The organism is Janibacter limosus NBRC 16128 (assembly GCF_001570985.1).
Classification (GTDB): domain Bacteria; phylum Actinomycetota; class Actinomycetes; order Actinomycetales; family Dermatophilaceae; genus Janibacter; species Janibacter limosus.
In genome coordinates this window covers 1-56,525 of the sequence record NZ_BCSS01000007.1, presented here as the reverse complement: position 1 = coordinate 56,525, position 56,525 = coordinate 1, and the positions used below count along the sequence as shown (strand labels likewise).

General features: G+C 69.9%; 50 protein-coding genes and 1 pseudogene (1 of these 51 running past the window's edge). 31 read left to right on the top strand and 20 right to left on the bottom strand.

The window, feature by feature from the left end; translation table 11 throughout:
* From JLI01S_RS03945 to JLI01S_RS03905, 9 genes are all read left to right on the top strand, one after another.
* Positions 1-388: the 3' portion of a polysaccharide deacetylase family protein gene (locus JLI01S_RS03945; protein WP_068260324.1), read on the top strand. It extends 368 nt beyond the left edge of the window; the window shows 388 of its 756 coding nt (coding positions 369-756); the start codon falls outside the window, past its left edge; it ends in the stop codon at positions 386-388.
* Positions 385-1,062, top strand: a complete 678-nt coding sequence (locus JLI01S_RS03940) for an IclR family transcriptional regulator (RefSeq protein WP_068260316.1) — start codon at positions 385-387, stop codon at positions 1,060-1,062. The genes JLI01S_RS03945 and JLI01S_RS03940 overlap by 4 nt, the downstream gene beginning before the upstream one ends.
* Positions 1,063-1,179: 117 nt before the next feature.
* Complete coding sequence (locus JLI01S_RS03935) at positions 1,180-3,510, top strand: cytochrome P450/oxidoreductase (protein WP_068260313.1); 2,331 nt, start codon at positions 1,180-1,182, stop codon at positions 3,508-3,510.
* 35 nt (positions 3,511-3,545) lie between these two features.
* The gene (locus tag JLI01S_RS03930) at positions 3,546-5,111 is read left to right on the top strand and encodes a GntP family permease (RefSeq protein ID WP_068260310.1); all 1,566 of its coding nucleotides are present in this window, start codon (positions 3,546-3,548) and stop codon (positions 5,109-5,111) included.
* A 49-nt stretch (positions 5,112-5,160) separates the two neighbouring features.
* Positions 5,161-6,372: a homogentisate 1,2-dioxygenase gene (locus JLI01S_RS03925; RefSeq protein ID WP_068260308.1), complete on the top strand. Its 1,212-nt coding sequence runs from the start codon at positions 5,161-5,163 to the stop codon at positions 6,370-6,372.
* Positions 6,369-7,217, top strand: coding sequence for a hypothetical protein (locus JLI01S_RS03920; protein WP_068260303.1), 849 nt, complete (start codon positions 6,369-6,371; stop codon positions 7,215-7,217). Before JLI01S_RS03925 ends, JLI01S_RS03920 begins: the two co-directional genes overlap by 4 nt.
* A gap of 42 nt (positions 7,218-7,259) precedes the next feature.
* On the top strand, positions 7,260-8,495 hold the full coding sequence (fahA, locus tag JLI01S_RS03915; RefSeq protein WP_068260299.1) for a fumarylacetoacetase: 1,236 nt from the start codon (positions 7,260-7,262) through the stop codon (positions 8,493-8,495).
* Positions 8,496-8,546: 51 nt separating this feature from the next.
* Positions 8,547-8,816, top strand: a complete 270-nt coding sequence (locus JLI01S_RS03910; protein WP_068260297.1) for a type II toxin-antitoxin system VapB family antitoxin — start codon at positions 8,547-8,549, stop codon at positions 8,814-8,816.
* Positions 8,813-9,202, top strand: coding sequence for a type II toxin-antitoxin system VapC family toxin (locus tag JLI01S_RS03905; RefSeq protein WP_068260295.1), 390 nt, complete (start codon positions 8,813-8,815; stop codon positions 9,200-9,202). Before JLI01S_RS03910 ends, JLI01S_RS03905 begins: the two co-directional genes overlap by 4 nt.
* A gap of 281 nt (positions 9,203-9,483) precedes the next feature.
* Here JLI01S_RS03905 and JLI01S_RS03900 read toward each other — a convergent pair whose 3' ends face one another.
* On the bottom strand, positions 9,484-11,556 hold the full coding sequence (locus JLI01S_RS03900; RefSeq protein WP_068260293.1) for a heavy metal translocating P-type ATPase: 2,073 nt from the start codon (positions 11,554-11,556) through the stop codon (positions 9,484-9,486).
* Positions 11,557-12,173: 617 nt separating this feature from the next.
* Between JLI01S_RS03900 and JLI01S_RS03895 the strand changes: the two genes are divergently transcribed.
* The 3 genes from JLI01S_RS03895 to JLI01S_RS03885 all read left to right on the top strand — a co-directional run bounded on the left by JLI01S_RS03895 (position 12,174) and on the right by JLI01S_RS03885 (position 14,629).
* Complete coding sequence (locus JLI01S_RS03895; protein WP_068260288.1) at positions 12,174-12,761, top strand: DUF305 domain-containing protein; 588 nt, start codon at positions 12,174-12,176, stop codon at positions 12,759-12,761.
* A gap of 95 nt (positions 12,762-12,856) precedes the next feature.
* Complete coding sequence (locus JLI01S_RS03890; RefSeq protein ID WP_068260283.1) at positions 12,857-13,420, top strand: DUF411 domain-containing protein; 564 nt, start codon at positions 12,857-12,859, stop codon at positions 13,418-13,420.
* Between the two features lie 51 nt (positions 13,421-13,471).
* The gene (locus JLI01S_RS03885) at positions 13,472-14,629 is read left to right on the top strand and encodes a PucR family transcriptional regulator (protein WP_068260280.1); all 1,158 of its coding nucleotides are present in this window, start codon (positions 13,472-13,474) and stop codon (positions 14,627-14,629) included.
* On the opposite strand, the gene JLI01S_RS03880 is transcribed toward JLI01S_RS03885, so the two are convergent.
* Positions 14,619-15,842, bottom strand: a complete 1,224-nt coding sequence (locus tag JLI01S_RS03880; protein ID WP_068260275.1) for an FAD-dependent oxidoreductase — start codon at positions 15,840-15,842, stop codon at positions 14,619-14,621. The two genes, JLI01S_RS03885 and JLI01S_RS03880, sit on opposite strands and share 11 nt — an antisense overlap.
* A gap of 113 nt (positions 15,843-15,955) precedes the next feature.
* Between JLI01S_RS03880 and JLI01S_RS03875 the strand changes: the two genes are divergently transcribed.
* The 4 genes from JLI01S_RS03875 (at position 15,956) to JLI01S_RS03860 (ending at position 20,236) form a co-directional block, all read left to right on the top strand.
* On the top strand, positions 15,956-17,287 hold the full coding sequence (locus JLI01S_RS03875) for an MFS transporter (protein WP_068260272.1): 1,332 nt from the start codon (positions 15,956-15,958) through the stop codon (positions 17,285-17,287).
* Positions 17,288-17,406: 119 nt separating this feature from the next.
* Complete coding sequence (locus JLI01S_RS03870) at positions 17,407-18,117, top strand: DUF5642 family protein (RefSeq protein WP_068260269.1); 711 nt, start codon at positions 17,407-17,409, stop codon at positions 18,115-18,117.
* Positions 18,118-18,158: 41 nt separating this feature from the next.
* Entirely contained in the window at positions 18,159-19,001 is an 843-nt protein-coding gene (gene kynA / locus JLI01S_RS03865; RefSeq protein WP_068260268.1) for a tryptophan 2,3-dioxygenase, read from the top strand.
* Positions 18,998-20,236 (top strand): kynureninase, encoded by a 1,239-nt coding sequence (locus JLI01S_RS03860; protein WP_068260265.1) that lies wholly within the window; start codon positions 18,998-19,000, stop codon positions 20,234-20,236. The genes kynA and JLI01S_RS03860 overlap by 4 nt, the downstream gene beginning before the upstream one ends.
* On the opposite strand, the gene JLI01S_RS03855 is transcribed toward JLI01S_RS03860, so the two are convergent.
* Positions 20,223-20,984, bottom strand: coding sequence for an alpha/beta hydrolase family protein (locus JLI01S_RS03855; RefSeq protein WP_068260261.1), 762 nt, complete (start codon positions 20,982-20,984; stop codon positions 20,223-20,225). The genes JLI01S_RS03860 and JLI01S_RS03855 overlap by 14 nt on opposite strands.
* Before the next feature lie 98 nt (positions 20,985-21,082).
* On the opposite strand from JLI01S_RS03855, the gene JLI01S_RS03850 reads away from it, so the two are divergent.
* On the top strand, positions 21,083-21,442 hold the full coding sequence (locus JLI01S_RS03850; RefSeq protein WP_068260258.1) for a hypothetical protein: 360 nt from the start codon (positions 21,083-21,085) through the stop codon (positions 21,440-21,442).
* A gap of 67 nt (positions 21,443-21,509) precedes the next feature.
* Positions 21,510-23,171 (top strand): DUF222 domain-containing protein, encoded by a 1,662-nt coding sequence (locus tag JLI01S_RS03845; RefSeq protein ID WP_068260255.1) that lies wholly within the window; start codon positions 21,510-21,512, stop codon positions 23,169-23,171.
* 185 nt (positions 23,172-23,356) lie between these two features.
* Here JLI01S_RS03845 and JLI01S_RS03840 read toward each other — a convergent pair whose 3' ends face one another.
* The 9 genes from JLI01S_RS03840 to JLI01S_RS03800 all read right to left on the bottom strand — a co-directional run bounded on the left by JLI01S_RS03840 (position 23,357) and on the right by JLI01S_RS03800 (position 30,453).
* Positions 23,357-24,064, bottom strand: a complete 708-nt coding sequence (locus JLI01S_RS03840) for an ABC transporter ATP-binding protein (RefSeq protein ID WP_068260253.1) — start codon at positions 24,062-24,064, stop codon at positions 23,357-23,359.
* Positions 24,061-24,840 (bottom strand): ABC transporter ATP-binding protein, encoded by a 780-nt coding sequence (locus JLI01S_RS03835; protein ID WP_068260249.1) that lies wholly within the window; start codon positions 24,838-24,840, stop codon positions 24,061-24,063. The genes JLI01S_RS03840 and JLI01S_RS03835 overlap by 4 nt, the downstream gene beginning before the upstream one ends.
* Positions 24,840-25,934: a branched-chain amino acid ABC transporter permease gene (locus JLI01S_RS03830; protein ID WP_068260246.1), complete on the bottom strand. Its 1,095-nt coding sequence runs from the start codon at positions 25,932-25,934 to the stop codon at positions 24,840-24,842. Before JLI01S_RS03830 ends, JLI01S_RS03835 begins: the two co-directional genes overlap by 1 nt.
* The gene (locus JLI01S_RS03825) at positions 25,931-26,797 is read right to left on the bottom strand and encodes a branched-chain amino acid ABC transporter permease (protein ID WP_068260239.1); all 867 of its coding nucleotides are present in this window, start codon (positions 26,795-26,797) and stop codon (positions 25,931-25,933) included. The genes JLI01S_RS03830 and JLI01S_RS03825 overlap by 4 nt, the downstream gene beginning before the upstream one ends.
* A gap of 34 nt (positions 26,798-26,831) precedes the next feature.
* Positions 26,832-28,040: an ABC transporter substrate-binding protein gene (locus JLI01S_RS03820; RefSeq protein WP_068260236.1), complete on the bottom strand. Its 1,209-nt coding sequence runs from the start codon at positions 28,038-28,040 to the stop codon at positions 26,832-26,834.
* A gap of 111 nt (positions 28,041-28,151) precedes the next feature.
* The gene (locus JLI01S_RS03815; RefSeq protein ID WP_068260232.1) at positions 28,152-28,997 is read right to left on the bottom strand and encodes an MOSC domain-containing protein; all 846 of its coding nucleotides are present in this window, start codon (positions 28,995-28,997) and stop codon (positions 28,152-28,154) included.
* Positions 28,998-29,042: 45 nt separating this feature from the next.
* Positions 29,043-29,579 (bottom strand): hypothetical protein, encoded by a 537-nt coding sequence (locus JLI01S_RS03810; protein ID WP_068260229.1) that lies wholly within the window; start codon positions 29,577-29,579, stop codon positions 29,043-29,045.
* The gene (locus JLI01S_RS03805; RefSeq protein ID WP_068260222.1) at positions 29,576-30,019 is read right to left on the bottom strand and encodes a hypothetical protein; all 444 of its coding nucleotides are present in this window, start codon (positions 30,017-30,019) and stop codon (positions 29,576-29,578) included. The genes JLI01S_RS03810 and JLI01S_RS03805 overlap by 4 nt, the downstream gene beginning before the upstream one ends.
* A gap of 68 nt (positions 30,020-30,087) precedes the next feature.
* A complete protein-coding gene (locus JLI01S_RS03800; protein WP_068260219.1) occupies positions 30,088-30,453 on the bottom strand; it encodes a hypothetical protein in 366 nt (121 codons plus the stop codon).
* Positions 30,454-30,614: 161 nt separating this feature from the next.
* On the opposite strand from JLI01S_RS03800, the gene JLI01S_RS03795 reads away from it, so the two are divergent.
* Genes JLI01S_RS03795 through JLI01S_RS03775 form a run of 5 tightly spaced genes read left to right on the top strand, consistent with a single transcriptional unit; the run spans position 30,615 to position 35,242 of the window.
* Complete coding sequence (locus JLI01S_RS03795) at positions 30,615-31,610, top strand: ABC transporter ATP-binding protein (protein ID WP_068260217.1); 996 nt, start codon at positions 30,615-30,617, stop codon at positions 31,608-31,610.
* Positions 31,607-32,365: an ABC transporter permease gene (locus JLI01S_RS03790; RefSeq protein ID WP_068260214.1), complete on the top strand. Its 759-nt coding sequence runs from the start codon at positions 31,607-31,609 to the stop codon at positions 32,363-32,365. Before JLI01S_RS03795 ends, JLI01S_RS03790 begins: the two co-directional genes overlap by 4 nt.
* Positions 32,362-33,507 (top strand): sensor histidine kinase, encoded by a 1,146-nt coding sequence (locus tag JLI01S_RS03785; RefSeq protein WP_068260212.1) that lies wholly within the window; start codon positions 32,362-32,364, stop codon positions 33,505-33,507. Before JLI01S_RS03790 ends, JLI01S_RS03785 begins: the two co-directional genes overlap by 4 nt.
* A complete protein-coding gene (locus JLI01S_RS03780) occupies positions 33,504-34,109 on the top strand; it encodes a response regulator transcription factor (protein WP_084349189.1) in 606 nt (201 codons plus the stop codon). The genes JLI01S_RS03785 and JLI01S_RS03780 overlap by 4 nt, the downstream gene beginning before the upstream one ends.
* Before the next feature lie 47 nt (positions 34,110-34,156).
* Positions 34,157-35,242 (top strand): DUF5005 domain-containing protein, encoded by a 1,086-nt coding sequence (locus tag JLI01S_RS03775; protein ID WP_068260209.1) that lies wholly within the window; start codon positions 34,157-34,159, stop codon positions 35,240-35,242.
* 22 nt (positions 35,243-35,264) lie between these two features.
* Here JLI01S_RS03775 and JLI01S_RS03770 read toward each other — a convergent pair whose 3' ends face one another.
* Positions 35,265-36,089, bottom strand: coding sequence for an SDR family oxidoreductase (locus tag JLI01S_RS03770; protein WP_068260206.1), 825 nt, complete (start codon positions 36,087-36,089; stop codon positions 35,265-35,267).
* Positions 36,090-36,138: 49 nt separating this feature from the next.
* Positions 36,139-37,284: an acyl-CoA dehydrogenase family protein gene (locus JLI01S_RS03765; RefSeq protein ID WP_068260200.1), complete on the bottom strand. Its 1,146-nt coding sequence runs from the start codon at positions 37,282-37,284 to the stop codon at positions 36,139-36,141.
* 76 nt (positions 37,285-37,360) lie between these two features.
* Between JLI01S_RS03765 and JLI01S_RS03760 the strand changes: the two genes are divergently transcribed.
* The 7 genes from JLI01S_RS03760 to JLI01S_RS03730 are packed head-to-tail and all read left to right on the top strand — an operon-like array spanning position 37,361 to position 46,099.
* Positions 37,361-38,125, top strand: a complete 765-nt coding sequence (locus tag JLI01S_RS03760; protein WP_068260194.1) for a TIGR03084 family metal-binding protein — start codon at positions 37,361-37,363, stop codon at positions 38,123-38,125.
* Positions 38,122-39,894 carry an acyclic terpene utilization AtuA family protein gene (locus JLI01S_RS03755; RefSeq protein ID WP_068260192.1) on the top strand — a complete coding sequence of 591 codons (1,773 nt, stop codon included), beginning with the start codon at positions 38,122-38,124 and terminating at the stop codon, positions 39,892-39,894. The genes JLI01S_RS03760 and JLI01S_RS03755 overlap by 4 nt, the downstream gene beginning before the upstream one ends.
* Complete coding sequence (locus tag JLI01S_RS03750) at positions 39,891-41,060, top strand: acyl-CoA dehydrogenase family protein (RefSeq protein ID WP_068260189.1); 1,170 nt, start codon at positions 39,891-39,893, stop codon at positions 41,058-41,060. Before JLI01S_RS03755 ends, JLI01S_RS03750 begins: the two co-directional genes overlap by 4 nt.
* Complete coding sequence (locus tag JLI01S_RS03745) at positions 41,057-42,655, top strand: acyl-CoA carboxylase subunit beta (RefSeq protein WP_068260184.1); 1,599 nt, start codon at positions 41,057-41,059, stop codon at positions 42,653-42,655. Before JLI01S_RS03750 ends, JLI01S_RS03745 begins: the two co-directional genes overlap by 4 nt.
* An 8-nt stretch (positions 42,656-42,663) precedes the next feature.
* Positions 42,664-44,703, top strand: coding sequence for an ATP-binding protein (locus JLI01S_RS03740; RefSeq protein WP_068260181.1), 2,040 nt, complete (start codon positions 42,664-42,666; stop codon positions 44,701-44,703).
* Positions 44,700-45,488 (top strand): enoyl-CoA hydratase family protein, encoded by a 789-nt coding sequence (locus tag JLI01S_RS03735; RefSeq protein ID WP_068260178.1) that lies wholly within the window; start codon positions 44,700-44,702, stop codon positions 45,486-45,488. Before JLI01S_RS03740 ends, JLI01S_RS03735 begins: the two co-directional genes overlap by 4 nt.
* Positions 45,488-46,099, top strand: a complete 612-nt coding sequence (locus JLI01S_RS03730) for a TetR/AcrR family transcriptional regulator (RefSeq protein ID WP_068260463.1) — start codon at positions 45,488-45,490, stop codon at positions 46,097-46,099. Before JLI01S_RS03735 ends, JLI01S_RS03730 begins: the two co-directional genes overlap by 1 nt.
* A 73-nt stretch (positions 46,100-46,172) precedes the next feature.
* On the opposite strand, the gene JLI01S_RS03725 is transcribed toward JLI01S_RS03730, so the two are convergent.
* Positions 46,173-48,320, bottom strand: coding sequence for a S9 family peptidase (locus JLI01S_RS03725; protein ID WP_068260173.1), 2,148 nt, complete (start codon positions 48,318-48,320; stop codon positions 46,173-46,175).
* Positions 48,317-51,919: a DNA polymerase III subunit alpha gene (gene dnaE, locus JLI01S_RS03720; protein ID WP_068260171.1), complete on the bottom strand. Its 3,603-nt coding sequence runs from the start codon at positions 51,917-51,919 to the stop codon at positions 48,317-48,319. The genes JLI01S_RS03725 and dnaE overlap by 4 nt, the downstream gene beginning before the upstream one ends.
* A 172-nt stretch (positions 51,920-52,091) precedes the next feature.
* On the opposite strand from dnaE, the gene JLI01S_RS03715 reads away from it, so the two are divergent.
* Positions 52,092-53,624: an AMP-binding protein gene (locus JLI01S_RS03715; protein WP_245634517.1), complete on the top strand. Its 1,533-nt coding sequence runs from the start codon at positions 52,092-52,094 to the stop codon at positions 53,622-53,624.
* Between the two features lie 63 nt (positions 53,625-53,687).
* Here JLI01S_RS03715 and JLI01S_RS03710 read toward each other — a convergent pair whose 3' ends face one another.
* The 4 genes and pseudogenes from JLI01S_RS03710 to JLI01S_RS17100 all read right to left on the bottom strand — a co-directional run.
* Positions 53,688-54,623 carry an RluA family pseudouridine synthase gene (locus JLI01S_RS03710; protein WP_068260165.1) on the bottom strand — a complete coding sequence of 312 codons (936 nt, stop codon included), beginning with the start codon at positions 54,621-54,623 and terminating at the stop codon, positions 53,688-53,690.
* A complete protein-coding gene (gene lspA, locus JLI01S_RS03705; RefSeq protein ID WP_245634516.1) occupies positions 54,616-55,197 on the bottom strand; it encodes a signal peptidase II in 582 nt (193 codons plus the stop codon). Before lspA ends, JLI01S_RS03710 begins: the two co-directional genes overlap by 8 nt.
* Complete coding sequence (locus JLI01S_RS03700; RefSeq protein ID WP_068260156.1) at positions 55,170-55,763, bottom strand: TraR/DksA family transcriptional regulator; 594 nt, start codon at positions 55,761-55,763, stop codon at positions 55,170-55,172. The genes lspA and JLI01S_RS03700 overlap by 28 nt, the downstream gene beginning before the upstream one ends.
* Before the next feature lie 193 nt (positions 55,764-55,956).
* A pseudogene (locus JLI01S_RS17100) lies at positions 55,957-56,525 on the bottom strand (DivIVA domain-containing protein); the annotation flags it as partial.

Below are 56,525 nucleotides of genomic sequence, written 5' to 3'. Positions count from 1 at the left end.
GGACGAGGTCGCCCCGATCATCGGCGACACCGACCTGATGATCTTCCCCTTCGGCGCGGACATCAGCGGGGTGGCGCCGTACAACGGGCCGAAGTACCAGCTCCTGAAGGACGACGGCTTCGACTTCTACTTCAGCATCGACAGCTCGACCCCCGCATGGGGGCAGCTCACCGGGGACTACGTGCGCCAGGCCCGCATCAACGTCGACGGGTTGAGCATGGCCGCGGCGAAGACCAACGATCAGCACGTGCTGCACGACTTCTTCGACGTCGATGAGGCCATCGACCCGGCGCGGGCTGAGCACGGGTTCCAAGGCTCCCGCACCGCCAGCAGCCCGCTGCGTAGACTCCCCGCAACGCGCGTCAGTCCGAGGAGAAATGAACCATGAGCACCTTGCAGACGCTCGACCGCGGCCTCGAGGCGATCGAGATCATCTCGCAGCGCACCGGCGGCATCTCCCCTGCGGCACTGGCCGACGAGCTGGGCGTGCACCGCGCAGGGGCCTACCGGATCCTGGCCACCCTCGAGCAGCGACATCTCGTGGCCAAAGGGAATGACGGGCTCTACCGCCTCGGCAGCGGGGCGCTCGTCGTCGCCGGCCGTTTCATGAGCCAGTACCGCGCCTCCGCACAGCCGGTCGTCCAGGACCTCGCCAACCGCAGCGGGTGCACTGCCTTCGTCGCCATCGCCGACCGGGCGGAGTCGATCGCCATCGCCGTCGCCGAGCCGGCCGCCCGCGGCTCCATCGGCATCAGCTACCAGGTGGGCGCTCGGCACCCCCTCGAGCAGGGCGCAGACGGGCTGGCCATCCTCGCCCAGCGACCCAGGAGCGACAGCGAGAGCGAAGCCGTCCAACGCACTCGCGCTCAGGGGTACGCCATCTCCGACGGCGAGGTCCAGCCCGGAGCCGTCGGCGTCGCCGTCGGCATGGGCCAGGGGGCGTCGACCGATGTCGAGGCCTCGATCGGCGTCATCCGTTTGGGCCTGCCCGGCGATCTGGACATCGAGCGGCTGCTGCCACTCGTGCAGGATGCGCGCGCCGCCGTGGCCCGCCTGTACTGAGTCCGCCGCACCGAGCCGGGACCGCAGATCGACCCCCTTGACCCTCCCTTCGAGCTGCACTAGGTTGTGCGCAGTCCGCACAAATCCGTGCGCTCAACGCACAAGGGAGTGCTTCGCATGTCTGCCTGTCCTGTCTCCGCCGACGCGGCCGAGTTCGATCCCTTCGGGGACGGCTACCAGCAGGACCCGCCGGCCTATGTGGCGTGGTCCCGCGAGAGCGAGCCGGTCTTCTACAGCCCCAAGCTCGACTACTGGGTCGTCACCCGCTACGACGACATCAAGGCGATCTTCCGCGACAACGCGACCTTTTCCCCGTCGGTCGCTCTGGAGAAGATCACGCCGACCAGCCAGGAGGCCAACGACGTCCTGGCCTCGTACGACTACGGCATGGACCGGACGCTGGTCAACGAGGACGAGCCGGCGCACATGGCGCGTCGACGGGCGTTGATGGAGCCCTTCTCCCCCGAGCACCTCGCCCACCACGAGCCGATGGTCCGCGGACTCGTGCGCGAGTACGTCGACCGCTTCGTCGACGACGGTCGCGCCGAGCTGGTCAACCAGATGTTCTGGGAGATCCCGCTGACCGTCGCGCTGGAGTTCCTCGGCGTCCCCGACGACGACAAGCCCACGCTGCGGGAGTACTCCGTCGCCCACACCGTCAACACCTGGGGTCGGCCGCAGCCCGAGGAGCAGGTCGCCGTCGCCCATGCCGTCGGCAACTTCTGGCAGTACGCCGGCGGTGTCCTGGAGCGGATGCGCCAGCGCCCGGACGACGAGGGATGGATGCAGTACGGCATCCGCAAGCAGCGCGAGCTGCCCGAGGTCGTCACCGACTCCTACCTGCACTCGATGATGATGGCCGGCATCGTCGCGGCCCACGAGACGACCGCCAACGGCATCGCCAATGCCGTGAAGCTCCTGCTGGAGAACCGCGTCATCTGGGACCAGATCTGCGCCGACCCCACTCTCATCCCCAATGCCGTCGAGGAGTGCTTGCGGCACAACGGGTCCCAGGCCGCGTGGCGCCGTCTGGCGACCAAGGACACCGAGATCGGTGGCGTCGCCGTCCCCGCGGGCGCCCGCATCCTCATGGTCTCCTCCTCCGGCAACCACGACCCGCGACGCTTCGAGGACCCCGAGCTCGTCGACGTGCGCCGTGACGACGCCGCCGACCACCTGACCTTCGGCTACGGCGCCCACCAGTGCCTGGGCAAGAACCTCGCCCGCATGGAGATGCAGATCTTCCTCGAGGAGCTCACCGGCCGGCTGCCGCACATGCGCCTGGCCGAGCAGGACTTCAGCTATGTCCCCAACACCTCCTTCCGCGGGCCCGAGCACCTGTGGGTCGAGTGGGACCCGCAGGCCAACCCCGAGCGCACCGACCCGGCGGTCCTGCGTCCGCGCGTCGAGGTCAACATCGGCGAGCCAACCATGGCCCACCACAGCCGGCCCATGCGCGTGGAGCGCGTGGTCGATGCGGCCGACGGTGTCCGCCACATCACCCTGACGAGTGCCGACGGGTCCGCGCTGCCGGCCTTCACCGCCGGCTCGCACATCGACATCGAGTGCGGCGACACCGGCATCGTGCGTCAGTACTCGCTGTGCGGCACCCCACCCGCCCCGGTCCAGCCCGAGGGCTGCCCGGTCCCCCACGTCCCCCGCCCGGAGCACTACGAGATCGCGGTCCTGCGTGAGGACGAGTCCCGTGGCGGCTCGGCCTGGGTGCACGACCACGTGCGCGAAGGGGAGGTCCTCACCGTCCGCGGACCGCGCAACCACTTCCGCCTGCCAGAGCAGGCGCAGCGCTATGTCTTCGTCGCCGGTGGCATCGGCATCACCCCGATCCGGGCGATGGCCGCGCAGGCCGCCCGCGAGGGCACGCCCTACGAGATCCACTACCTCGGCCGCGAGCGCGCCGGCATGGCCTTCCTCGACGAGCTGGTGGCCGAGCACGGCGATCGACTCGTCGTGCACTGCTCCGGCGAGGGCACGCGGGCCGACCTGCGCGCCCTCGTGTCCGACAACGTCGCAGACGCCTGCGCCGGGCGCGTGCACGTCTACGCGTGCGGTCCGCAGCGGATGATCGACGACCTGACCATCGACACGGCGGACTGGCCCGAGGGCACCGTCGTCTTCGAGCACTTCTCCTCGACCCTCGGTGAGCTCGACCCGGAGCAGGAGCACGAGTTCACCGTGCACCTCGCGGACTCGGACACCGACGTGGTCGTCACTCGTGACCGGACCCTTCTGCAGACCCTGCGTGATGCGGGGCTGACCATCCCCTCCAACTGCCAGGAGGGACTGTGCGGCACCTGCGAGGTGCCCGTCCTCGACGGAGCGATCGACCACCGCGATGTCGTCCTGTCCGCATCCGAGCGCCGCGAGGGCGATCGGATGATGTCGTGCTGCTCCCGGGCCACGGGCGAGCGCCTCGTCCTGGGTCTCTGACCCCCTTCCCCCCGACCCCACACCAAAGGCAACCGATGACGCTTGCACTCCTGGGCATCCTGCTCTCGCTCGTCCTGCTGATCACTCTGGCCTACCGCGGCCACTCGGTGATCGCCGTCGCTCCCCTCGCCGCGTCCGTCGCGGTGATCATGTCCGGCGCACCGCTGCTGGCCAGCTACACCCAGGTCTTCATGCCCGCCCTCGGCGGGTTCATGGCGGCCTTCTTCCCCCTCTTCCTCGTCGGCGCGATCTTCGGCCGACTGATGACGGTCAGCGGGTACGCGCGTGACCTCGCGGGGTGGATCTCCGGGCTGCTCGGTCCGAAGTTCGCCATCCTCGTCACCGTCCTCGCGACGGCGCTGCTGACCTACGGCGGTGTGAGCGCCTGGGTCGTCGTCTTCACGATCTTCCCCATCGCCACCTCGCTCTTCGAGGAGGCGGACATCCCCAAGCGGCTCATGCCGGCCGCGATCGCCCTGGGCATCTTCACCTTCGCCACCGCTGCGCTGCCCGGGTCGCCGCAGATCCACAACACGATCCCGACGAAGTTCTTCGGCACCAACACCTTTGCCGCCCCCGGCCTCGGCCTGCTCGGCGCCATCATCGTCTTCGGCCTGGGCATGCTGTGGCTCGACCGTCGGCAGAAGCAGCTCTTGGCGGCCGGGGAGTCCTTCGCGGACCTGACGCTGGCGGAGATCAAGGAGGCCCGCCGTCTGGGCATCGACCCCGTGCCAGGTGGCAGTGGCGGCGGTGGCGGCGGTGGCGGCGTGCGCCCCGTCGCGCCGAGCGACCCGGACAGCGTGGACGACGGGCGGCAGCCCGCGACCGGTGGGGCGACCGTGGACGTCGCCGAGCGCACCACGGGTGCACCGGCTGCCGCGACCCCCGACCGGCCCTCGGCCGTCGCCGGTCTCATCGGGCTCAGCCCCGTGCTGGTGATCGTGCTCGTCAACGCGCTGTGCACCTACATCCTCTTCCCCGCGATGGACGTCGGCTACCTCGCCGAGGAGAAGTTCGGTGCCACGTCCCTCGAGGGAGTCGCAGGGATCTGGGCCGTGACCGTGGCGATGCTCGCCGGCATCGCCCTCGTCTTCCTCCTGCGCACCGGGTCCTTCTCCGAGTACGTGGACGGCCTGACCGAGGGTGCCAAGAATGCCGTCCTGCCGGTCTTCAACACCGCCAGTGAGGTCGGCTACGGCGCCGTCATCGCCTCTCTGGCCGTCTTCGCCACCGTCCGCGACGGGATGTTCGGCGTCAGCGACAACCCGGTCGTCGTCGCCGCGGTGTCCACCTCGGGGATCTCCGGCCTGACCGGGTCGGCCTCCGGTGGTCTGACGATCACGCTCAACACCTTCGGTGAGCAGCTGGCGACGATGGCCACGGACCAGGGCATCCCGATGGACCTCATGCACCGCGTGACGGCGATGGCCTCGACGGGCTTCGACTCGCTCCCCCACAACGGTGCCATCATCACCTTGTTGCTGGTCTGCGGACTCTCGCACCGCGAGTCGTACAAGGACATCTTCGTCGTGACCGTCATCGTCCCCGTCGTGGGACTGCTCGCGGTGATGGGTATCGGCCTCACCGTCGGAACCTTCTAGGACCCCACCCAACGGCGAGTCACCCCTCGCCTGAGATCAAGGAGTGACCATGGCCCACTACCGCCAGGTCGGACCGGTGCCGGACAAGCGGCACACCCTCTTCACGGACGACAACGGCAAGATCCTGTCCGAGGAGCTCATGGGTGAGGAGGGCTTCAGCTCCGACAGCTCGCTGCTCTACCACCGCCACATCCCCTCGGGGATCGTCGGCGCCCGCCGCTGGGAGCTACCCGACCAGACGCTCACGCCCAACGAGCCGCTGCTCCCCCGGCACCTCAAGCCGCACGACCTCTTCACCGACGAGCAGGTGGCCGCCACCGATGCGGTGACCGGCCGCCAGCTCGTCCTGGGCAACCCGGACGTGCGCATCTCCTATGCCCACGTCGGTGCGACATCGCCCTTGTACAAGAACGCGATCGGTGACGAGTGCGTCTACGTCGAGCGCGGATCGGCTCTGCTCGAGACCCAGTTCGGGGCACTCGAGGCCAGCGAGGGTGACTACGTGATCATCCCGCGCGCCACGATCCACCGCTGGGTGCTGCGCGAGGGCGAGACCGCGCGGCTGTACGCCATCGAGGCCAACAGCCACATCGCCCCGCCCAGGCGTTACCTCTCCCGCTACGGACAGCTCCTGGAGCACGCGCCCTACTGCGAGCGCGACCTGCGTGGTCCGACGCAGCCGCTGCTCGTCGAGGAGCAGGACGTCGACGTGTACATCAAGCACCGTGGGCGTGGCCCGAGCGGCATCACCGGCACCGTGCACACCGTGCCGGAGCACCCCTTCGACGTCGTGGGCTGGGACGGGTGCCTCTACCCGTACACCTTCAACATCCGCGACTACATGCCGATCACGGGCAAGGTGCACCAGCCGCCGCCGGTGCACCAGGTCTTCGAGGGCAACAACTTCGTCATCTGCAACTTCGTCCCGCGCAAGGTCGACTACCACGAGCTGTCCGTGCCCGTGCCGTACTACCACTCCAATGTCGACAGCGACGAGGTCATGTTCTACGTCGACGGGGACTACGAGGCGCGCAAGGGTTCGGGCATCGCCAAGGGCTCGATCTCGCTGCACCCCGGCGGGCACGCCCACGGTCCGCAGCCGGGTGCCGTCGAGGCCTCGCTCGGCGCCGAGTACTTCGACGAGACGGCCGTCATGGTCGACACCTTCCGTCCGCTCGAGCTCGGGGCCGGTGGCGTCGCGACCGATGACGGGGTCTACGCCCGATCGTGGACCGGTGGTCGCTGGTTGGGCGACGCATGAGCGCCGCCCGTGAGCAGACCGTGCCAGCGCAGTTCGTCGGGTTCTTCGACGACGCCGCGACCTTCCCGCCCGGCCTCGCCCCGGTCGACCAGGCCGTGACCGACCACGTGGAGCGGCGGTCGGCTCCCTTCGTCCGTGCTGTGGGTCCTGCGGTACTCGCCCTGGCGGACCTGCCGCGAGCACGGGAGGTCGCTGCGGGACTCGACCTGTCCGGTGGTCCGGTGGAGGTCTCCGTCGTCACCCCGGCCGGCGCGCTCGGCGAGGCCCTCACCGCTGCGACGACGCTCACCCCCGAGCTGCGCGTCGTCGCCGTCGAGCTCAAGACCGACCCGAGCAGCCGAGAGGTGTGGACCGAGCAGGTGCGCGAGGCCGCGGCCATCAGGGAGCTGCCGATCTACGTCGAGCTGACCGCCGGCCAGGTCGCCGAGGGTGCGCTCGAGCTGCTCGCGGGCACCGGGCTGCGGCTGAAGTACCGCACCGGCGGCATCGAGGCTCACCTCTTCCCCACCCCTGAGCAGCTCGGTGACGTGCTCACGGCAGCCGTGACCGCGGGCCTGCCCTTCAAGCTGACCGCCGGGCTGCACGAGGCGATCCGCTACACCAACGAGACCACCGGCTTCACCCACCACGGCTTCCTCAACATCGCCATGGCGACCCAGGCGGCGCGTGCCGGTGAGAGCCGCGAGACCGTGTCCGGGTGGCTCGCCGAGACCGACTCGACCCGGCTGGCGGCCGCAGGCGCCGTCTCCGACGGGTCGTGGCGCGAGTCCTTCACCTCCTTCGGCACCTGCAGCGTCGGCGAGCCGGCCGACGCCCTGCGACGCCTCGATCTCTTCCCGGCCTGACCCCCCTTCGTCCATCCCCGACCTGAGAGGACCACCTCCCCCATGACGACTGCAGCAGAGCGCTTCGCGACCACCGGCTTCGGCCCCGACAACCTGCCCTACGCCTCCTTCTCCCCCGCCGGCGGCGACCCGCGGCTGGGGGTGCGCCTGGGCGACCTGGCCATCTCCCTGCGCGACCTCGTCGCAGCGGTCTCCGCCGCGAGCGGGCCCCACCTGTCCGTGGACGCCAGCAGCGCGGCCTCCGCCGACGACCTCGACCCGCTCCTCGCCGCCGGCCACACCGTGTGGCAGCCGCTGCGCGCGTGGCTGCAGGAGGTCGTGACGACCGATGGTCTCGACGGGATCGTCCAGGCCGTCGCGACGCCGGTGTCCGACATCGAGCTGCACATGCCCTTCACCGTCGCGGACTATGTCGACTACTACGCCAGCGAGCACCACGCCTCCAACATCGGCCGGATGTTCCGCCCCGACCAGGCGCCGCTGCTGCCCAACTGGAAGCACCTGCCCGTCGGCTATCACGGCCGCGCCGGCACCGTCATCGCCTCGGGCAGCGAGATCCCGCGCCCCAAGGGTCTGCGCCCGGAGGAAGGGGGGACCCCCAGCTTCGGTCCCTCACGTCGCCTCGACATCGAGGCCGAGCTGGGCTTCGTGCTCGGCGGCTCCGCCCCGCACGGCGAGGTGTCCGTGGCCAAGGCCGGTGCCGAGCACCTGTTTGGTGTCGTCCTCTTCAACGACTGGTCCGCCCGCGACATCCAGGGCTACGAGTACGTGCCGCTCGGCCCCTACCTCGGCAAGTCCTTCGCCTCGACGATCTCGCTGTGGGTCGTGCCCTTCGACGCGCTGGCCGCTGCGCGCGTCGAGCCGCCCAGCCGCGAGCACGAGCTCGCCGACTACCTGGACGACTCGGTCGACGGGCCGTGGGGGCTCGACATCACGATGGAGGTCGAGCTCGACGGCCAGGTGGTCTCGCACCCGCCGGCCAAGACCCTGTACTGGACCGCGCCGCAGATGGTCGCGCACATGAGCGTCAACGGTGCCTCGCTGCGCCCGGGTGACTTCTTCGGCTCCGGCACGGTCTCCGGCACCGAGGTCGACCAGCGAGGTTCCTTCATGGAGCTGTCGTGGGGCGGCAAGGAGCCGCTCGTCCTGGCCGATGGTCGGGAGATGCGCTTCCTCGAGGACGGCCAGACGGTCACCCTGCGCGGCACCGCACCCGGTGCCAACGGGTCGGTCATCGACTTCGGTGAGTGCGTGGGGACGATCCTCCCGGCGACCTGAGCGAAGGACAAATGGTAGACGTCTACCTTCGCCAAAAGGTAGACTGACACCATGGGGCTGAACATCAAGAACGAGCACGTCCACGACCTGGCGCGGCAGGCGGCGGCGGCCACGGGCAAGTCCCAGACCGCCGCCATCGAGGAGGCCCTGACCCGCCTGCTTGCTGACCTCGAGATCGACCCAGAGCAGCGACACGTCACGGCCAAGGTTGACCGTGTGCAGAGCGTCGTCCGCGCCTACCTCGACACCCCGACCGACGCCGGCCGCTGCATCGAGCGGGTCGAGGACCTCTTCGACGAGCGGACCGGGCTCCCCCGATGATCGTGGACTCCTCGGCCCTCATGGCGATCATCGAGGGCGAGGTGGACTCCGAGGCTCTCGTGCGGGTTGCCACCTCATCCCGGTGCCGGATGTCGGTGGCCACCCGGCTCGAGGCGTCGATCGTCGCCGATGCCCGGTCCACGTCGCACGGGGCCCGCCTCGATGAGCTGATCGCCGCACTCGAGATCACCATCGAGCCGGTGACCGAGCATCAGGGTGAGATCGCCCGTCGGGCCTACCAGCGGTACGGACGCGGCTCCGGTTCACCTGCGCGGCTGAACTACGGCGACTGCTTTTCCTACGCCCTGTCGGTGACAGCAGGCGAGCCCCTGCTCTTCGTCGGTGACGACTTCACCCACACCGACATCATCCCGGCCCTGACCTGAGCAGGAAAGAGCACCGAGCACGGGTCGCAGTTGGCGAGGATGACGCCGTCTGTTCACGGCGGACGAGCTCGCGGCCGTCTGACAGGAGGCCGTCAACCGTCGCGCACGACTCCCGAGATGACCCTGTCCGGTGGCTCCGGTCGTGACTCGCCCGGTGGGTCGCGATTCACCACGTGAGTCACGACCGGAGGCGCCGGAGCCACCCATCAGATGGCGGTCGGGACGACCTCGGGCGACGGCAGCAGGGGCGCGGGGTAGTACGGGCCGAGACCGCGTCGTCCTCAGTCGAGGTAGGTCGCCGCGCTCTTCGCCGGGCTCAGGTCCAGCCGCCGCAGCAGCTGGGCGTTGAGCGCCACGACCACGGTCGACGCCGACATCAGGATCGCCCCGACGCTCATCGGCAGGACGAAGCCGATCGGCGCGAGGACGCCCGCGGCCAGAGGCACGGAGATCAGGTTGTAGCCACCGGCCCACCAGAGGTTCTGCCGCATCTTGCGGTACGAGGCCCTGGACAGCTCGATGACCGAGAGCACCGAGCGCGGGTCGGAGCTGGCGAGGATGACACCGGCCGAGGCGATGGCCACGTCCGTGCCGGCGCCGATGGCGATGCCGACATCTGCCTGGGCGAGCGCAGGGGCGTCGTTGACGCCGTCACCGACCATGGCGACCTTCCTCCCTTCGCCCTGCAGCTCGGCGACCTTGGCCGCCTTGTCCTGCGGACGCACCCCGGCGAAGACCCGGTCGATGCCCAGCTCCTCGGCGACCGTCTGCGCGACGGCCTGAGCGTCACCGGTGATCATCACGACCTGCGCACCCGCAGCGTGCAGCGCGTCCACGGCGTCACGGGACTCGGGGCGGACCTCGTCGGCCAGGCGCAGCGCGCCGATGACGACTCCGTCGGCCACCACGTGCAGGATGATCGCGCCCTCGTCGCGCCAGGTCTCGACGGCAGTCAGCTCGGCGAGGTCGTGCTGCTCGAGCAGGTAGGGGCCGCCGACCTCGACGACGGTGCCTGCCACCGTGGCCCGCACACCCACCGCGGGCGACGACGAGAAGTCCACTGCCGCAGGTACATCGAGGCCACGTGAGGTCGCGGCACCGACGATGGCGCGAGCCAGCGGGTGCTCGCTGTCGCCCTCGGCCGCAGCAGCCAGCAGGAGGACCTCGTCCTCGGAGTGCTCGCCGACGGGCTCGATGCCGGTGACCGTGGGCTCGCCCTTGGTCAGCGTGCCGGTCTTGTCGAAGAGCACGGTGTCGACGGTGCGCATGGACTCGAGTGCGAGGCGGTCCTTGATGAGCACCCCACCGCGGGCGGCGCGCTCGGTCGCGATCGAGACCACGAGTGGGATCGCCAGACCGAGTGCGTGGGGGCAGGCGATGACCAGGACGGTGATCGTGCGGATGACGGCGCTGTCGGGCATCCCGAGCAGGGACCAGACCACGGCCGTGACGAGCGCGGAGCCGAGTGCGAACCAGAAGAGCCACCCGGCAGCGGTGTCGGCGATGCGCTGGGCGCGCGAGGAGGAGGCCTGCGCGTCGGTGACGAGCCGCTGGATCCCGGCGAGCGCGGTGTCGTCGCCGGTCGCGGTGATCTCCACCCGCAAGCCGGAGTCGGTGGCGACGGTCCCGGCGACGACGGGCTCCCCCTTCGCGCGGCGGACCGTCCTGGACTCGCCGGTGACCATCGACTCGTCCATGCTGGCCGAGCCGTCGACGACGGTGCCGTCCGCGGGGACCGCGGCGCCGGGGCGGACGATGACGACGTCACCGACCTCGAGGTCGTCCGGGGCCACCGCGACCACCTGGTCACCCTCGACCCGCTCCGCCTCGTCCGGCAGGAGCGCAGCCAGGGAGTCCAGCGCGGAGGTGGTCTGGGCGAGCGAGCGCATCTCGATCCAGTGGCCGAGCAGCATGATGACGACCAGGAGCGCCAGCTCCCACCAGAAGCTCAGCTCGTGGTGCAGCACACCGAGGCTCGCGCCCCACGAGGCGACGAAGGCGACGGTGATGCCGAGCGCAATGAGCAGCATCATCCCCGGCTTGCGGTCGCGGATCTCGGACACCGCTCCGGTGAGGAAGGGGCGGCCACCCCAGACGTACATGATCGTCCCGAGGACCGGCGAGACCCACCGCGCCCGCTCCCCCTGCGGCAGGTCGTAACCGATGAGGTCGGCGAACATGTCGTTGAAGCCCACGACCGGGATTGCCAGGACGAGCATGATCCAGAAGAGGCGCCGGAACTGGCCGGCGTGGTCGCCGTGACCGGCATGACCGGAGTGGTCCCCGTGCCCGGCATGCGCATCGTGGCCGGCCGTCTGACTGTGGGCCGCGTGGTGGTCCTGTACGTCCGTCATATCTGGTGAACATATACCCTCATGGGGTATATTCCCAGTGGTGTTCCCCTGACCGGCGATGCTTAGGATGTGAGTCGTGAGCGTGGATCCGGAGGCGAGCGCGTCCCGGTCCTCCCGTGCTCCGCGCACGCTGTGGAGATTGGTCCTGCTGGGCCTGGCCACTGCGGTCATCGTCGGCGTCCTGTCGATGCACGGGTTCTCGGCCGGGCACCATGCACCGGCACTCGCGTCGGTCACGAGCGGCTCTGTCGCACACACCGCAACCGCACACACCGCAGCCGGGCACGCTGCCCTCGGAGCACCCGCGGACGCAGTCGCAGCGTCCTGCCCGGCGGGTGACTGCGACGAATCAACGACGATGTTGTGCCTCTTCGTGCTGATCACCCTGAGCCTCATGCTGGCCGGACGCCTCGCACGCTCTTGGCGCTGGCAGCCCCCGTGGCAGGCCATGGCATCGCACCACCCACCCTGCCCGGCGACCACCGGACCGGATGTGTCATTGATCAGGTTGTGCATCAGTCGGACGTGAGCACCCGCCCGTCCGCTCGCCAAGCACGCGCGATGGCCGCGGACGTGACCTGCCCACCCCGCACCACATGACAAGGAATCGATCCACCATGCGCACTTTCCGCTTCATCGCCACCGCAGGGACCGCCGCGGCGGCCGCCCTCATCGTCACCGGCTGCTCCGCGAGCGACACCTCGCACGACACCGGCCACTCCGCGAGCAGCCAGACCGCGGCGGACTTCAACCAGGCAGACGTCACCTATGCCCAGGGCATGACCATGCACCACCAGCAGGCCGTCGAGATGTCCGACATCGTCCTCGACAAGAGCGGTGTCGACCCCGAGGTCACGCAGCTGGCCAAGGACATCAAAAAGGCCCAGGGCCCGGAGATCACCACGATGGAGGGCTGGCTCGAGGACTGGGGCCAGGACTCCATGGACCATGGTGACCACGGGTCGATGGACGGCGACGGCATGGTCAGCGCCGAGGACATCACCACGCTGAAGCAGTCCGATGGCCCGACCGCCTCCACGCTCTTCCTCGACCAGATGATCGAGCACCACGAGGGTGCGGTGGAGATGGCCAAGCAGCACCGCAAGGACGGCAAGAACCCCGAGGCCCTCAAGCTGTCCCGCACGGTCATCTCGGACCAGAGGGCCGAGATCAAGGAGATGCGCACGATGCGCGCCGCGCTCTGATCCTCACGCTCTGGCTCTCGTCCCACCCCGGGCCCGGCCGGTCGATCGCCGGCCGGGCCCACCCCCTTCGTCGTCGCCCTCTCGGAAGGCCCTCCATGACCACACCCAACCCGCGCGCACGGATCAGCCGTCGTGGGCTCCTCCTCCTGACCAGCGCCGGCGCGATGAGCGTCCTGTCCGCCTGCGCGGACCCGACCGGACCGAGCGCCGGGCACACCTCCCTTCCTGCCGACGTGACGGCCGACGGACTCGATGCCGAGCAGCTGACCATGACCGTCTACAAGGACGAGTCGTGCGGCTGCTGCGGCGGCTGGGTGACCCACGCGGAGGAGCACGGCTTCACGATCACGACCAAGCACCCTGACTCGTTGGCGAGCGTCTGGCAGAGCCACGACATCGGGCTGGACCTCCAGTCGTGCCATCTCGCGAGCAACCCCGACGGCCACCTCTTCATCGGTCACGTCCCCGCCCGGCACGTCCTGGAGTACCTCGCCGACCCGCCGCGGGGAGCCCGTGGCCTCAGCGTGCCCGCCATGCCGGTGGGCACGCCGGGGATGGAGCAGGGCGACCGCTTCGATCCCTACTCGGTCATGCTCATCACCGACGGCAAGCCCCGGGTCTTCGCGCGGATCGCCACGCCCGCGGACCAGGAAGTCTGACCCGGTCCCGGGCGGATAGCCTGCAATCGAGCACATCCGACGGAGGTCCGCATGGCCATGACCAACCTCGACGACGCCCTGCAGGACCTCTCCGAAGCGATGCAGCAGCGCCTCGTCGTGCTCGACGAGAGCATGCGGGTCATCGCCTACTCCATCCACGAGAGCGAGCCGGACCGCGCCCGGCTGTCGCACCTGCTCGCCCACAGCGACACCTGGGAGCCGCTGCCGGCCGGCACCGAGGGGCCGACCACGCGCACCGCTGGTGACGGCACGGACTGGGTGCTGCACCCCCTTCGCGATGATCGTCACCGGGTCGGCCACCTCCTGCACACGCGGTCGAAGGGGGTCCCCTCCCCTCCCGCGGGCGTCCTCACCGAGGGCGCGGCGCAGCTGGGAGTGCTCCTGTCGCTGCGCACCATGTACGCCGAGCGGGACGCGGCGCGGGCCCGCGGGCTGCTCACCGACCTGCTGGGTGAGCAGTCCTCCGAGGCCGGGCGAGCCGCTGCCGCAAGGGCGCTCGTCGACGAAGAGCTCGTCGGGTCGGCCGGGCAGTACTGCGCGGTCGTCCTGGCCGTCCCACCGGGCGAGCCGGGCGGTGACTGGGAGGCGCGCACAGCCGTCGACGCCACCGTGGACTTCGTCGCGCGCACCTCGACGGCGACGGTCGTCGGTGGGGTCGTCGAGGGGCTGGGCGTGCTCGTCTTCCCCCGGCCGGTGGTGCCGGAGCGGCTCGAGCGGGTGCTCGGCGCGCCCGGGCTGGCCCAGGTGCGCGCGGGGATCGGTGGAGTCGTCGACGACCTGCCGTCCGCCGCCGTCTCCCACGAGCAGGCGCGCCGGGCATGGCAGGCCGCCTGCCTCGACCCGGCCACCCACCCCCGCGTCACGACGTGGTCGGGGCTGGGCATCGACAAGTTGCTGCTCGCCCTGCCCTTGGGGCGGCTCACCGCCCACGACCTCCCCGACCCCGTTGCGCGGCTCATCGCGTCCGATCACCGCGAGGTGGACGTGTCGACCCTCGAGGCCTACCTCGACGCCGGTGGTGACGCGCAGGCGACCGCCATCGCGCTCGGGATCCACCGCTCGACGTTGTACTACCGGCTCTCCCGGATCCGGGAGACGGCACAGGCCGATCTCGGCGACGGGCGGGTCCGACGCGACCTGCACACGGGGCTGCGGGTGGCCCGTCTCGCGGGGATGCTCAGCGGCTGAGCGACCCCGGGCGGATCCCGGTGTCCCGGGTCGGGTCGTAACCGTGGATCCACGCGAGCTTGTCCTCGAACCAGTCGGCACTCGCCATCGCAGCATTGCGCTCATCGGCCTGCGGTCCGTCGGGAAGGTGGAGCACCTCGGCGACCTGGGCAGACGCGAACTGCACTGCGCGAGTGCGCATCCGGCGCCGCGCCTCGAATGCCTCGAAGGCTGCCGTCGGGTCACCCGAGCCCACCGTCGCCAGCTCCTCCGCGAGCGCCCAGGTGTCCTCGATGGCCTGGTTGGCACCCTGCCCGTGGTGCGGGACGAGGGCGTGCGCCGCGTCACCGAGGAGGACGACCCGGCCGCGGTGCCACGACGCCAACGGCGGGCGGCGCATGAGGGCCCAGCGCTGGGTGACCTCGACGGCCTCGAGCATCTGCGTCACCGCGGGATGCCATCCGGCGAAGGGGGCGAGCTTGTCCGCGTCACGCACCGGCACGACCCACTGGTCAGCGGTCCACTCCTGCGGGTCCCGGCTCACGGCGAGGAAGTTGACGTCCTGCCCCTCGCCGCCCATCGCGTAGTGCAGGAGGTGACCGGTCGGGCCGATCCAGAACTGGATCGCGTGCGGGTCGGGCAGCTCGGTGAGCTGCTCGGTGGGGATGATCCCGCGGAAGCCGGAGCGGCCGGAGTAGATCGCGTCGTCATGGCCGACGACCCAGCGACGCAGCATCGAGCGGGCGCCGTCCGCCCCGACGACGATGCCGGCGCTGCGCTGCGAGCCGTCCGCCAGGTCGAGCAGGACCCGGTCACCGTCCTCGTGCACCTCGGTGACGTGGTGCGAGAGCAGGATCCGGTCGGCGCCGACGGCCTCGGAGAGGATCCGCTGCAGGTCGGCGCGGTGCACGCCCAGGTAGTCCGCACCGAAGCGCTCCCGGTAGGCGCTCCCGACCGGCGTGCGACCGAGAGTGGCACCCGAGCGCCCGTCGCGGAAGACCAGGTCGGTCTGCGCCCACGACACCTCCTCGAGAGCGTCGAGGACACCCAGGCGGGCAAAGAGGTTGTTGGCATTGGCCGACAGCGCGACCGCCGCGCCGACCTCCCGCAGCTCAGCGGTGCGCTCGAGGATCGTGGCGTCAAGGCCACGCTCGCGCAGCGCGAGGGCAAGGGTGAGGCCGCCGATGCCGGCGCCGATGATCACCACATCGTCGTGGGGAGTCTGCTGGTCCATGCCCACGACGCTATGGCGACGGAGTGTCGCTGTCATCGGGCCGGATGACGCATCTGACGCGCCGTGATTGCGACACCGTGTCGGATCGCCCGATGAGGTGGCATGCTCCGACCGTGACCACCGCAGACTCCCTCTTCTCCCGGTTGCTCCGGCGCAACCACGAGGCCGAGGCCGAGCTGCCCGCGGCCGTGCGTGCAGACCTGCCGGGCAACTCCCTTCGCCTCATCGGGGCCAACGCACTCCAGTCCTCGGGAGACCAAGCCGTCAACGCGTCCACCGTCCTGCCGTGGCTCTTCCACGCGCTCGGGGTGCCCGCGGTGCTCACGGGTCTCCTCGTCCCGATCCGTGAGTCGGGCTCGATGCTCCCCCAGGCCTTCCTCACCCCCTTCGTCGTGCGGGTCCGGCGCCGCACCCACGTCTTCGTCGCCGGCGCGCTCGTCCAGGCAGCCTCGGTGGCGGTGATGGCCGGCGCGGCCGCGCTCACCAGCGGACTGACGGCCGGCGTCATCATCGTGGCGGCGCTCGCCGCTTTTTCTCTCGGTCGTTGCCTGTGCTCGATCTCGTCCAAGGACGTGCAGGGACGGACCATGCCCAAGGGAGAGCGCGGCCAGGTCAACGGCCTCGCCACGACCATCTCCGGGCTCGTCGCCATCACCCTCGGCCTCGCGGTGCGGGCCCTCGGCGAGGACCTCGATGTCGCGTTCCTCGCGGGGATCCTCGCGCTCGGCGCCGTGCTGTGGGTACTCGTCGCGCTCGTCTACTCCGGCATCCGTGAGCCGCTCGAGGACCCCGCCGAGGACGCCGGAGGGGACGAGGACGACGACGGGCCGGGATGGTTCACGCAGACGCTCACCCTGCTGCGCGAGGACCGCGTCTTTCGCTCCTTCGTCACGGTCCGCGGCTTCCTGCTCGTCTCCTCGCTGAGCCCGCCATTCATCGTCACCCTCGCGGTTCGGTCGGGGGCACCGGCACTCACCGGTCTCGGCGGATTCATCATCGCCTCGGGCCTCGCCGCGCTGCTCGGAGGGCGGGTCTTCGGCCGGCTGGCCGACCGGTCGAGCAAACGGCTGATGACCATCGGCGCGGCCGTGGCCTCCGTCGTCCTCGTGGCACTCGTGCTCATCGTCACCGTGCTCGACCTCGACGGCGGCAGCCTGCTCACCTATGCGATCTTCGTCAGCAGCTACTTCCTCGTGACGATGCTGCACACCGGGGTGCGGGTCGGTCGCAAGACCTATGTCATCGACATGGCCGAGGGCGACCAGCGCACCACCTACGTCGCCGTCTCCAACTCGGCGATGGGCGTGATCCTGCTCGTCGTCGGCGCGATCAGCTCGGCCATCGCCGGTCTCAGCGTCGAGTGGGCGCTGCTCTTCCTCGCGGCGCTCGGTGTGCTGGGCGTCGTCTCGTCGACCCGGCTGCCGGAGGTCTCGCGCCGCGCCTGATGCCCGGTCGACGACCTGGTAGCGCCCGTCGTCCACAGATGGTCACGCCACGGCGGGCTCGCAGGCGGGGAGTTTTGTACGGTGGACACATCCGCCCGACCGCCAGCACAAGGACGCACATGCACCGCGCCACAGCAGCGATCGTCATCGCGACCGCGACCTGGGGGGTCACCTCGTGCGCCCTACTCCCCGGCCTCGGCGAGCCGTCGGCCCCCGAGCCGACGTACAGCTCGTCCGGGCTCCTGCTCAGCCCGACCGAGGTCCCCGGCGGCGGGTCGTGGCACGAGATCGACACCGAGATGGCGCAGGTGCACTTCTCGGAGCGCCCCACCGACCACGACAGCCAGACGATCGAGCCGCCCGAGTGCATCGAGTCCCGGACCATCACGGTCCCCCGCGAGGGCGCTGACGTCGACCTCGCGGCCCTGCGGCTGCAGGAGCGCAGTGGCGCCGAGAGCCGAGTCCTCGCCGTCGTCAAGGGGGCGCGGACGGTCGACGAGATCAAGGACGCCCGCGAGGACTGCGATCGCATGACCCTGGACTACGAGACCCACGTGGCGAAGCAGACCGAGTCGGTGCAGGACGGTCCCGACATCGAGGGCGCCGAGGACACCATCACGATCGACACCGCGTGGTCCACGGAGATGGACGGCCAGACCGCCCCCATCATCGTCGACCGCACCCTCGTCGCCGAGGTCCGCCAGACGCTCGTCGTCTCCCGGGTCACCCTCCAGACGCAGGGCACCGGGCTGCAGATCAGCGACGAGCTCAAGGCAGAGGCCGACGAGGCCCTGCGTGTGCAGGTCGACAAGGTGGTCAAGGCCCCCTGACACCGCGGTCATCTCGCGCCACGTGGTCGTAGGGTGAGCGGGTGACTGGCAACACACGAGACATCGAGGCAGGCGTCCACCAAGACTTCCGTGAGGAGATGTCCTACGGGTCCTACCTGGCGCTCGAGACGCTGCTCGACGCGCAGCTCCCGGTGAGCGAGCACCACGACGAGATGCTCTTCATCATCCAGCACCAGACCTCCGAGCTGTGGCTCAAGCTCGTGCTGCACGAGACCCGCTCGGCGATGGCGCTGCTCGCCGCCGACGAGATGCGCATGGCACTCAAGCGGATCGCGCGGGTCAAGCACATCCAGCGCACGCTCACCGACCAATGGTCCGTGCTCGCGACGCTCACACCGACGGAGTACCAGGAGTTCCGCCCTCACCTCGGGCATGCGTCCGGCTTCCAGTCCTGGCAGTACCGCGCGGTGGAGTTCGCCCTGGGCAACAAGCACGCCGGCATGCTGCGGGTGCACGAGGCTGACCCTCAAGCGCACGCGGTACTCGCCCAGCTGCTCGAGGCGCCGAGCCTCTACGACGAGTTCCTGCGCTACCTCTCGCGACGCGGCTACGCCATCCCCGAGCACGTGCTCACCCGGGACGTCACCCGCGCCCATGAGCTCGACCCGGAGCTGACCCGGGTTCTCACGCGGATCTACGCGGAGGCGGAGGACAACTGGGACGTCTACGAGGCCTGCGAGGAGCTCGTCGACCTCGAGGACAACTTCCGGCTGTGGCGCTTCCGCCACCTCAAGACCGTGCAGCGCGTCATCGGGATGAAGACGGGCACCGGAGGCAGCTCCGGTGTCGGGTTCCTGCAGAAGGCCCTCGAGCTGACCTTCTTCCCCGAGCTCTTCGCCGTGCGGACGGAGATCGGGTCGTGAGCGGCGTCGGCAGTGCACAGGCGTTGCGGGACAAGGCGGCTGCGCTCGACGCGGCTGACCCCCTTCGTCATTGTCGGGAGCTGTACGTGCCGGCCGAAGGCCTCGTCGCCTATCTCGACGGCAACTCGCTGGGTCGCCCGCTGCGAGCCACCGCGCAGCGGATCGCCGATCTCGTCGCGCACGACTGGGGCACGCGCCTCATCCGGTCGTGGGACGAGCAATGGATGGAGCTGCCGCTGCGCCTCGGCGACCGGATCGGTGAGGTCTGCCTGGGCGCTGCCGCCGGCCAGACCGTCGTCGGCGACTCGACCACAGTGATGCTCTACAAGCTGCTGCGGGCGGCCGTCGCCGCAGCCGGACCGGAGCGCCCCGAGATCGTGGTGGACACCGAGAACTTCCCGACTGATCGCTATGTCGCCGAGGGCATCGCGGACGAGACCGGTGCCCGGCTGGTCTGGATCGAGCCCGACCCGACGAAGGGGGTCACCCCGGACCTCGTCGCCGGCGCCCTCACCGAGCGCACCGGTGTCGTCCTGCTCTCCCACGTCGCGTACAAGTCGGCGTGGATCGCGGACCTGCCCCAGATCACCCGGCTGGTGCACGACGCCGGCGCGCTCGTCCTGTGGGACCTGTGCCACTCGGTCGGTGTGGTGCGCAGCGACCTGGACGCGCACGACGTGGACCTCGCTGTCGGGTGCACGTACAAGTTCCTCGGTGGCGGGCCGGGCGCGCCCGCCTTCGGCTATGTCGCGCAGCGCCACCAGGAGCGGCTGCGCCAGCCGATCCAGGGGTGGATGGGGCACGCGGCGCCCTTCGTCATGGGACCCGGCTACCGGCCGGGTGCGGGGATGCGCGGGTTCATCTCCGGCACTCCCCCGGTGCTCGGGATGGTGGGCATCGAGGACACCGTCGACCTCATCGACTCGGTGGGCCTGGAGGCGGTGCGGGACAAGGCCGCTCGACTCGGACGCTTCGTCATTGAGTCCGTCGACGAGGTGCTCGCGGGACACGGAGTGCGGGTGACCTCACCCCTCGATGCCGAGCAACGGGGTGGTCACGTGACGCTCGCGCACCCACGCTTCCGCGAGGTCTACCGGGAGCTGTGGGCACAGGATGTGGTGCCGGACTTCCGCGAGCCCGACGGGATCCGACTCGGCCTGTCGCCACTGAGCACGTCGTACAGCGAGGTGGCCGAGACGCTCGTGCGGATCGAGGGCCTGCTCAGCGCTGGGTGAGTGCCGCCAGGACCGACGGCCAGTGCGGGGAGGCCGGGTCGATGACGTCGAAGTGGTGCGCGCCGTCCAGCACCGTGCGCACCCACCCCAGCGTCTGACGAAGGGGGACGGTCGCGTCCTCGCCCCCGTGCAGGATCGAGATGCGTTGCGCCGCAGCGGGGTTGACCGCGAGGAGCCGGGTCGGATCGAGGCGCGCATAGAGGTCTGGTGACTGGTGCGGGTCGGCGCCGATCCAGTCGCGGACGGCGTTGCTGCCGAGACGGTCGGCGACGGCTGCGCCGAAATCGGCGACCGGTGCGAGCGCGAGGGCTCGGGTCGGGGGCAGGTGCTGGTGGAGGGCGCGCCACATCACGAGGGCTCCCCCCGCGCTGTGCCCCACCCAGGCAGCGACATCGTGACCGGTCTCGCGCAGGTGGGTGTCGAGGGCGGTGAGGTCGTCGGTCGTGGTGCTCGGGTCCCCGGGGACGCGACGGTACTCGGTGAGGACGACGTGCCAGCCCGCCTGCACGAGGGCCTGGGCCATCGGGCGGGCGTGGGTGCGGTCGATGGCCGGCCGGAAGTAGCCGCCGTGCACGACGACAAGGGTGCGGGTGCGCGGGGCGTCGGACCCGTGGGCGTGGAGGTCGTCGACCTGTGGAGCGCAGGTCTCGAAGACCTGGTCGGGGTGAGGACCGTAGGCGGTCATCGGGAAGGCGAGGGTGCTCCCTTCGTCCAGGAGACGGTGCAGGGCTGCGTCCTCGTCGATCACCGCCCCAGCCTCTCACTGCCTCGGTCTCTCACTGCCTCGGCACGAGGTGAGGAGATCTACCCAGTGACGTTGACGGTGGTTGCTCATACCGTCGAGCCATGACGATCATTGCGGCGCGACCACTCGACCGGGGGTGGGTCCATGCGATCCCGGCGCTCACCTTCGCCGTGGGTGCCGTCGCCTACCCGCTCTACGTGCTGGTGGAGACCTTCCGCATCGCGAATGCTGACATCTCGACCCGACCCGGGGCACCATTCGCCGCAGCAGCCATCGCCGCGCTGGCGTTCCTCGCCGGTGTGCTCGTCGCCGCCTTCCTCACGATGACGGCTTACGCAGTGTGTCGGCCCGGCAGCACGCGACTGGTCCGTGTGGCCCAGATCGTCGGGCTGGCGCTGACCGGCATCGGGTGCGGTGCCGGGATCTGGCTCGCGGTCATCGTGGCTCACAGCATGGGCTGAGACATGCCCGCGAAATGATCCACAGGGAGCCCTGGCGGTCGAACACCTGTTCGATTAACGTCAATGCATGGACGGGACATCGGGGTTCGAGGAGATGCTGACGCAGACGCTGCGTCGGGTCGACCTGCACACGATGCGTCGTCGGATCGAGCTCCCCCAGGGGATGGCCGAGAGCATCCGCCGGGCCCACGCCGAGGTCGACGCCATGATGGAGCGACTGCCGGACGAGGAGTCCGACATCGCGACGCTCAGGGAGCAGGTCACGCAGGTCGAGCGCCTCAAGCGACGGGTCGAGGCCGTGCAGCTGCGGCTGACCGCCAAGGCATCGCGAGCCGCGGCACACGAGGCCGATGGCCGACTCGACTCCGGGTCATGGCTCGCCGGCGCGACGGACAGTGACCGTCGGCAGGCGGCCGGTCAGGCCGCGCTGGCTGACGCGCTCGGTGCCACACCGGCTGCCGGTGACGGTTCGTCGACAGGTGATGCCTCGGACAACGCCACTGGTATCTCTGGCGAACGTGGTGGGAGTGAGGGCTCAGGTGGCGACGCGGGTGCTGCGCTTGACGCGGGCACTCCTGACAGCGGCTCTGACGCAGGTGACACGGGCGCGGCAGGCGATGGTCCCGACGCGGACGACGGTGCAGGCACAGGCGCGGACGCGGATGACGCAGTCGCAAGCGGTCGTCGAGCAGACGGACGACCGCTGCTGACGGCAACAGGAGCCGCGCTCGATGCGGGCACCATCAGTGCAGCGCACGCCCAGGTCATCATGCGGGCGCTCGACGACCTGCCCAAGGGCGTCACGGACGAGCAGCGACGCGAGTGCGAGGATCAGCTGCTCCTGCTGTGCACCAACCGCTCCCCCGGCCAGCTGCGCCGTGCGGCGCGGCGGGTGCTCGAGGCCGTCGAGCCCGAGCCCGAGGTGGTCGACCAGCACGAGGACGACCTCGTTGCCGATGAGGAGGAGCGCGCGCGGGACAAGGCCGCCTTCTGGGTCAAGGACAACCAGGACGGGACCGTGACGGGGCACTTCACCGTGCCGTGGGCCAGCGGGATGATGCTCAAAAAGATCATCGACGCGATGACGGCCCCGCGACGGCGCCAAGGAGATGACCCCGCTGACCGTGGTGACCAGGCCGGTCGTGCTGAGGGCCGTGGCGCCGCGGGCAGCGGCTCGACGCGCACGGACCGCTACCTGGACTGGCAGCACCGCCGTGGCCTCGCCTTCGCCGACCTGCTGACACGCATCCCGACCGACCACCTGCACACCAAGGTCTCGGCGACGATGATCATCACGACACGCTTGTCGGACCTGATGGACAATTTCGAGGCTGCTGGGAGCAAGGTGGCGACGACGGACATGCAGGACGTCCTCAGCGCCGGGTCCGCTCGGCGTCTGGCCTGCGGGGCCGGCCTCCTGCCGGCCGTCCTCGACGGCGACTCCGTGCCTCTGGACCTTGGTCGACAACGACGACTCTTCAGTGACGCCCAACGCATGGCTCTGGCCGGGCGATACGACGAGTGCGCTGCTCAAGGGTGCGACCGGCCCTTCGCCTGGACCGAGACGCACCACCTGAGGCCGTGGGAAGCCGGCGGCACGACCGACCTCGACAACGCCGTCCCCCTCTGCGGGACTCATCACCACATGATCGACAGCACCAGGTGGACGTTCGTCGTGACGCGGATGGCTCGCCGGACCCTGTCGCTCGTCTTCCATCGACGGACCTAGACCTGGACGAGCACAGACCATCGACGGGGATCGGCCATCGACGGACACAGACGAGGGCCCCGGCCGGCCAGAGAGTGTCTGGTCGACCGGGGCCGTTGCGCCGCGGTCTCGACGCCGGGCTTGTGAGCTCGACGTGGAGCCGTGTGGGTGCCGGCGCCGAGCGTGAGTTCGACGCCGAGCTCGTGCTAGACGCCCAGATAGGCCTGCTGTACCGCAGGGTTGTCCGCCAGGTCGGCGGCCGCACCGGCGAGGACGACCCGACCTTCGGCCAAGACGTATCCGGTGGTCGCGATCTTCAGGGCCGACCGGGCGTTCTGCTCCGCGAGGAGCACACCGATGCCTTCCTGGTTGATCCCGACGATGGCGTCGAAGACCTGCTGGGTGACCAGCGGCGCCAACCCCATCGAGGGCTCGTCCAGGATGAGCATCTTCGGGTCGGACATCAGGGCCCGCCCGATCGCCACCATCTGCTGCTGCCCACCGGAGAGCGAGCCGGCACTCTGGTGACTCTTGTCCCGCAGCGCAGGGAAGAGCTCGTAGGACCGCTCCAGGAGCGTGCGCACCCGCGCCCGGTCCCGTCGGCCCACGTAGGCGCCGAGCGTGAGGTTCTTCTCCACGGACATCCGCGGGAAGAGGTGGCGCCCCTCCGGGCAGTGGGCCAGCCCCCGACGCACGATCGTCGCCGACCGGCTGCGCGTGATCTCCTCGCCGTCGAACTCGACCCGACCGCTGCTGGGCCGCAGGAGCCCGCTGACGGTGCGAAAGAGCGTCGACTTGCCGGATCCGTTGGCTCCCAGGATGACCGTCAGCTCACCCGAGGCAGCCGTGATGTCGACCGAGTGCAGGACATCGCCCGCGCCGTACCCGACGCTCAGGTCGGAGATGGTCATCATGTCGTGGCTCCCGTCGTGTCCGCGTCCGCACCGAGGTAGGCCTCGATGACCAGCGGGTTGCTCCTGATGTCGTCCGGGCTGCCCACGGCGATCCGCTGACCGTGATCGAGGACGACGATCTGGTCGGCGAGGTTCATGACCATGGACATCTTGTGCTCCACGAGACAGACCGTGACCCCCCGGGCGACGATCTCCCGGATGAGGGTGCCGAAGGCCTCCGTCTCCTCGTCGTTGGTCCCGGCTGCCGGCTCGTCGAGGAGCAGCAGACGCGGCTCCGTCGCCAGAGCCTGCGCGATCGAGATGCGCTTCTGCGCCTCCTGCGGGAGGGTCGAGGCGATCTCGTGACGCAGGTGCGCGACACCGACGAACTCGAGCTCACTCATCGACGTGTCGAGACTGCGCCTTTCGTCGCGTCGGTGTCGAGGAGTGTGCAGGACCGCGTCGAGGGCATTGGAGCGCGACCGCACCACACAGGCCGCGCGCACATTGTCCAGGACACTCGCGCCCTCGAAGAGGTGCGTGGTCTGGAAGGTCCGGGCGATGCCTGCACGCACCGTCTGGTGCGGCTGCATACCCGTGATGTCCTTGCCGTCGAAGGTCACCGTGCCAGCGGTCGGGCGATAGAACCCGGCCATCAGGTTGAAGAGGGTCGACTTGCCGGCGCCGTTGGGCCCGATGATCGCTGTCACGCAGCCTTCCGGAACATCGAAGTCGACGTCCCGGACCGCGTGCAGGCCACCGAAGGCCTTGCCGAGTCCACGTACCTCGAGCAACATCACAGTCCCCCTTCGCTCGTCGCGGCAGCACCCGAAGCGGCGTGCGGCCTGTCGAGGGCGTTGTCCTGGCCCGTGCCACTGCCGCTGTGCCCGTCCGGCCCTCGCCCGTCCGGCCCGCGACCGGGAGGCGGTGATGCTCGACGCGATCGGTGCGAGCTCAGGAACTCATTGAGGTACCCGACGATGCCGCGCGGGGCGAAGATCACGAGCAGGACGATGATCGGGCCGAGCACGATGAAGCGGTAGGACTCGAGGTCCTGGAGCATCTCGAAGAGGAAGGCGACGAGGACGCTGCCGACGACCGGTCCCATGACAGTGCCCATGCCTCCGATGAGCAGGAAGAGCAGGAACTGGAAGGTCAGGTCGATCGCGGCGGAGTCCGCGCCGATGAACCCGTTGAGCGTCGCAAAGAGCCCTCCGGCCAGCCCCGCGAGGCCTGCCGAGGCGGTGTAGGCCAGCTGCTTGCTGACTCCGACGTTGACGCCGATGGACTTCGCGAGGTCTTCGGAGGTCCGGATGGCGACGAGCGAGCGGCCCGCGTTGGAGTGCAGGATCGCGTGTGTCGAGTACGCCGCACCAGCGAGGAAGAGCAGCACGAGGTAGTACAGGACGACGGGGTCGCTGAAGTCGAGTGGCCCGATGCTTTCGGGCAGCTTGATCCCGCTGACCCCCGAGTGGGCATGCGTGACCGTCTCCCATCGGATGATGATGATGTAGATCAGGAAGCCCAGGGCCATCGTGAAGATCGCGAAGTAGGCACCCTGGGTGCGCAATGCGATCAAGCCCGAGGCGTACCCCAGGATCGTCGTCGCGAGGATGGCCACGACGAAGGCGGTCCAGAAGGACCAGTCGTGGTCGGTCGTCGCGAGTCCCACGATGTAGGCACCCACGCCGAAGAAGGCGCCGTGGGCCAGGGAGAGCTGACCGGTCAACCCGAGGATGATGTTGAGCCCGTAGGCCGCGATCGCATAGATCGCCGCCGTGGTCACGATGCGCAGCAGGTAGGGCTGTCCCGAGACGAGCATGGGCGCCACGAGGAAGGCGATCGCGATGAGGATGACTCCGAGGAGTCGTGGTCGCAGCAGGGTCGTCATCGTTGAACCACCGTCCCGAAGAGTCCTGTCGGCTTGATCGCCAGCACCGCCATGAGGACGATGAAGACTGCCGCCTGTCCGGCGCCGACGGAGATGTAGGTCGAGGCCATGACCTCGGCCATCGCGATGAAGAACCCGCCGATGATCGCCCCCGGGAGGGAGCCGAGACCGCCGAGGATGATGATCGCGAAGACGATGAGGCTGAGCGACTCCCCCATGCCCGGTGACAGCAGCTGGATCGGCGCGACGAGTCCCGCCGAGATCGCCACCAGCGCGAAGGAGACCGCGAAGGTCATCATCGAGACGACATTGGCGTTGATCCCCACGAGCGCGGCGCCGGTGCGGTCCTGCTCGATGGCCTCGATCGCCTGACCGTGCACGGACCTCTTGAGGAAGAGGGTGAGCGCGATGAGGACGACCATGGCCGTGATGATGATGATGATCCGCTGCGACGAGATCTGTGCGCCGGCGACCGTCAGCCGACCGTCGAAGGGGGACTCCATCCGCAGGAAGCCGGATCCCCAGATCTCCTGGACGAGCGAGATCAGGAAGAACATGACCCCGACCGTCGCGATCATGTGGTGGGTGTGCGGCGCATTGCGCAGCGGGTGGAAGATCAGGCGCTCGAAGACGACACCGATGACGGCCAGGATCAGCGCGGCGCACACGATGGCGACGACATAGGGCAGGCCCACGTCGACGAGCAGCGTGTAGGTCACATAGCCGCCGACCATGAAGAGCGCACCATGGGCGAGGTTGGGGAAGCCCAGCACGCCGAAGACCAGGGTGAGGCCGATGGCGGCCAGGCAGTAGATGCCGCCCAGCGCCAGGCCGTTGATGAGCTGTTGGATGAAAAGGGTCACCCGTCACCCCCGTAAAGGTCCGCGATCATCGGGTTCAGTCCTTCGGCTGGTCGATGGGGAAGGTCTCGTACTTGCCCTTGTCATTGCGGTAGGCCGCCTTGAGACCGTCGGAGCGAAGGTGCCCGTTGTCGGTGATCTGGTCGGGCGCGAAGGCCACCTTGAACTTGTCGTCGACGTTCTTGACGGCCTCGGGCATGGCGTCGCGGATGGCCTGCGGGTCGTCGACGCTGCCGGCCGACTTCATCGCCTCGACGAAGACGGGGAGCGCCTGGTAGTTGAGGGCGATGTCAGCGTTGACCGGCTTGTCCGAGGAGAACTTGTCCTGGTAGCGGGTGATGAAGTCCTCGGTGCCGTCGAACTCGGTGAGGGGGGCGATGCCCACGGAGTCGTTGAGGTTCTTGGGGTCGGTGAACTTCTCCAGCTCCTCGAACTTGGCCTGGTCGATGATCATGAAGGCACCCTTGTAGCCCTGCTTGCGGGCCTCCTCGATGACGAGCGCCGTGGGCTGCGAGGGGCCGCCGACGAGGATGACATCGGGCTTGCCCGCAAGCGTCTTGGAGACAGGACCGGCGAAGTCGGACACGGAGCCGTAGTCGATGTTGTTGTTGTCGAGGACCGTGCCTCCGGCCTTCTTCCAGCTGGCCGTGGCGGCCTTGGTCCACTCCTGGCCGAACTCGCTCGAGGTCGTGAGGAGACCCAGCTTGCCCGTGCCCTTGGTGTCGAGCTGCTCGATGAAGGGGTCGATGTAGCTGACGAAGGACGGCGGGATCATCACGGTCAGCTCGTTGCCGCTGGCGAGGATGTCCGGGTCCGAGCTGTAGGCCCCGAGGAGGAACTTGTCCCGCGTGGTGTTCAGCTCTTGGGCCGCCTTGATCCCACCGGCGTGGGGGACGAAGACGATCTTGGCGCCTTCCTTCTGCACGAGGCGCTGGGCGTTGGTGCCGGTCGTGCTCGGCTGGTACTGGTCGTCGAGGCTCTCGAGCTTGAGCGTGTACTTCTTGCCGTCGACCTCGACGCCCTCTGCGTTGAGCTCGTCGACAGCCATCTGCAGACCGTTTTGGACATTGAGGCCGTACTCGGCGGCGCCCCCGCTGATGCCGGCGGAGTACCCGATGACGAGGGTCTCGCCGTCCGATGAGCCTCCTCCCCCGTCACCGCCGCAGGCGGCGAGCGCGGCCACGAGGCTGCCACTCGCGACCAGGACGAAGGACCGACGCATGCGGGACGATGATGCTGGGGTCATCAGGAATCTCCTCGTTGAGATGCTCACCATGTGAATCTGCGTTCAGATTCAACTCCCGCTGAAGGTAGTGGTGCCTGTCACAGATGTCAACGGGTCTCGCGACACGCCGGCTCAGACGCCGGGGAGGACCTCGTCACCCACGTGGAGCTCCCCCGCGCCGAGCGGGACCAGACGGGTGCCGAACCAGGTCTTGCCCTCCCACGCGCGGTGGCGTGCGAGGGTGCGGACCGGCTCCTTCCCGGTGGCCTGCGTGTCGGGGTCGATCGTGGTCATGACGCACCGGTCACAGACCTCGGCGGTGCGGAACTCGACGTCACCGATGCGCACCGTCGACCACGCGTCCTCGGCGAAGGCTGCGCCGCCGTCGATGACGACATTGGGGCGGAAGCGGATCATGTCCACGGGCTGCCTGCCGCCGACCGAGTGCTCGCCCGTCACCATCTCGCCCTCCTCCTCGGCGCGCTGGTCGACCCACTCCTGCAGCTGCGCCAGCGAGCTCTGAGAGGTCATCAGCAGCGGCCCGGCATCGGCGAGCGAGAGGGTGTCGCCGTCAAGGCCGCCGTGGGCACCGGACATCCGCCGCATGCGGGGGTCTTCCTGCCAGACGAGGCGAAGGGGGCGACCCACCCGGTCGCTGATCCACTCGCTGACGTCGAGGTCGGCCGGCGGGGCGAAGCCCTGTCGCGCATGGCTCACCGGGATCGGCGGGAGGCCGAGGGGGATGTCGACGAGGATGCTCTCTCCCCCGTCGTGGATGCGGATCGTCTCCTCGTCGACCTGCTGTGCCCGCAGGCGCAGGAGCGCGTGCTCCTCACGGGCAGTGACCTTTTCGCCGGACGGGTCGACCAGGCCCCAGCGGCGGTCGCCCTCGATGCCCCAGGGTTCGATCCGCGCCGACTCGACGTCCATGCCGCCGAGGGACTTGACCGGGTAGAGCCGCAGCTGGGTGACACGCATGGTCCGACGATATCGCCGCCCCCGTCCACGGATGCAGCGAATCCCTCAGGCGCTGCGACCGCTCCAGGCGTCGTGCCCGGCCGCGAGCGCGCGGAAGACTTCTTCGGGTGGGGCCGCGATGGTCTGCGGGATGACCACGCCGGGCCCACCCGGCGCCTCCTCGACCACGCCCTGGGCGTCGCGCTGGGCCGCGTCCCAGCGCTCCTGGGCCTCGGGGGTCAGACGCAGGACCACCGTCGGGCGGGCGGCCAGCACCTCGCGGTCGACGCGCGTGATGTGTGCCCATGGGATCCAGGGCGACGTGCCCTCGCCAGCGACCCGGACGCCACGGTCGGCACTGACGGTCAGCTCGAGGGCCGGACGGATCAGCTTCCAGACGGCGAAGGGGATCCCGACGAGGCCGAAGAAGGCGGCCACCGCGATGCCGAGCATCCGGAGCAGGCCGTCCCCGCCCCCGAGGAGGCACAGCCCGATGATGGTGAAGCCGGCGCAGATCATCAGCAGGAAGATCATGCCCGTGCGAGCGGTGCGGAACTCCAGCTCGTCACCTCGGGCGAGACGGTCTGCGTGATCGGCGCTCATGCCTGAGCGCCCGCTGCGCGACGCACGACCTCGGAGGCGAGCAGGTGGCCGAGCTCGTCGTCCGAGATCGTCAGGGAGCCCGGCAGTGCCACCGCGGCGACGTCCGGCACGGCGTCCTCGCCCGGGGTCGCCTCCTCCTGCGAGGCCTCCTCCGCAGCCATCTCGGCACGCTGCTGCGGGGTGACCCCCAGGACGGACTCGACCGCTTCCTCCTTGATGGCCAGGGCCAGGACACTGGTGCTGCCGTTGCTCGCCCGGTCGACCATGGCGATCGCCGACCAGGGGACCCGCAGGTCGGCGCTGCGGGTCCAGACTCCCTGATTGCTCACCGTGACCTGGACCTTGGGCGAGATGGCACCAAACGTGGCCATCTGCTTCCGGCTCGTCCTGAACTGGAGTTCCTCGCCACGAGCGAGCTGGTCAGCGTAGTCAGCGATCACGACGGACAGTCTCCCGCACCGCACACGTCACCAACAATCGTGCCGGGTGGGCGCCACGGCCCCGGGACTCAGGCGTCGACCGGCACCTCGTCGGTCGAGATCTCCTCTGCCCCGGGCGTGCCCGGCTCGAGGTGCTGGTCACCCGCGCGGTGCAGCGCGAACCAACCGCCGAAGAAGGCACTGAAGATCCCCGCGTCGGTGTCCTTGACGAGGATCTGCGCACAATGGCCAGACTGCACACGGAAGGCCACCGCACCCGAGGTGGTCAGCCCGTCCTTGAGGTAGAGCACGTGCTTGCCGGAGGGGATGTCGAAGCGCACGGTCCCGACCGACCCGTCGAGGACCCCCAGGTCGGTCGACCCGAGCATGACGTGCTTGCCGCTCAGGTGCGCCGGTGCGATGTTGCCGGTGCTGATCTCGACTGCTGCGCCCATCGGGGTACCTCCTGGTGTCCGTCGGTCCGGTCGGGCAACCGGGCCCTCATCTCCATGATGCCCGCCCCACCTGTGCCCTGTCTGCACCATGACAGCTGTCATTGCGCAGTCGTGACATCGGGGGATGGCCGGGTTGCTCCCTTCGGCAGCAGTGTGGAGCCATGACCACGACGAGCAGTCCACCGACGGGGACCACGACAGCGTCTCCCCCACCGACCACCGACGGGATCCACCTCGAGGGCGTGACCAAGAGCTTCCGCTCGGGCGGGGAGATGGTCCACGCCGTCGCCGGCGTCGACCTGAGCATCGCGCCGGGTCAGGTGGTCGCCGTCCTCGGTCCCAACGGGGCCGGCAAGACGACCACCCTCGACATGGTGCTCGGGCTGACCGAGCCGACGACGGGGCGGATCACCTCCTTCGGGGCGGCGCCCCGACGCGCCGTGCACGAAGGGAGGGTCTCGGCCGTCCTGCAGACCGGCGGCCTGCTGCGTGACCTCACCGCGCGGGAGACGGTGCGCTACATCGCCTCGACCTTCCCCCGCCACGAGCCGGTCGAGGACGTCCTGCAGCGAGCAGGACTGTCGGACAAGGCCGACCGCAAGGTCTCCAAGCTCTCCGGTGGTGAGCAGCAGCGGCTGCGCTTCGCCCTGGCACTGCTGCCTGACCCCGACCTGCTCATCCTCGACGAGCCGACGGCTGGGATGGACGTCGGCGCGCGCCGCGAGTTCTGGCGCACGATGCACGAGGACGCGACCAACGGCCGCACCGTGCTCTTCGCGACGCACTACCTGGAGGAGGCCGACAACTTCGCCGACCGGATCATCATGATGGCCGGCGGCCGCATCGTCGCTGACGGCACCACCGAGCAGATCCGGGCCCGCGCACGTGGTCGCACGGTGAGCGCCGACGTCCGCAGGGGGGACGTCGGCGCCGCTGTCGAGCGCTTGCGCGGGCTCACGGGCATCGCCTCGGTCACGACCAACGGGGAGCGGGTCACCGCGATCGGCGAGGACTCCGATGCCCTGGCACGACTCCTGCTGCTCGAGCTGGGCGGCACCAACCTCGAGGTCACGACGGCCTCGCTCGACGCGGCCTTCATGACCATCACGGGCGAGGCCATGGACGAGGACACCGACGAGACCGAGGAGACCCGATGAACCCCACACTGATCGGCCTGGAGCTCAAGCGCTACTGCCGCGACTACGTCGGTCTGTTCTTCATCGCGGTCCTGCCCGCCTTCATGTACGTCGTCTTCGGAGCGGCCCAGACCTTCGGCAAGGAGGACATCGGTCGCGGCAATGTCGCGCTCTACGTCATGATCTCGATGGCCGTCTACGGCGCGGTCACGGCGACCGTCTCGGTCGGCGGATCGGCCGCGGTCGAGCGGATGCAGGGCTGGGGACGACAGCTGGGGCTGACCCCCCTTCGCGATGGTGGGTATGTCGCGACCAAAGCGGTCCTCGCGGTGGTCATCGCGTGCATCCCCATCGCCCTGATCTACGTGATCGGCGTCGCCAGCGGGGCGCAGGGCGACCTGTGGGTCTGGTTCGCCACCGCCGGGATCACCCTCTTCGGCGCGTCCGTCTTCGCGCTCTACGGGCTCGTCTTCGGACTGGCCTTCAAGTCCGAGTCGGCGGTCGGCGCGGCCAGCGGGTCGCTCGTGGTCTTCGCCTTCCTCGGCAACATCTTCATCCCGCTGTCGGGGGTCATGCTGACGATCGCGAAGTTCACCCCGCTCTACGGGATCGTCTCGCTGGCGCGGTATCCGCTCACCGAGGGCTACTCGGTCGACATGCAGGGCAACCTCTCGCACGAGGCGCTGTGGGTGCCACTGGTTAACGTGGGCGTGTGGACACTGATCCTGGCGCTCCTGACGGTCTACCTCGTGCGGCGAGGTCGGGACCGGCAGTGAGCGGCACGCCCCACCCGCGGTGCCCCGACGTCGACCTCGACGGCGGGGTGCCCGACCCGTGGGCCCGGCACGGCTGGCTGCTCGCCGCCGTGTGGTTGGTCTTCCTCGGGTTCCCCGCCAGCGCCGTCATCGACCAGACCGTCGGTCAGCCCGTGGTCCGCACGATCGGGCTGCTGCTCCTCATCGCCTTCGCAGCGGTCTACATCCTGGCCTTCAGCCGATCGCAGATCGGCCTGCACGGCGGGTGGGACCGCACTCGGCTGGTGAGCGTCTACGGCGGCTTCGCGACGCTGGTGGCCATCATGGCGCTGCTGTGGCCGATCATCGGCGTGGAGGTCCTGGGGGTGACCGCCTTCCTCGCGAGCCTCGCGGCCTTCGGGTTCCCCCTGCGCAGCGCCGTGGTGGCGGTGATCGCGGTGACCGTCGCCGGTGCCCTCACCCTCGTCGTCACCGAATCCCTCGACGAGCTGTGGCCCTTGCTCCTCCTGCCGGCCCTCATCGGCTCCTTCGGTCTGCTGCTGCGGCGGATGATCCTCGGCGACGAGCGCCGAGAGGTCCTGCAGCGCACCCTGGCCGTCGCGGCCGAGCGCGACCGGGTGGCGCGCGACGTCCACGATGTCGTCGGGCACTCCCTGACGGTCGTCTCGCTCAAGGCCGACCTGGCCGAGCGCCTCGTCGACATCGACCCGGAGCGGGCGAAGGGAGAGATCGCCGCCATCCGATCGCTCACCCGACAATCCTTGGCAGAGATCCGTGCGACCGTCGCCGGCCTGCGCATCACCCGGCTGGCCGACGAGCGCGATGCCGCCCTGGCCGCGCTGGCCGATGCCGGGATCGAGGCGTCGGTCCCCGACGACTACGACGTCGTCGACCCCGCCCACCGCATCACCGTCGCCTGGGCGCTGCGCGAGGCGACGACCAATGTCATCCGGCACAGCGGCGCCCAGCGCGTCGACGTGGCGTGGGGGCCGACCTGGCTCGAGGTCACCGACGACGGCCGCGGGCTCAGCGGGCGACGGGAGGGCAGCGGCCTGACCGGGCTGCGCGAGCGGCTCGCCGGGGTCGGCGGCCACCTCGACGTCGGTGAGGGACTCCCGGGCCGCAACGGCCCCGGGACGCGACTGCGGGTGGAGCTGCCGTGATCACGCTGCTGCTGGCCGACGACCAGGCCCTCGTGCGTGGCGCGATGGCCGCGCTGCTCGGGCTCGAGGAGGACCTCGAGGTCGTCGCCGAGGTCGGGTCGGGCGACGAGGTGCTCGAAGCCGCCCGACGTACCCACCCCGATGTCGCGGTCCTCGACGTCGAGATGCCCGGGCTCGACGGCATCTCCGCTGCCGCGCAGCTGACCCGGGAGCTGCCGGGGACCCGGGTGCTCATCGTGACGACCTTTGGTCGACCGGGTTACCTGCGCCGGGCCCTCGACGCGGGCGCCAGCGGGTTCGTCGTCAAGGACACGCCGTCGCACGAGCTGGCCGCGGCGGTGCGCACGGTCGCGGCCGGTGGGCGGGTCGTCGACCCGTCGCTGGCCACCGAGGTCGTCATCGGGGGCCCCAACCCGCTGACCGACCGCGAGCGCCAGGTGCTCGGTGAGGCGCTCGAGGGCCACTCCGCCCCGGCGATCGCCGCCCGGGTGCACCTCTCCCCCGGCACGGTGCGCAACCATCTGTCCTCGGCCATCGGCAAGACGGGCACGAGCAACCGCGTGGAGGCCGCGCGGCGGGCCCAGGACCTAGGCTGGCTCTGACCCCTTCGTCCTCGCCCGTGTCCGAGACCACCAGCCCTGGAGCGTGCATGCGCCCGACCCGCCCGGCCGCGGCCCTCGCCGCTCTCGCCGTGGGGGCCGGTCTGCTCGTGGGTTGCACCGACGACGGGGCGCAGGCCGACTGCGACGCGACCGCTGCCGACTTCTCGTGGGCCAGTCCCTCCCCCGCGGACGACGAGCGCTTCGACCTCACGGGACCAGGGTGGATCGGCGGTGACTCCACCTATTCGGTGCAGCTGCCGGACCAGCGCACGCTGTGGCTCTTCAGCGACTCCTTCATCGGGGAGGTCTCTCGCAGCGGCCGCCCGGCGCCCGGCATGGCGATGGTGCACAACGCGCTCGTGGCCGAGAGCGACTCGGGTCGGCTGAGCACGCGCACCGCGGAGGGACCGGAGTCCTTCTTCGCGGACCCGAGCGAAGACAGCTACTACTGGGTGCAGGACGCGGCCGTCGAGGGTGACGAGCTCGTCGTCTTCCTGTCCTTGACCCGCGCCGTGGGCGAGCAGGGGTTCGCGTGGGACCACAACGCCATCGCGCGGGTCTCCCTGCCCGACCTCGAGGTCACCGAGATCATCGACCCCGGCGCGGGGCAGGACCACGTCGCGTGGGGGGCCGGGGTGATGACCACGCCGACGCACACCTACGTCTACGGCGTCGAGGACCTCGAGCAGACCAAGCACCTCCACCTCGCGCGGGTGCCTGCCGGCAACCTCACCGACCGCTCCCACTGGGAGTACCGCACCGCTGATGGCTGGTCACCCGATGTTCTGCAGAGTGCCCGCCTGACCGACGGGGTCGCCAACGAGCTGAGCGTCTCGCGCTACCGCGACGGCTACCTGATGATCTCCTCGGACACCTCCGCGCCCTTCAGCCCCAAGATCAATGCGTGGACGGCGTGCTCGCCCCAGGGTCCGTGGCGGGACCGACAGACGATCTACGAGACGCCGGAGTCCGGGGTGGGCAAGCACTTCACGTACAACGCGCACGGCCACCCGGAGATCAGCGAGGACGGCCAGCTGCTCATCTCGTACAACGTCAACACCTTCGACTTCGACGAGCTGACACGCGACCCGACGCTCTACCGGCCGACGTTCATCACGCTCGACCTGGACTGACCGATCGCGGGTCCTCGCTGCCTCAATCGAGGAAGAAGTCCGGCAGGAGCTGCTCCAGGGGCGGCCCGTATGTGGAGAGGTCGGTGACACCCTCCTCGGCGAGGACTTCGTCGTCGATGAGGAAGCGTCCGGTGCACTCGGCGGGCTCACGGGTGAGGACTGCGTGGGCGGCGTCGGCCATGATCTGCGGGCTGCGGCTGCGAGCCATCGTCTGCTCGCCGCCGAGGAGGTTGGCCACGGCGGCGGTCGCGATGGCCGTCCTCGGCCACAGGCTGTTGGCCGCGATGCCCAGCTCGCGCCACTCCTGCGCCAGGCCGAGGGTCACAAGGCTCATGCCGTATTTCGCAATCGTGTAGCCGAGGTGGGCGCCCGCCCAGTGGGGGTTGAGGTTGAGCGGCGGGGACAGCGTGAGCACGTGCGCCGCGTCCGAGGCGCGCAGGTGCGGCAACGCCGTCTTGGCCAGGAGGAAGGAGCCACGGGTGTTGATGTCCTGCATGAGGTCGTACTTCTTCATCGACAGGTCCGCGGTGGGCGACAGGTCGATGGCGCTGGCGTTGTTGACGACGATGTCGATCCCGCCGAAGCGCTCGACCGTGCGGTCCACGGCCTCCTGCACCGACTCCTGCGAGCGGACGTCCCCGAGGATCGCCAGCGCCTGGCCACCGGCCTCCTCGATGGCGGCCGCGGCGGTGTGGATGGTGCCCTCGAGCCTGGGGTGGGGCTGGTCGGTCTTGGCGAGGATGGCGACATTGGCGCCGTCGCGGGCGGCGCGCTCGGCGATGGCCAGCCCGATCCCGCGGCTGCCTCCCGACATCAGGATGGTGCGTCCGGCGAGTGAGGTGGTCATGGGTTCTCCTGGGTGAGTTCGGTGTCGGTGTCGGTGGTGACGAAGGGGGTCAGCCCGGCAGTCCGTCGAGCCGGGCCAGGACCTGGAGCATGACCTCGTCGGCGCCGCCGCCGATCGAGCCCAGCCGCATGTCGCGGAAGTAGCGGGCGGTCCACGTCTCCTCCATGTACCCCATGCCGCCGTGGAACTGGATGCACGCGTCCGCCACCTCGCGCGCCAGGCGACCTGCGGTCAGCTTGGCGACGCTGGCGCCGCGGGTGATGTCCTCGCCGGCCATGTGTGCCTCGCACACGGCGGCGTTGTGGCTGCGCAGCAGCTCGACCTGTGCCTGCAGCTCGGCAAGGCGGAAGGTGACGTACTGCTTGCTGGCCAACGGCTGGCCGAAGACCTCGCGCTCGGTGACGTACTGCCGGGTGCGCGCGAGCGCCTTGTCGCAGCTGCCCACGCTCGAGTAGGCCGCGTACATGCGCTCGATGATGAACTGCTGCATCTGCTGCTGGAACCCGCGCCCGATCTCCCCGATCGTCTGGCTGACCGGCACCCGCACCTCGTCGAGGACGATCTCTGCGGTGTCGGAGCTGCGGTTGCCGAGCTTGTCGAGGCGTCGGGCGACGGAGAATCCCGGGCTGTCGGTCGGGACGATGATCTGGGACATCCCGCGGTGGCCGCCCTCGTCGGAGGTGCGCGCGAGCAGGCACAGCCAGTCGGCCTGGGTGCCGTTGGTGATGTACATCTTGCGCCCGGTGATGACCCAGTCGTCGCCATCGCGGACGGCCCGGGTCCGCACTCGTGAGACATCGGAGCCGGTGTCCGGCTCGGTCACGGCGATGGCCGCGACCTCCTCGCCCGCGAGCGCCGGAGCCAGGTGCTTGCGCTTGAGCTCCGGTGTGCCGAAGTGCGCGAGCGAGGGCGTGGCCATCATCGACTGGACACCGATGGCCATGGCCACGCCGGCGGAGTCGCTCCGACCGAGCTCCTCCGCAGCGACCATCTGGAAGGAGTGGTCCGCCCCCTCTCCTCCGTACTCGGGGTCACGCTCGAGCCCGAGGATCCCCAGGGCCGCGGCCTTGCGGAAGAGGTCACGGGCCGGGAAGATCCCGGCCTCCTCCCAGGCATCCGCGTGCGGGTTGATCTCGGTGTCGACGAAGGTACGCACGCTGGCGCGGAAGGCATGGTGCTCATCGGTGAGGCGCATGTCGTGACGCTATCGACGCACCTCAAATAAAACAAGCATGCTTGATTGTTTGTGGACTTCGTGCCAGTCTCGCCGCATGAGCGACACCGTGGCCGCCTTCCTCGACGAGTGCACCGATCTCGATGCGCTCGTCGCCCCCCTCGACGCGAGCGACTGGTCCCGGCCCACGCCCGCACAGGGGTGGACCATCGCGCATCAGATCGCGCACCTGACGTGGACCGACGAGGTCGCACACCTCGCCACGACCGACCCCGACGGCTTCGCCGCGGAGATCGAGGCCGCCCTGCGCAATGTCACCGGGCACGTCGACGAGCAGGCGGCGAAGGGGGCAGCGGCTCCCCCGGCCGAGCTGCTCACCCGGTGGCGCACCGGCCGCGAGCGCCTGGCCGAGGCCCTGCGCGCCGTCCCCGAGGGGACCAAGCTGCCGTGGTTCGGACCACCGATGAGCGCCCGCTCGATGTCCACCGCCCGGCTGATGGAGACCTGGGCGCACGGCCAGGACGTCGCCGACGCCCTGGCGGTACGGCGCGAGCCGACGCCACGGCTGCGCGACATCTGCCACCTCGGGGTGCGCACCCGCGACTTCGCCTACCTGATCAACGACCTCACGCCCCCGCCCGCCCCCTTCCGGATCGAGCTCACCGCACCGGACGGTGACCTGTGGACGTGGGGCGAAGGGGGTGGCGCCGACAGCGTGTCCGGGAGCGCGGAGGACTTCTGCCTCGTCGTCACGCAGCGCCGCGTGCTCGCCGACACCGACCTCGTCGCGACGGGCGAGGCCGAGCACTGGCTGAGCTTCGCGCAGGCCTTCGCCGGGCCGCCCCCGAAGGCCGTGCGATGAGCAGCGCAGTGAGCAGCTCAGCGCGCAGCGCGAGCGAGGTGCTGCGCGTCGGCAACTGCTCCGGCTTCTACGGCGACCGGCTCTCCGCGATGCGCGAGATGCTCGAGGGCGGCGAGCTGGACGTCCTCACCGGCGACTGGCTGGCCGAGCTGACGATGCTCATCCTCGCCAGGGACCGGATGAAGGACGCGAGCACCGGGTACGCCAAGACCTTCCTGCGCCAGCTGCAGGACTGTCTCGGCCTTGCCCTCGACCGGGGCGTGACGATCGTCGCCAACGCCGGCGGGGTCAACACGGCCGGCCTCGTCACCGCGATCCGCGAGCTGGCCACCGAGCAGGGCCTGTCCCCCACGGTGGCACACGTCCGCGGCGACGACCTCGGGCCGCGAGCGGCCGACCTCGGCCTGGGCGCGCCCTTGGGCGCCCACGCCTACCTCGGCGGCTTCGGCATCGCCCGCGCCGTCGCCTCCGGCGCCGACATCGTCGTCACCGGTCGCGTCACCGACGCCTCGGTCATCGTCGGGCCGGCCATCGCCCACTTCGGGTGGGGACGCGAGGACCACGACGCGCTCGCGGGCGCGACGGCTGCCGGCCACGTCATCGAGTGCGGGACGCAGGCGACCGGCGGAAACTACGCCTTCTTCACCGAGGTGAGCGACCTGGTTCACCCGGGCTTCCCGATCGCCGAGATCTTTCCTGACGGGTCGAGCGTCATCACCAAGCACCCCGGCACCACGGGCACCGTCACAGTCGACACCGTCGTCAGCCAGCTGCTCTACGAGGTGCAGGACGCGCGCTACCCCGGCCCGGACGTCACCACGCGACTGGACTCGATCTCCCTTCGGCAGGACGGCCCGGACCGGGTCGCGATGACCGGGGCCCGGGGCGAGGCCCCGCCGCCGGACCTCAAGGTGTCGCTGACCTCCCTCGGTGGTTTCCGCAACGAGATGACGATGGTGCTCACCGGGCTGGACATCGAGGCCAAGGCGCAGCTCGTGCGGCGCCAGTTCGAGCACGCCCTGACCACTTCGCCCGACGAGCTGACGTGGACGCTCGCCCGGACCGACCACGAGGACCCGGCCACCCAGCAGCAGGGTGCCGCGATGCTCACTGTCGTCGCCCGCGACGCCGACCCCACGGTCGTCGGTCGTCCCTTCTCCAACGCGGCCATCGAGATCGCGCTCGGTTCCTACCCGGGCTTCCACACCACCGCGCCCCCGTCGGCGGCGACGCCCTACGGCGTCTTCACCGCCGGCCATGTGCCACAGGGGATCCCGCAGCACGAGGTGGTCCTCGACGACGGGAGGGTCGAGTCCATCCCGGCGCCGACGACGACGCGCGCGCTCGAGCCGCTGACGGACCCCCCTTCGGCTCAGCCCCAGACCAGGCCCCAGGTCCAGGCCCCAACCGCGGCGACCGTCCGGGCCCCCCTCGGCACCATCGCCGGGGGCCGCTCGGGCGACAAGGGCGGCAATGCCAATGTCGGGGTCTGGGTGCGCGAGGACACCGGGGACGCCGGGTGGCAGTGGCTTCGTGCACTGCTCACCCCTGAGCGCGTCCGCCAGCTGCTCCCCGAGACTGCCGACCTGCCGGTGACCGTGACCGCGCTGCCCAACCTGCGCGCCATCAACGTCGTCATCGAGGGCCTCCTCGGTGAGGGCGTCGCCTACAACGCCCGCTTCGACCCGCAGGCCAAGGGGCTGGCGGAGTGGCTGCGCGCCCGGCACGTCGACATCCCCGAGTCCCTGGTCCCCGTGGAGGAGCGATGAGTCACCGCGAGTGGCAGTCCGACGAGATGCGGGCGCTGCGCGACACGACGACGCAGCTCGTCCGTCGTGAGGTCCTGCCGCACCAGGACGAGTGGGAGCGCGTGGGCCGGATCCCGCGCGAGCTGCACCGCACCGCCGGGGACCTCGGTCTCATCGGTGTCGGGTTCCCCGAGACCGCAGGCGGCGGCGGCGCCGGCCAGCGGGCCTCCGTCACCGTCACCGAGGCCTTCCACGAGGCCGGCGGGGCCGGCGGCGTCTACGCCTCCCTCTTCACCGCCGGCATCGCCTGCCCGCACATCGTCACGGCCAGCGACCAGGCGCAGATCGACCGGTGGGTCGCTCCGACCCTGGCCGGCGAGATGATCGGCGCCCTGGGCATCACCGAGCCCGGTGGCGGATCCGATGTCGGCCACCTGCGCACGACCGCGCGGCGTGAGGGTGACGAGTACGTCATCAACGGCGCCAAGACCTACATCACCTCGGGCGTGCGGGCCGACTTCGTCACGACCGCGGTGCGCACCGGCGGCGCCGACAACCCCGGCGCCCGCGGCCTGTCGCTCATCGTCGTCCCGACCGACACCCCCGGCTTCCAGGTGACCCGCGAGCTCGACACGATGGGCTGGCGCTCCTCCGACACCGCGGAGCTGTCCTACACCGACGTGCGGGTCCCGGCGGACCACCTCATCGGCCCGGAGAACGCCGGCTTCCTGCTCATCGGCAGCGCCTTCCTCACCGAGCGGATCGCGATCGCCGCGCAGGCCTACTCGCAGGCGCAGCGCTGCCTCGACCTGGCGACGCAGTGGTGCCGCGACCGGGAGACCTTCGGCGAGCCGCTCATCGCCCGGCAGACCGTGCAGTCGACGCTCGTCGAGATGACCTCGCGCATCGACGTCGCCCGCACCTACACGCGCGCTCTCGTCGACCGCTTCGAGGACGGCGAGCCGCTCACGGACCTCATCCCGGCTGTCTGCTTCGCCAAGAACACCGCGACGCAGGCCGGCGAATGGGTCGCTCACCAGGCAGTCCAGCTCTTCGGCGGGATGGGCTACATGGCCGAGTGCGAGGTGGAGCGGCAGTACCGCGACATGCGCATCCTCGGCATCGGCGGGGGCACCGTCGAGATCCTGGGCCAGATGGCCGCACGACGATTGGGACTGGTGGCATGACGATCCTCAGCAGCACGCTGGACCTGACCTCCCCGGAGGCGCAGGCGGCCGCGACGGCGATGCGCGAGCAGCTCGCGGAGATCGACGTCGAGGTGGCCAAGGCCGTCGCCGGTGGTGGTGACAAGTACATGGCCCGGCACCACGGCCGCGGCAAGCTCGCCGCCCGCGAACGCATCGAGCTCCTCCTCGACCTGGAGTCCCCCTTCCTCGAGCTGGCGACCCTCGCCGGCTACGGCTCGGACTTCACGATCGGCGGCTCGGTCGTCGCCGGCATCGGCCTGGTCTCCGGCGTGGAGTGCCTCGTCGTCGCCAACGACCCGACGGTCAAGGGCGGCGCGAGCAACCCGTGGTCGCTGAAGAAGTCGCTGCGCATGCACGAGATCGCGCTGGCCAACCGGCTGCCGGTGATCTCCCTCGTCGAGTCCGGCGGGGCCGACCTGCCGACGCAGAAGGACATCTTCATCCCCGGCGGCGCGATCTTCCGCAATCTCACGCGCCTGTCCAAGGAGGGCATCCCGACGATCGCGCTGGTCTTCGGCAACTCCACCGCCGGCGGCGCCTACCTGCCGGGCATGAGCGACCACGTCGTGATGATCGAGGAGCAGTCCAAGGTTTTCCTCGCCGGTCCCCCGCTCGTCAAGGCGGCCACCGGTGAGGAGTCCGACGAGGAGTCCCTGGGCGGCGCCGACATGCACGCCCGCGTCTCGGGGCTCGCCGACCACTTCGCCCGCGACGAGCAGGACGCGATCCGGATCGGCCGCGACATCGTCTCCCGGTTGAACCACCGCAAGGCGGCCGGTCCCGCGACGGCCGAGCCGAAGCCGCCGCGCTACCCGGCCGGGGACCTGCTGAGCATCGTCCCGCCGGACCTGAAGTCCCCCTTCGACCCGCGTGAGGTCATCGCCCGGATCGTCGACGACAGCGACTTCGACGAGTTCAAGCCGCTCTACGGCTCGTCCCTGGTCACCGGGTGGGCGCAGCTGCACGGCTTCCCCGTCGGGATCCTCGCCAATGCCCGGGGCGTGCTCTTCAGCGAGGAGTCGCAAAAGGCGACCCAGTTCATCCAGCTGGCCAACCGCAGCAACACCCCGCTGCTCTTCCTGCACAACACCACCGGCTACATGGTCGGCAAGGAGTACGAGCAGGGCGGCATCATCAAGCACGGCGCGATGATGATCAACGCGGTGTCCAACTCGACGGTCCCCCACATCTCGGTGCTGCTCGGCAACTCCTACGGCGCCGGGCACTACGGGATGTGCGGCCGTGCCTACGACCCCCGGTTCGTCTTCACCTGGCCCTCCGCGCGCTCCTCCGTCATGGGCGCCCAGCAGCTGGCCGATGTCGCCTACTCGGTGTCCAAGGCCTCCGCCCTCGCCCAGGACAAGCCCTTCGACGAGGAGGGCGCCCAGGCGATGCGTGCCTTCATCGAGGGCAAGATCACCGCCGAGGCGCTGCCGATGGTCCTCTCCGGTCTCGTCTACGACGACGGGATCATCGACCCCCGCGACACCCGGGACGTTCTCGGGATCGCCCTGTCCGCCATCCACACCGCACCGGTCGAGGGGACGTCGTCCTTCGGCGTCTTCCGGATGTGAGGAGCAGCATGAGCCAGCAGAGCCGCACCACCCCGATCCGCTCCATCCTCGTGGCCAACCGCGGCGAGATCGCCCGACGCGTCTTCGCGACCTGCCGTGCGCGGGGTATCGCCACGATCGCCGTCTTCTCCGACGCGGACGCCGACAGCCCGCACGTGCGCGAGGCCGATGCCGCCGTCCGCCTGCCCGGCAGTGCACCGACCGACACCTACCTGCGCGGTGACCTCGTCATCGGGGCCGCCCAGCGCGCCGGTGCCGACGCGATCCACCCCGGCTACGGCTTCCTGTCGGAGAGCGCCGACTTCGCCGAGCAGGTCATCGCCGCGGGCCTGACGTGGATCGGCCCCGACCCCGAGGCCATCCGTGTCATGGGCAGCAAGGTCGAGTCCAAGCAGCGCATGGCCGACGCCGGGGTCCCGGTCCTGCAGCGTCTCGCTCCCGAGGAGGTCGCGCAGGAGCACCTGCCGGTGCTCGTCAAGGCCTCGGCCGGTGGTGGTGGCCGCGGCATGCGCGTCGTGCGCACTCTCGCCGAGGTCGACGAGGCCGTGGCCTCGGCCTCCCGCGAAGCGGCTTCCGCCTTCGGCGACCCGACGGTCTTCGTCGAGCGCTACCTCGAGGGCGGGCACCACGTCGAGGTGCAGGTCATGGCCGATGCGCACGGCACCGTGTGGACGCTCGGCGAGCGCGAGTGCTCGCTGCAGCGTCGACACCAGAAGGTCATCGAGGAGGCCCCCTCCCCCCTCGTCGAGCAGGTCGGTCCGCAGATGCGCCAGAGCCTGCTGCGCGCCGGTCGCGACGCGGCCATGTCGGTCGGCTACCGCGGCGCCGGCACCGTCGAGTTCCTCGCGCTGCCGGACGGGTCCTTCTTCTTCCTCGAGATGAACACCCGCCTCCAGGTCGAGCACCCGGTCACCGAGTCCGTCACCGGCACCGACCTCGTCGGTCTGCAGATCGACATGGCCGAAGGGAGGTCCCTCCCCGAGCAGGAGCCGGTCACCCGGGGATGGTCGATCGAGGCACGCCTGTACGCGGAGGACCCGAACGACGACTGGCGCCCGCAGACGGGCACGATCGCCGCGATCGAGGTCCCCGGTGTGGCGACGCGCTTCGAGGTCGCGTCGGAGCACGGCGTGCGGCTGGACTCCGGTGTCGAGACCGGCTCGGTCGTCGGCACCCACTACGACGCGATGCTCGCCAAGGTGATCGCCCGCGCCCCTACCCGTGAGGAGGCGGCTCGCGAGCTCGCAGCGGCATTGCGGCACAGCCGGATCCACGGCATCACGACCAACCGCGACCTGCTCGTCGCGAGCCTGACCAACGAGGAGTTCCTCTCGGGCACCGCAGACACCGGCTTCTACGAGCGCCACGACCCCACGACGCTGACGCAGGACGCCGCCCTCTCCCCCGACCTGGCCGCGCTCGTCGCCGCCGTCGCGGACGGGGCCCGGCAGGTGGCGCGTCGCCGCTTCGTGGGTGCGGTGAGCAGCGGGTACCGCAATGTGCCCTCGACCTTCCAGCGGCGCACCTTCGCCCACGGCGAGGAGGAGGTCCCCGTCGGCCACCGGGTCGGGCGCGACGGGCTCCAGCTGGAGTCGCTCCCTTCGTCCGTCGGTGAGGTCTCGCTCGTCGAGGCGAGCGCGCAGGACGTCGTCCTCGACCTCGACGGCGTGCGGCGCCGCTTCGCCGTGGCGTGGCTCGCCGGTGACGAGGAGTCGGTCGTCGTCGACTCGGCGCTCGGGTCGCGGACGCTGCGGCTGCTGCCGCGGTACGTGGACCCGGCCGCGCAGGCGCCGGCCGGTGCGCTCGTCGCCCCCATGCCGGGCACGATCACCTCCGTCCACGTCGCCGTCGGCGATGTCGTCGAGGCGGGTGCGCCGATGCTCACGCTCGAAGCGATGAAGATGGAGCACACGGTGACGGCTCCCGCGGCCGGTACCGTCACCCAGGTGACAGCCACGGTCGGCCAGCAGGTCGACCAGGGCGTCACGCTCGCCGTCGTCAGTGACGACGAGGGCTTCGACAGCGACGAGAGGAATGACGCAGGATGAGCGCGCCGCAAGGACCCCGGGTCACGACGGACAACGCCGCTGGCGTCCTGACGATCACCCTGGACTCGCCCCACAACCGCAACGCACTCTCGGACCAGCTCGTCAGCGAGGTGCTCGAGGGGCTCGGGAGGGCCGAGGCGGACGACGGCGTGCGCTGCGTGGTGCTCACCCACACGGGCAACACCTTCTGCGCCGGGGCCGACCTGTCCGAGGCCAGCAGCACCACGGCCGACGACCCGGCTCTGGAGCGGGCCAACCAGCTCGTCGGCCTGCTGCGGGCGATCGTGGGGCTGCCCAAGCCGGTCGTCGGCCGGATCGACGGGCACGTCCGCGCCGGCGGCATGGGTCTGGTCGGCGCGTGCGACATCGTCGTCGCGAGCGAGGCGTCGACCTATGCCCTCACCGAGTCGCGCCTGGGGCTCGCCGCGTCGGTGATCTCGCTGACGGTCCTGCCACGACTGGACCCGCGCGCCGCGTCGCGATGGTTCCTCACCGGCTCAAGGTTCGACGTCGTCGAGGCCGCCCGCATGGGTCTGGTCACGCAGGCCGTGGCCGGCACCGACGAGCTCGACGCCGCGGTCGCCCAGCTCACCGGCGAGTTCGGGTCGTGCTCGCCCCAGGGGTTGCGCGAGTCCAAGGCACTGGTCACCCATGAGGTCCTCGCGTACATCGACACGCACCGCGAGCGGGTCGCCGCGCAGTCCTCGCGGCTCTTCGTCAGCGAGGAGGCGCGCGAAGGCATGACGTCCTTCATGCAGAAGCGCGCCCCGCGGTGGGCCAGCTGATGACCTCCGCACGGACGGTCAACGAGCCCAAGCAGGACCGCAGTCGGGTCACCCGGCAGCGGCTCCTCGAGGCGACCGTCCACTGCCTCGCCGAGCGAGGCTGGGCCGACTCCACGGTGGCGGTCATCGCTGCCGAGGCCGGGATCAGTCGGGGCGCTCTGCAGCACCACTTCCCCACGCGGGAGGCGCTCGTCGTCGCGGCGCTGGAGTACGTCTTCGAGGAGCGGCGACGGCAGGTCGAGGCGCTGCCGCCGCCCACGACGACCGGTGCCGCGCGCGTGCAGAGCGTGGTCGCCACCCTCATGGAGACCTACAACGGCGAGCTCTTCCGAGCGGCTCTGCACGCGTGGACCGCGGCCGCGGCCGACGATCAGATGCGCGAGGTCATCGCGCCGCTGGAGCGGCGGTTCGCGCGGTCGGTGCATGACCTGGCGGTCACCCACCTGGGTGTCGACGACAGCGACCCGCACGTGCGCACCCTCATCCAGGCCACCCTCGACCTCGGCCGCGGCCTGGCCTTGGCCGACCTGCTCACCGACGACTCCAAGCGCCGTCGTCGCATCGTGCGCACGTGGTCGACGGTGCTGGCCACGGAGCTCGACGGCGACTGAGCCACCAGGTCAGCCCGCACCTCAGCCCTGCACCTCGGCCCCGCAGGTCAGTCCCGGAGACCAGCCCCGCTGGTCACCCGACCGGCTGGGTCGCGCCGAGGCGGTCGAGGACCCAGGCCCACTCCCACGCGGTCTGCTCCCAGGCGTCGTAACGGCCCGAACGGCCACCGTGCCCGGCGCTCATCTCCGTGCGCAGCAGGATCGGGCGCTCGGCATCGTGCGAGGTCACCTCGCGCAGCCGGGCCACCCACTTGGCCGGCTCGGTGAAGTAGACCCGGGTGTCGTGCAGCGAGGTCGTCGCGAGGATCGCGGGGTACTCCACGGGCGCGATGTTTTCGTAGGGGCTGTATCCACGCATGTAGGCATAGACCTGCGGGTCCTCCAGCGGGTTGCCCCACTCCTCCCACTCGCCCACCGTCAGCGGCAGGTCGGGCCGCAGGATCGTGGTCAGCGCGTCGACGAAGGGCACCGCGGCGAGCACGGCCGCGAAGCGGTCGGGCGCGAGGTTGGTCGCCGCGCCGACGAGCAGACCGCCGGCGGACCCCCCTTCGGCAGCGAGGCGGTCACGGGCCACCCAGCCGGTCTCGTGGAGGTGCTCGGCCGCCGCGACGAAGTCGGTGAAGGTGTTGCGCTTGGCCAGCATCTTGCCGTCGTCGTACCAGTGCCGACCGAGCTCACCGCCACCGCGCACGTGCGCCACGGCGTAGACCAGCCCTCGGTCGAGCAGCGACAGCCGCGCGATCGAGAAGTACGGGTCGAAGCTCATCTCGTAGCTGCCGTAGCCGTACAGCAGTCCGGGGTTGGTGCCGTCGGCAACGGTGCCGCGGCGCATGACGAGCGACACCGGGACCTGCGTGCCATCGGGCGCGGTCGCCCAGGTGCGCTGCTGCTCGTAGTCACTCAGCTCGACGCCGCCGAGCACGGGCTGGCGTTTGAGGACGGTGCGCTCCCCCGTCGCGACGACGACGTCGAGGACGGAGCGCGGCGCCACCCACGACTCGTGGATGACGCGGATGCGGTCGGCGTCAGGATCCGAGACCGGACCGAGGGCCACGCTGTGCAGCTCGTCGTCGAAGCCCACGACGGTCGGCGAGCCGTAGTCAGACCCGACGAAGGGGGCCGAGCGCGCGACCCGCGGCAGGATCCGCAGCGCAGGGAGCCCGTCAGCGCGGAGTGACAGGACCGCGAAGTCGTCGAAGGCGTCGATCCCGACGAAGCGCTCGCCCTCGGCGCGCTCGAGCAAGGGCTGCCACTGCTTGTGGCTGGTGGCGTCGAGAGGTGCCCACGCGAGGTCTCCCTCGGGCTGTCGCTCGTTGTGCACGATGAGGAGGTGGTCGTCGGCGGGCTCGACGTCGTAGTCGATGCCATCACGCCGGGGGGCGACGCAGCGCATCGGACCCGTGGGGTCGTGGGCGTCGATGAGGTGGACCTCGGAGGTGGTCTTGCTGCCGAGGCCGAGCATGATCCATCGCTCGTCGCGGCTGGCGCCCAGGCCCATCCAAAAACGCTCGTCGTCCTCCCGGTGCACGAGGGTGTCGGCCTCGCGGGCGGTGCCGACCTCGTGGCGCCACACCTCGTGCGGGCGCCACGCGTCGTCGACGGTGATGTGGAAGAGGTGGCGGGCGTCGTGGGAAAAAGCGAGCCCGTAGCCGGCGCCGGTCACGGCCTGGTCGAGGACCTCGCGGGTGGCGATGTCCATGACGACGACGTCGAAGCGTTCGTCACCGGTCACGTCGACCGCATAGGCCATCCGGGAGTGGTCGGCGCTGATCTCGAAACCGCCGAGGGAGAAGAACTCATGTCCCTGCGCGAGCTCGTTGCCGTCGAGGAGCACCTGCTCCCCCGGCAACGGCTGGGTGGGGTCGAGCTCGGGAACGGCGGCGCGGTCGGTGAGCGGCGCACGGCACTGGATCGCGTACTGGCTGCCCTCGACGGTGCGGGCGTAGTACCACCACTCCCCGGCGGCGACGGGCACGCTCAGGTCGGTCTCGAGGGTGCGCTCCTTGATCTCGTCGAAGAGCCGCTGGCGAAGGGGGGCCAGGTGCGCCGTGGTGCCCTCGGCGTAGACATTTTCGGCGTCGAGGTGCGCGATGACCTCGGGAGCCTCGCCGTCACGCAGCCACTCGTAGGGGTCGGCGACGTCCTCGCCGTGGTGGGTGCGCGTCCACGGCTGCTGCGCGGCGACGGGAGGTGTGGGGCGCTGCCCCGGTGCTGTACTCATGCTGACACCGCCCGTGCTCCGAGGATGACCTTGAGGTCGCCGATCAGCGCCTCGGTGGGTTCGACCCGATAGCTCGCGTCGACGGACATCGTCACCGAGCGGCCGGGCTGGACGAGCTTGATCTGCACGTCGGTGCTGCCGGGGTGCTGCGCGAGCACCTGCTTGACCTCTTCGATGCGCCCGGTCGTGGCCCGGGCGTAGTCGAGGGTGAGCACGACGGGCCCGCGGGGACCGTCGGTGATCTCGGGGATCGTCAGGTCCTCCGCGTAGAGCGAGACGGTGTCGTCGCGGGCATTGACCCGACCCCGCACGACCGCGACGATGTCCTGGGTGAGCATCGTCTGCACCGTCAGATAGGTCTTGGGGAAGAAGAGGCACTCGATCGCACCCTCGAGGTCCTCGACGGTCGCGATGGCCCAGAGGTCGCCCTTCTTGGTGCGCTTGATGCTCAGGCCGGTGACGAGGCCGGCGACCGTGACATGGCTGCCCTCCTTGACCCCGGAGTCGGGCTGGGTCAGCGCCGCGATCGAGGTGTCGGCGGCGCGCTGCAGCACGTGCTCGACGCCGAAGAGCGGGTGGTCGGAGACGTAGAGGCCGAGCATCTCGCGCTCATTGGTCAGCTTGGTCTGCTTGCTCCACTCGACGTCGGGGATCGGCCGCAGGCCCATCCCCTCGATGCCGCCACCGGGCGCCTCGGCCTCGTCGTCGCCGCCACCGAACATGTCCCACAGCGAGTCCTGGCCGATGGCCTCCTGGCGCTTGACCCCGACGAAGGCGTCGACGTACTCCTCGTGGACCATGACCAGCCCCTGGCGCGGGTGGCCGAGGTCGTCGAAGGCGCCGCCCATGATGAGCGACTCGATGGTGCGCTTGTTGCACACCGGCGCGGGGCACTTGGCGAGGAAGTCGTCGAAGGAGGTGAAGTCCCCCTTGTCCTCGCGGGCCGACACGATCCCGTCGACGACATTGCGGCCGACATTGCGGATCGCGTGCAGGCCGAAGCGGATGTCGCTACCCACGGCGGCGAAGGTCCCGACCGACTCGTTGACCGAGGGGGGCAGCACCTTGATGCCCATGCGACGGCACTCGTTGAGGTAGAGCGCCGACTTGTCCTTGTCGTCACCGACCGAGGTCAGCAGGGCCGCCATGTACTCGGCCGGGTAGTTGGCCTTGAGGTAAGCCGTCCAGTACGAGACGAGACCGTAGGCAGCGGTGTGCGCCTTGTTGAAGGCGTAGTCGGAGAAGGGCACGAGGACGCCCCACAGCGCGGCGATGGAGGCCTCGTTGAAGCCCTGCGCCTTCATGCCCTCGGAGAAGGGGACGTACTCCTTGTCGAGGACCTCCTTCTTCTTCTTGCCCATGGCACGACGCAGCAGGTCGGCGTTGCCGAGGGTGTACCCGGCGAGCTTCTGCGCGATCTCCATGACCTGCTCCTGGTAGATCACCAGGCCGTGGGTCGTCTTGAGGATCGGGTCGAGGGCATCGACCATCTCCTGCTGGAGCTTGCCCTTCAGCTGCGGGTCGAGCGGGATGACCTCCTGGCGGCCATTTTTGCGCAGCGCGAAGTTGGTGTGCGCGTTGACACCCATCGGGCCGGGTCGGTAGAGCGCGAGGGCTGCGGAGATGTCCTCGAAGTTGTCCGGCTGCATCAGCCGCAGCAGGGTGCGCATGCCGCCACCGTCGAGCTGGAAGACGCCGAGCGTGTCACCGCGCGAGAGCAGGCGGTAGGTCGCCTTGTCGGTCATGTCCTTGCTGAGCGCGTCGAGGTCGATGTCCTCGCCGCGGTTGGCCTTGATGTTGATCAGGGCGTCGTCGAGGATCGTCAGGTTGCGCAGACCCAGGAAGTCCATCTTGACCAGGCCGAGCGTCTCGCACGTCGGGTAGTCGAACTGCGTGAGGACCTGCCCGTCCTGGAGGCGGCGCATGATCGGGATGACGTCGATGAGCGGCTCGCTGCTCATGATGACGCCGGCGGCGTGGACGCCCCACTGACGCTTGAGCCCCTCGAGGCCCTTGGCCAGGTCGACGACCTCACCCAGGTGCTTCTCGGACTCGACGAGCTCGCGGAACTCCTGCCCCTCGCCGTAGCGGTCGTGCTCCTTGTCCCACATCTTGGCCAGGGGCACGCCCTTGCCCATGACATCGGCGGGCATCGCCTTGGTCAGCTGCTCGCCGACGTTGAAGGGGTGGCCCATGACGCGTGCGGCGTCCTTGACGGACTGCTTGGCCTTGATCGTGCCGTAGGTGGCGATCATCGCGACCCGGTCGTCGCCGTACTTGTCGGAGACATAGCGGATGACCTCAGAGCGTCGGCGCTCGTCGAAGTCGACGTCGAAGTCAGGCATCGACTTGCGCTCGGGGTTGAGGAAGCGCTCGAAGATCAGGCCGTGCGGCACGGGATCGAGGTCGGTGATGCCCATGGCGTAGGCGCACATGGAACCGGCACCGGAGCCACGGCCCGGACCGACGCGGATGCCGTTGTCCTTGGCCCAGTTGATGAAGTCGGCGACGACGAGGAAGTAACCGGGGTAGCCCTTGCCGACGATGACGTCGATCTCGTAGTCGGCTTGCTTTTGCGCGTACTCCGGGATGCCGTCGGGGAAGCGGCGGCCGAGTCCCGTCTGGATCTCCTTGATGAACCAGGACTGCTCCGACTCCCCCGGCGGGCACTCGAAGCGCGGCATGTACCGCCCTTCGCCCTCGACGAAGGAGACCTCGCACATGTCCGCCACGAGGAGCGTGTTGTCGCACGCGTCCGGCAGCTCGCGCCACAGGTGACGCATCTCGGCCGGCGACTTGAGGTAGTAGCCCTCGCCGTCGAAGGAAAAACGGTCCGGGTCGTGCAGCTTGGACCCGGAGTTGATGCACAGCAGCGCGTCCTGGGCGATCGCGTCGCCCTGGGCCACGTAGTGCAGGTCATTGGTCGCCAGGAGCGGCAGCTGCAGGTCCTTGGCCAGGCGCATGAGGTCCTCGCGCACCCGGCGCTCGATCTCGTTGCCGTGGTCCATCAGCTCGAGGAAGTAGTGCTCCTTGCCGAAGATGTCGCGGAACTCCGAGGCCGCCTCGATGGCCTTGTCGTACTGCCCGAGGCGCAGCCGGGTCTGGATCTCGCCCGAGGGACAGCCCGTGGTCGCGACGAGCCCGTCGCCGTACTGGGAGAGCAGCTCGCGGTCCAGGCGGGGCCACTTGGCGAAGACGGAGTCGAGGGAGGCGCGCGAGCCCATCTTGAAGAGGTTGTGCATGCCGGTGTTGTTGCGGGCCAGCAGCGTCATGTGGGTGTACGCGCCACCACCGGAGATGTCATCACGCGGGTTGGTGCGCTCATCGCCCCACTTGACGCGGGTCTTGTCGGTGCGGTGCGTGCCGGGCGCGACATAGGCCTCGAGCCCGATGATCGGCTTGACGTCGTAGGACTGCGCCGTCTTCCAGAACTCGTGCGCCCCGAAGAGATAGCCGTGGTCGGTCATCGCGATCGCCGGCATGCCCATCTCCTGGGCGGTCGAGAACATGTCCTTGATCCGCGCAGCCCCATCGAGCATGGAGTACTCGGTGTGGTTGTGCAGGTGGACGAAGTTTTCGGAACGCGGCAGCTCGGACATCGACCCGAGTCTAGATCGACCCTGCGACAACCCAGCACGCCGTCGGTCGCCCCGTGGCCACCACTCGGCGCGTCGCGATGGAATGCCTGCTTCCCGCGGGGTCGACGGGGGTCTACCGTCGGGAATGACACCGCTGTCTACACCCACGGAGGGCCCCGGGATGTTCGTCCCCATGACCGTCAACGACTTCATCGACCGCGCTGCGGCCGTCTACGGAGAGCGCGTCGCCGTCGTCGACGAGCCGGACCAGCCGGCCCCGCCGCTGCAGGACGTCACCTATGCCCGCATGCGCCAGCTCGCCACCGCCCAGGCCGCGCACCTTGACTCGCTGGGCATCCAGGTCGGCGACCGGGTCGCGGTCGTCTCGCACAACTCGGCCCGCCTGCTCACGAGCTTTTTCGGTGTCTCCGGCTCCGGTCGTGTCCTGGTGCCCATCAACTTCCGCCTCGCGCCCGAGGAGGTCAAGTTCATCGTCGAGCACTCGGGTGCCCGCGTGCTCTACATCGACCCCGAGCTGACTTCTCTCATCGACGAGGTCTCGGCCGAGCACACCTTCGTCATCGGCGAGGACGAGCACCTCTTCGGGGGGATCGACCCCGCGACGGCCCAGCCCCGGCCGTGGGAGGCCGACGAGTCGGCCATCGCGACGATCAACTACACCTCGGGCACGACGGCTCGCCCCAAGGGTGTGCAGATCACCCACCGCAACATCTGGACCAACGCCGTCACCTTTGGTCTGCACGCGGGCATCAGCGACCGTGACGTCTACCTGCACACGCTGCCGATGTTCCACGCCAACGGCTGGGGCATGCCCTTCGCCATGACCGGCGTGGGCGCCCAGCACGTCGTCATCCGCAAGATCGACGGCGCCGAGATTCTGCGCCGCGTGCAGCAGCACGGCGTGACGGTCATGTGCGCGGCCCCGGCCGTGGTCAACTCCGTGCTGGCAGCGGCGGCCGAGTGGGAGGGCGAGATCCCCGGTCGGGACAGGGTCCGCATCATCGTCGCCGGCGCGCCGCCGCCCACGCAGACCATCGCCCGCGTCGAGGAGGAGCTGGGCTGGGAGTTCATCCAGATCTACGGGCTCACCGAGACCTCTCCCCTGCTGACGATCAACCGCACCCGCGCCGAGTGGGACGACCTGTCGCCGCAGGACCGTGCCGCCAAGCTCGTGCGCGCCGGCTCCCCCGCCATCGGCTGCACGATGACGGTCGACGAGGAGAGCGGCGAGGTCCTCGCCCGCAGCAATGTGGTCATGGAGGGCTACTGGGAGCTGCCCGAGGAGACCGAGCGCACCTTCGACGGCGGCTGGTTCCACACCGGCGACGGCGGCACGATCACCGACGACGGCTACGTGACCATCAGTGACCGCAAGAAGGACGTCATCATCACCGGCGGCGAAAATGTCTCGTCGGTCGAGGTCGAGGACGTCCTCTTCTCCCACCCGGACGTCACCGAGGTCGCCGTCATCGGCATCCCGCACGACAAGTGGGGCGAGACGATCATGGCCCTCGTGGTCGTCAGCGAGGGCTCCACGGCCACCGAGGCCGACCTCATCGCCTGGTGCAAGTCCAAGGCGGCCGGCTACAAGGCCCCGACCTCCATCGAGTTCCGCGAGGAGCTGGCCCGCACGGCCACCGGCAAGCTGCAGAAGTTCAAGCTGCGCGCCCCCTACTGGGAGGGGCGCAAGCGCCAGGTCAACTGACCGACCACAGCGCGAAGGGGGAGCCTCCCGGGCAACGGGAGGCTCCCCCTACGCCGTGAGCCATCAGGACATGTCGGCGAGGCGGTCCAGGGCGAGCTGCAGGTCGTCCGGGTAGGTGCTCTCGAAGTGCACGTAGTCCCCGGTGCCGGGGTGGACGAAGCCCAGCCCCTTGGCGTGCAGCCACTGCCGTTCCAGCCCGAGCTTCTTGCCCAGGGTGGGGTCGGCGCCGTAGGTCGGGTCGCCGACGCAGGGGTGGCGCAGTGCGGCCATGTGCACCCTGATCTGGTGGGTGCGACCGGTCTCGAGGGTGACCTCGAGCAGCGAGGCGTGACGGAAGGCCTCGAGGAGCTCGTAGTGCGTGATCGCGTGCTTGCCGGAGTCCATGACGGCGAACTTGTAGTCGCCGCTCGGGTGGCGCCCGATGGGGGCGTCGATCGTGCCGACGTGCGGGTCGGGCAGGCCCTGGACGAGTGCGTGGTAGGTCTTGTCGACCGTGCGCTCCTTGAAGGCGCGCTTGAGCACGGAGTAACCGTGCTCGCTCTTGCACACGACCATCAGCCCAGAGGTGCCGACGTCCAGGCGCGAGACGATGCCCTGCCGCTCGCTCGCCCCGCTCGTGGAGATCCGGTAGCCGGCCGCGGCCAGGCCACCGAGGACGTCGGGACCCGACCAGCCGACGCTGGGGTGCGCCGCGACACCGACGGGCTTGTCGACGACCACGATGTCGTCGTCGTCGTGGATGATCCGCATGCCGGGGACCGGCTCGGCGACGACCGCCACGGTCGGGCCCTCGTCGACCGACGGCAGGGTGATCTCCACCTGCGAGCCGGCCATGACGCGTGCGGACTTGGCGACGTGGGCGCCGTCGACCAAGATCTTGCCCTCTGCCGCCATCTCTGCGGCGCGGGTGCGCGAGAGGCCGAAGAGGCGGGCCACCGCGGCGTCCACGCGTTCGCCCTCGAGTCCGTCGGGGACGAGGACATTGCGGGTCTCACTCATCGGTCTGCTCCTTGGCGTGCTGGGGTCGGGAGCCGTCCAGGCCCTGGTTGGTGAAGACCAACCAGATGAGCATGGCCGCTCCCGCGACGATGGCGATGTCGGCGATGTTGCCGACGAAGAGACCGCCATAGTCGATGAAGTCCACGACATGCCCCCGCAACGGGCCCGGCGGGCGGAAGAACCGGTCGTACAGGTTGCCCAGGGAGCCGCCGAGGAGCATGCCCAGGGCCAGCCCCCAGTGGGTCGAGGCGACGCGTCGCGAGGCCCACAGGATCGCCAGCGTGACGCACACGGCGACGAGGGTCATCACCCAGGTCATCGAGTCACCGATGGAGAAGGCGGCTCCGGAGTTGTGGATCAGGCGAAGGGAGAGCAGCTCACCGATGAGCGGCCGGCTGCGACCGTCGCCGAGCTCGGCGAGCGCCCAGACCTTGGATGCCTGATCCAGCGCCAGGGCGAGGATCGCGGCGAGGACGTACCGACGAAGCACCCCGGGGCGGGCATTCGCCGCCGGGGTGCCGTCATCGTCTGGGGTGCGTGGGGCGCTCAGCGCCGCTCCTGTCGACTCTTGCATGTCATGCACAGGGTCGCACGAGGATAGGCCTGCAGTCGAAGCTTGCCGATCGGGTTGCCACAGGACTCGCAGATCCCGTAGGTGCCGTCCTCGAGTCGGTCGAGCGCGTGCTGGTTCTGCTCCAGGCCCGTCCGGGCTCCGGCGACGAGGTTCAGCTCGTGCTCGCGCTCGAAGGACTTGGCGCCCGCGTCGGCCTGGTCATCGCCCGCTCCGTCGATCGGTTCCTTGAGGAACTCGCTCAGATCGGTCTCGGCTGTGGTGATCTCGGTGGTCAGCCGCTCGATCTCCGACTCGAGCTCGGCCCGGACCTCCTTGAGCTCCTTGGCCGTCCACGGGCTCTCGTCCTCGCGGACGACGAGTCGCGTGGTCGAGGACGTCTTCGCAGGAGCCTTCTTCGCCGGGGTCTTCTTGGCAGGAGCCTTCTTCTCAGCCGGAGCCTTCGTGTCGGCCGGAGCCCTTTTCGCGGCAGCCTTCTTCGCCGGTGCGTCGGTGACCTTCTTCGCTGTCGCCCGCACAGCGCCCTTCGCGGGCTTCACGCCCGCCTTGGCCGTCTTGTTCGCCGCCATGACCGTCCTCAGTTCGGTGGGTCCGCACCCTGCACGGACCAGAGTCACCGAAGAGTACGACGTTTTGGCGCAGATGTCGGTAGGAGCGGGCCACATTTACCGCGTGGCCATCCCAGGGGACCTGCACTGCACGAAGCGGCGGCCTCCCGCTGTCGGGAAGCCGCCGCTTGGTGGGGTCGTGCCGTGCTCGTGATCAGCTCTTGGAGCTGGTCTGCGGAGCAACCGAGGTGGAGCCCTCGATCCCCTTGAGCTGCGAGGCGATGAAGTCCTTGAGCTTGCGACGGTAATCGCGCTCGTAGGTCGTCAGCTCCGCGATCTGGGTCTCGAGCTTCGACTTCTGCGCGTTGAGGTCGTCGAGGATCTTCTTGCGCTGGGTCTCGGCCTCGCTGACCATCGTCGTGCTCTTGGCCTGGGCGTCGGAGATCAGCTTGTCGCGCTGGGTCGTGCCCTCGCCGACGAACTGGTCGCGCTTGCCCTGACCGGTCTTGACGAAGTCGTCGTGCTTGGCCTGACCCGTGGACAGCAGCTCGTCGTGCTTGCCCTGACCGGCCTTGACGAGCTCGTCGTGCTTGCGCTGGGCCTCGGCGATGAGCTTGTCCCGCTGGCCCTGGCCCTCAGCGACGTGCTCGTCGTGGAGGCGCTGGGCCAGAGCGATCAGGCCCGACGCTCCCGCGCCACCGCCGGCAGCAGCGGCCATCTGGCCGGCACCGCTGTCGTTGGCAGGCGCAGCGACCGGCGCGGCGGCTGCGGCCGGCTGCGCGG

Coding starts and splice junctions, on each gene's coding strand:
- JLI01S_RS03845 (WP_068260255.1), top strand. CDS start 21,510: ATGGACGGGACATCGGGGTTCGAGGAGATGCTGACGCAGACGCTGCGT.
- dnaE (WP_068260171.1), bottom strand. CDS start 51,919: ATGTCCGAGCTGCCGCGTTCCGAAAACTTCGTCCACCTGCACAACCAC.
- JLI01S_RS03790 (WP_068260214.1), top strand. CDS start 31,607: ATGAACCCCACACTGATCGGCCTGGAGCTCAAGCGCTACTGCCGCGAC.
- JLI01S_RS03715 (WP_245634517.1), top strand. CDS start 52,092: ATGACCGTCAACGACTTCATCGACCGCGCTGCGGCCGTCTACGGAGAG.
- JLI01S_RS03905 (WP_068260295.1), top strand. CDS start 8,813: ATGATCGTGGACTCCTCGGCCCTCATGGCGATCATCGAGGGCGAGGTG.
- JLI01S_RS03770 (WP_068260206.1), bottom strand. CDS start 36,089: ATGACCACCTCACTCGCCGGACGCACCATCCTGATGTCGGGAGGCAGC.
- JLI01S_RS03850 (WP_068260258.1), top strand. CDS start 21,083: ATGACGATCATTGCGGCGCGACCACTCGACCGGGGGTGGGTCCATGCG.
- JLI01S_RS03815 (WP_068260232.1), bottom strand. CDS start 28,997: ATGCGTGTCACCCAGCTGCGGCTCTACCCGGTCAAGTCCCTCGGCGGC.
- JLI01S_RS03835 (WP_068260249.1), bottom strand. CDS start 24,840: ATGTTGCTCGAGGTACGTGGACTCGGCAAGGCCTTCGGTGGCCTGCAC.
- JLI01S_RS03765 (WP_068260200.1), bottom strand. CDS start 37,284: ATGCGCCTCACCGATGAGCACCATGCCTTCCGCGCCAGCGTGCGTACC.
- JLI01S_RS03760 (WP_068260194.1), top strand. CDS start 37,361: ATGAGCGACACCGTGGCCGCCTTCCTCGACGAGTGCACCGATCTCGAT.
- JLI01S_RS03725 (WP_068260173.1), bottom strand. CDS start 48,320: ATGAGTACAGCACCGGGGCAGCGCCCCACACCTCCCGTCGCCGCGCAG.
- JLI01S_RS03800 (WP_068260219.1), bottom strand. CDS start 30,453: ATGGGCGCAGCAGTCGAGATCAGCACCGGCAACATCGCACCGGCGCAC.
- JLI01S_RS03700 (WP_068260156.1), bottom strand. CDS start 55,763: ATGGCGGCGAACAAGACGGCCAAGGCGGGCGTGAAGCCCGCGAAGGGC.
- JLI01S_RS03795 (WP_068260217.1), top strand. CDS start 30,615: ATGACCACGACGAGCAGTCCACCGACGGGGACCACGACAGCGTCTCCC.
- JLI01S_RS03840 (WP_068260253.1), bottom strand. CDS start 24,064: ATGATGACCATCTCCGACCTGAGCGTCGGGTACGGCGCGGGCGATGTC.
- JLI01S_RS03750 (WP_068260189.1), top strand. CDS start 39,891: ATGAGTCACCGCGAGTGGCAGTCCGACGAGATGCGGGCGCTGCGCGAC.
- JLI01S_RS03925 (WP_068260308.1), top strand. CDS start 5,161: ATGGCCCACTACCGCCAGGTCGGACCGGTGCCGGACAAGCGGCACACC.
- JLI01S_RS03810 (WP_068260229.1), bottom strand. CDS start 29,579: ATGAGCGCCGATCACGCAGACCGTCTCGCCCGAGGTGACGAGCTGGAG.
- JLI01S_RS03755 (WP_068260192.1), top strand. CDS start 38,122: ATGAGCAGCGCAGTGAGCAGCTCAGCGCGCAGCGCGAGCGAGGTGCTG.
- lspA (WP_245634516.1), bottom strand. CDS start 55,197: ATGCAAGAGTCGACAGGAGCGGCGCTGAGCGCCCCACGCACCCCAGAC.
- JLI01S_RS03900 (WP_068260293.1), bottom strand. CDS start 11,556: ATGACGGACGTACAGGACCACCACGCGGCCCACAGTCAGACGGCCGGC.
- JLI01S_RS03735 (WP_068260178.1), top strand. CDS start 44,700: ATGAGCGCGCCGCAAGGACCCCGGGTCACGACGGACAACGCCGCTGGC.
- JLI01S_RS03870 (WP_068260269.1), top strand. CDS start 17,407: ATGCACCGCGCCACAGCAGCGATCGTCATCGCGACCGCGACCTGGGGG.
- JLI01S_RS03940 (WP_068260316.1), top strand. CDS start 385: ATGAGCACCTTGCAGACGCTCGACCGCGGCCTCGAGGCGATCGAGATC.
- JLI01S_RS03820 (WP_068260236.1), bottom strand. CDS start 28,040: ATGACCCCAGCATCATCGTCCCGCATGCGTCGGTCCTTCGTCCTGGTC.
- JLI01S_RS03730 (WP_068260463.1), top strand. CDS start 45,488: ATGACCTCCGCACGGACGGTCAACGAGCCCAAGCAGGACCGCAGTCGG.
- JLI01S_RS03895 (WP_068260288.1), top strand. CDS start 12,174: ATGCGCACTTTCCGCTTCATCGCCACCGCAGGGACCGCCGCGGCGGCC.
- JLI01S_RS03935 (WP_068260313.1), top strand. CDS start 1,180: ATGTCTGCCTGTCCTGTCTCCGCCGACGCGGCCGAGTTCGATCCCTTC.
- JLI01S_RS03740 (WP_068260181.1), top strand. CDS start 42,664: ATGAGCCAGCAGAGCCGCACCACCCCGATCCGCTCCATCCTCGTGGCC.
- JLI01S_RS03710 (WP_068260165.1), bottom strand. CDS start 54,623: ATGAGTGAGACCCGCAATGTCCTCGTCCCCGACGGACTCGAGGGCGAA.
- JLI01S_RS03890 (WP_068260283.1), top strand. CDS start 12,857: ATGACCACACCCAACCCGCGCGCACGGATCAGCCGTCGTGGGCTCCTC.
- fahA (WP_068260299.1), top strand. CDS start 7,260: ATGACGACTGCAGCAGAGCGCTTCGCGACCACCGGCTTCGGCCCCGAC.
- JLI01S_RS03910 (WP_068260297.1), top strand. CDS start 8,547: ATGGGGCTGAACATCAAGAACGAGCACGTCCACGACCTGGCGCGGCAG.
- JLI01S_RS03885 (WP_068260280.1), top strand. CDS start 13,472: ATGGCCATGACCAACCTCGACGACGCCCTGCAGGACCTCTCCGAAGCG.
- JLI01S_RS03775 (WP_068260209.1), top strand. CDS start 34,157: ATGCGCCCGACCCGCCCGGCCGCGGCCCTCGCCGCTCTCGCCGTGGGG.
- JLI01S_RS03920 (WP_068260303.1), top strand. CDS start 6,369: ATGAGCGCCGCCCGTGAGCAGACCGTGCCAGCGCAGTTCGTCGGGTTC.
- JLI01S_RS03830 (WP_068260246.1), bottom strand. CDS start 25,934: ATGACGACCCTGCTGCGACCACGACTCCTCGGAGTCATCCTCATCGCG.
- JLI01S_RS03745 (WP_068260184.1), top strand. CDS start 41,057: ATGACGATCCTCAGCAGCACGCTGGACCTGACCTCCCCGGAGGCGCAG.
- JLI01S_RS03880 (WP_068260275.1), bottom strand. CDS start 15,842: ATGGACCAGCAGACTCCCCACGACGATGTGGTGATCATCGGCGCCGGC.
- JLI01S_RS03930 (WP_068260310.1), top strand. CDS start 3,546: ATGACGCTTGCACTCCTGGGCATCCTGCTCTCGCTCGTCCTGCTGATC.